The 52269-nt window shown below is 56.6% G+C and carries 48 protein-coding genes; 24 read left to right on the top strand and 24 right to left on the bottom strand.

Annotated elements, in window-relative coordinates:
* A partial coding sequence (locus ACESMK_RS18385) for a DUF5666 domain-containing protein (protein WP_373001779.1) occupies positions 1-1405 on the top strand: 1405 nt, incomplete at its 5' end.
* Positions 1406-1534: 129 nt separating this feature from the next.
* Positions 1535-3475: a methyl-accepting chemotaxis protein gene (locus tag ACESMK_RS18380; protein WP_373001777.1), complete on the top strand. Its 1941-nt coding sequence runs from the start codon at positions 1535-1537 to the stop codon at positions 3473-3475.
* Here the strand turns inward: ACESMK_RS18380 and ACESMK_RS18375 are convergent.
* Positions 3472-4446, bottom strand: coding sequence for an NAD(P)H-dependent flavin oxidoreductase (locus ACESMK_RS18375; RefSeq protein WP_373001775.1), 975 nt, complete (start codon positions 4444-4446; stop codon positions 3472-3474). The two genes, ACESMK_RS18380 and ACESMK_RS18375, sit on opposite strands and share 4 nt — an antisense overlap.
* Positions 4447-4573: 127 nt before the next feature.
* Here ACESMK_RS18375 and ACESMK_RS18370 point away from each other — a divergent pair, with 127 nt between their 5' ends.
* The 3 genes from ACESMK_RS18370 (at position 4574) to ACESMK_RS18360 (ending at position 7204) form a co-directional block, all read left to right on the top strand.
* Complete coding sequence (locus ACESMK_RS18370; protein ID WP_373001773.1) at positions 4574-5305, top strand: DsbA family protein; 732 nt, start codon at positions 4574-4576, stop codon at positions 5303-5305.
* Positions 5306-5432: 127 nt separating this feature from the next.
* Positions 5433-6452: a rhodanese-related sulfurtransferase gene (locus ACESMK_RS18365; RefSeq protein WP_373001771.1), complete on the top strand. Its 1020-nt coding sequence runs from the start codon at positions 5433-5435 to the stop codon at positions 6450-6452.
* Positions 6453-6472: 20 nt separating this feature from the next.
* Positions 6473-7204 carry a YdiY family protein gene (locus tag ACESMK_RS18360; RefSeq protein ID WP_373001769.1) on the top strand — a complete coding sequence of 244 codons (732 nt, stop codon included), beginning with the start codon at positions 6473-6475 and terminating at the stop codon, positions 7202-7204.
* Positions 7205-7224: 20 nt separating this feature from the next.
* Here ACESMK_RS18360 and ACESMK_RS18355 read toward each other — a convergent pair whose 3' ends face one another.
* The 5 genes from ACESMK_RS18355 to ACESMK_RS18335 all read right to left on the bottom strand — a co-directional run bounded on the left by ACESMK_RS18355 (position 7225) and on the right by ACESMK_RS18335 (position 13638).
* Positions 7225-8172 carry a YbgA family protein gene (locus ACESMK_RS18355; protein ID WP_373001767.1) on the bottom strand — a complete coding sequence of 316 codons (948 nt, stop codon included), beginning with the start codon at positions 8170-8172 and terminating at the stop codon, positions 7225-7227.
* Between the two features lie 118 nt (positions 8173-8290).
* Positions 8291-10534, bottom strand: a complete 2244-nt coding sequence (locus tag ACESMK_RS18350; protein WP_373001765.1) for a glycosyltransferase — start codon at positions 10532-10534, stop codon at positions 8291-8293.
* Entirely contained in the window at positions 10531-11589 is a 1059-nt protein-coding gene (locus ACESMK_RS18345; RefSeq protein WP_373001763.1) for a YbhN family protein, read from the bottom strand. Before ACESMK_RS18345 ends, ACESMK_RS18350 begins: the two co-directional genes overlap by 4 nt.
* Positions 11590-11654: 65 nt before the next feature.
* Positions 11655-12677 (bottom strand): DUF6160 family protein, encoded by a 1023-nt coding sequence (locus ACESMK_RS18340; RefSeq protein ID WP_373001761.1) that lies wholly within the window; start codon positions 12675-12677, stop codon positions 11655-11657.
* 301 nt (positions 12678-12978) lie between these two features.
* Positions 12979-13638 carry a GntR family transcriptional regulator gene (locus tag ACESMK_RS18335; RefSeq protein WP_373001759.1) on the bottom strand — a complete coding sequence of 220 codons (660 nt, stop codon included), beginning with the start codon at positions 13636-13638 and terminating at the stop codon, positions 12979-12981.
* 251 nt (positions 13639-13889) lie between these two features.
* Between ACESMK_RS18335 and ACESMK_RS18330 the strand changes: the two genes are divergently transcribed.
* Positions 13890-15026: an alkane 1-monooxygenase gene (locus tag ACESMK_RS18330; RefSeq protein WP_373001757.1), complete on the top strand. Its 1137-nt coding sequence runs from the start codon at positions 13890-13892 to the stop codon at positions 15024-15026.
* Between the two features lie 332 nt (positions 15027-15358).
* Complete coding sequence (gene gloA / locus ACESMK_RS18325; RefSeq protein WP_373001756.1) at positions 15359-15907, top strand: lactoylglutathione lyase; 549 nt, start codon at positions 15359-15361, stop codon at positions 15905-15907.
* A gap of 6 nt (positions 15908-15913) precedes the next feature.
* Here the strand turns inward: gloA and ACESMK_RS18320 are convergent, their stop codons facing one another.
* From ACESMK_RS18320 to atzF, 8 genes are all read right to left on the bottom strand, one after another.
* Entirely contained in the window at positions 15914-16867 is a 954-nt protein-coding gene (locus ACESMK_RS18320) for a DMT family transporter (RefSeq protein ID WP_373001754.1), read from the bottom strand.
* Positions 16864-17517, bottom strand: coding sequence for a lactate utilization protein C (locus tag ACESMK_RS18315; protein WP_373001752.1), 654 nt, complete (start codon positions 17515-17517; stop codon positions 16864-16866). The genes ACESMK_RS18320 and ACESMK_RS18315 overlap by 4 nt, the downstream gene beginning before the upstream one ends.
* Positions 17514-18953 carry a LutB/LldF family L-lactate oxidation iron-sulfur protein gene (locus ACESMK_RS18310; RefSeq protein WP_373001750.1) on the bottom strand — a complete coding sequence of 480 codons (1440 nt, stop codon included), beginning with the start codon at positions 18951-18953 and terminating at the stop codon, positions 17514-17516. The genes ACESMK_RS18315 and ACESMK_RS18310 overlap by 4 nt, the downstream gene beginning before the upstream one ends.
* Complete coding sequence (locus tag ACESMK_RS18305; protein ID WP_373001748.1) at positions 18950-19729, bottom strand: (Fe-S)-binding protein; 780 nt, start codon at positions 19727-19729, stop codon at positions 18950-18952. Before ACESMK_RS18305 ends, ACESMK_RS18310 begins: the two co-directional genes overlap by 4 nt.
* A 153-nt stretch (positions 19730-19882) precedes the next feature.
* Complete coding sequence (locus ACESMK_RS18300) at positions 19883-20152, bottom strand: ComEA family DNA-binding protein (RefSeq protein WP_373001746.1); 270 nt, start codon at positions 20150-20152, stop codon at positions 19883-19885.
* A gap of 439 nt (positions 20153-20591) precedes the next feature.
* Positions 20592-21278, bottom strand: coding sequence for a GntR family transcriptional regulator (locus ACESMK_RS18295; protein WP_373001744.1), 687 nt, complete (start codon positions 21276-21278; stop codon positions 20592-20594).
* A gap of 498 nt (positions 21279-21776) precedes the next feature.
* Positions 21777-25409, bottom strand: coding sequence for an urea carboxylase (uca, locus tag ACESMK_RS18290; RefSeq protein WP_373001742.1), 3633 nt, complete (start codon positions 25407-25409; stop codon positions 21777-21779).
* 71 nt (positions 25410-25480) lie between these two features.
* Entirely contained in the window at positions 25481-27298 is a 1818-nt protein-coding gene (atzF, locus tag ACESMK_RS18285; RefSeq protein ID WP_373001741.1) for an allophanate hydrolase, read from the bottom strand.
* A 347-nt stretch (positions 27299-27645) separates the two neighbouring features.
* On the opposite strand from atzF, the gene urtA reads away from it, so the two are divergent.
* The 9 genes from urtA (at position 27646) to ACESMK_RS18240 (ending at position 38307) form a co-directional block, all read left to right on the top strand.
* Positions 27646-28956, top strand: a complete 1311-nt coding sequence (gene urtA, locus ACESMK_RS18280; RefSeq protein ID WP_373001739.1) for an urea ABC transporter substrate-binding protein — start codon at positions 27646-27648, stop codon at positions 28954-28956.
* 74 nt (positions 28957-29030) lie between these two features.
* Positions 29031-30629, top strand: a complete 1599-nt coding sequence (gene urtB, locus ACESMK_RS18275; protein ID WP_373001737.1) for an urea ABC transporter permease subunit UrtB — start codon at positions 29031-29033, stop codon at positions 30627-30629.
* A gap of 3 nt (positions 30630-30632) precedes the next feature.
* Positions 30633-31757, top strand: coding sequence for an urea ABC transporter permease subunit UrtC (gene urtC / locus ACESMK_RS18270; RefSeq protein ID WP_373001735.1), 1125 nt, complete (start codon positions 30633-30635; stop codon positions 31755-31757).
* Entirely contained in the window at positions 31754-32578 is an 825-nt protein-coding gene (gene urtD, locus ACESMK_RS18265; RefSeq protein WP_373001733.1) for an urea ABC transporter ATP-binding protein UrtD, read from the top strand. The genes urtC and urtD overlap by 4 nt, the downstream gene beginning before the upstream one ends.
* Entirely contained in the window at positions 32578-33276 is a 699-nt protein-coding gene (gene urtE / locus ACESMK_RS18260; RefSeq protein WP_373001731.1) for an urea ABC transporter ATP-binding subunit UrtE, read from the top strand. Before urtD ends, urtE begins: the two co-directional genes overlap by 1 nt.
* A gap of 572 nt (positions 33277-33848) precedes the next feature.
* Complete coding sequence (locus tag ACESMK_RS18255; RefSeq protein ID WP_373001729.1) at positions 33849-34949, top strand: DNA adenine methylase; 1101 nt, start codon at positions 33849-33851, stop codon at positions 34947-34949.
* 1 nt (position 34950) lies between these two features.
* The gene (locus ACESMK_RS18250) at positions 34951-35682 is read left to right on the top strand and encodes a hypothetical protein (RefSeq protein WP_373001727.1); all 732 of its coding nucleotides are present in this window, start codon (positions 34951-34953) and stop codon (positions 35680-35682) included.
* Entirely contained in the window at positions 35666-36652 is a 987-nt protein-coding gene (locus ACESMK_RS18245) for a beta-ribofuranosylaminobenzene 5'-phosphate synthase family protein (RefSeq protein WP_373001725.1), read from the top strand. Before ACESMK_RS18250 ends, ACESMK_RS18245 begins: the two co-directional genes overlap by 17 nt.
* The gene (locus tag ACESMK_RS18240; protein WP_373001723.1) at positions 36646-38307 is read left to right on the top strand and encodes a non-canonical purine NTP pyrophosphatase; all 1662 of its coding nucleotides are present in this window, start codon (positions 36646-36648) and stop codon (positions 38305-38307) included. The genes ACESMK_RS18245 and ACESMK_RS18240 overlap by 7 nt, the downstream gene beginning before the upstream one ends.
* 410 nt (positions 38308-38717) lie before the next feature.
* Here ACESMK_RS18240 and ACESMK_RS18235 read toward each other — a convergent pair whose 3' ends face one another.
* Positions 38718-39005, bottom strand: a complete 288-nt coding sequence (locus tag ACESMK_RS18235) for a type II toxin-antitoxin system ParD family antitoxin (protein ID WP_373001721.1) — start codon at positions 39003-39005, stop codon at positions 38718-38720.
* Positions 39006-39139: 134 nt separating this feature from the next.
* Positions 39140-39322, bottom strand: coding sequence for a hypothetical protein (locus ACESMK_RS18230; protein ID WP_373001719.1), 183 nt, complete (start codon positions 39320-39322; stop codon positions 39140-39142).
* Between the two features lie 114 nt (positions 39323-39436).
* Here ACESMK_RS18230 and ACESMK_RS18225 point away from each other — a divergent pair, with 114 nt between their 5' ends.
* The 3 genes from ACESMK_RS18225 to ACESMK_RS18215 all read left to right on the top strand — a co-directional run bounded on the left by ACESMK_RS18225 (position 39437) and on the right by ACESMK_RS18215 (position 41521).
* Entirely contained in the window at positions 39437-39895 is a 459-nt protein-coding gene (locus tag ACESMK_RS18225) for a thiol-disulfide oxidoreductase DCC family protein (RefSeq protein ID WP_373001717.1), read from the top strand.
* A gap of 180 nt (positions 39896-40075) precedes the next feature.
* Positions 40076-40966, top strand: a complete 891-nt coding sequence (locus ACESMK_RS18220; protein ID WP_373001715.1) for an alpha/beta hydrolase — start codon at positions 40076-40078, stop codon at positions 40964-40966.
* Between the two features lie 222 nt (positions 40967-41188).
* Positions 41189-41521 carry a hypothetical protein gene (locus ACESMK_RS18215; RefSeq protein ID WP_373001713.1) on the top strand — a complete coding sequence of 111 codons (333 nt, stop codon included), beginning with the start codon at positions 41189-41191 and terminating at the stop codon, positions 41519-41521.
* Positions 41522-41646: 125 nt separating this feature from the next.
* On the opposite strand, the gene ACESMK_RS18210 is transcribed toward ACESMK_RS18215, so the two are convergent.
* The 4 genes from ACESMK_RS18210 to ACESMK_RS18195 form a co-directional block, all read right to left on the bottom strand.
* On the bottom strand, positions 41647-42549 hold the full coding sequence (locus ACESMK_RS18210) for a hypothetical protein (RefSeq protein WP_373001711.1): 903 nt from the start codon (positions 42547-42549) through the stop codon (positions 41647-41649).
* Positions 42550-42764: 215 nt separating this feature from the next.
* Positions 42765-43556: a cobalamin-binding protein gene (locus ACESMK_RS18205; protein ID WP_373001709.1), complete on the bottom strand. Its 792-nt coding sequence runs from the start codon at positions 43554-43556 to the stop codon at positions 42765-42767.
* Between the two features lie 58 nt (positions 43557-43614).
* Positions 43615-44046 carry a tautomerase family protein gene (locus ACESMK_RS18200; protein WP_373001707.1) on the bottom strand — a complete coding sequence of 144 codons (432 nt, stop codon included), beginning with the start codon at positions 44044-44046 and terminating at the stop codon, positions 43615-43617.
* A gap of 35 nt (positions 44047-44081) precedes the next feature.
* Positions 44082-44573 (bottom strand): MOSC domain-containing protein, encoded by a 492-nt coding sequence (locus ACESMK_RS18195; RefSeq protein ID WP_373001705.1) that lies wholly within the window; start codon positions 44571-44573, stop codon positions 44082-44084.
* Positions 44574-44710: 137 nt separating this feature from the next.
* Here ACESMK_RS18195 and ACESMK_RS18190 point away from each other — a divergent pair, with 137 nt between their 5' ends.
* Both ACESMK_RS18190 and ACESMK_RS18185 read left to right on the top strand, forming a co-directional pair.
* Complete coding sequence (locus ACESMK_RS18190) at positions 44711-45145, top strand: SRPBCC family protein (RefSeq protein WP_373001703.1); 435 nt, start codon at positions 44711-44713, stop codon at positions 45143-45145.
* Between the two features lie 13 nt (positions 45146-45158).
* Positions 45159-46463 carry a ferric reductase-like transmembrane domain-containing protein gene (locus tag ACESMK_RS18185; protein WP_373001701.1) on the top strand — a complete coding sequence of 435 codons (1305 nt, stop codon included), beginning with the start codon at positions 45159-45161 and terminating at the stop codon, positions 46461-46463.
* Between the two features lie 229 nt (positions 46464-46692).
* On the opposite strand, the gene ACESMK_RS18180 is transcribed toward ACESMK_RS18185, so the two are convergent.
* The gene (locus tag ACESMK_RS18180) at positions 46693-47028 is read right to left on the bottom strand and encodes a type II toxin-antitoxin system RelE/ParE family toxin (RefSeq protein WP_373001699.1); all 336 of its coding nucleotides are present in this window, start codon (positions 47026-47028) and stop codon (positions 46693-46695) included.
* Positions 47029-47032: 4 nt separating this feature from the next.
* Entirely contained in the window at positions 47033-47320 is a 288-nt protein-coding gene (locus ACESMK_RS18175; RefSeq protein ID WP_373001697.1) for a type II toxin-antitoxin system ParD family antitoxin, read from the bottom strand.
* A 182-nt stretch (positions 47321-47502) separates the two neighbouring features.
* On the opposite strand from ACESMK_RS18175, the gene ACESMK_RS18170 reads away from it, so the two are divergent.
* From ACESMK_RS18170 to ACESMK_RS18160, 3 genes are all read left to right on the top strand, one after another.
* Positions 47503-48432: an NERD domain-containing protein gene (locus tag ACESMK_RS18170; protein ID WP_373001695.1), complete on the top strand. Its 930-nt coding sequence runs from the start codon at positions 47503-47505 to the stop codon at positions 48430-48432.
* A gap of 73 nt (positions 48433-48505) precedes the next feature.
* Positions 48506-49138: a DUF1294 domain-containing protein gene (locus ACESMK_RS18165; RefSeq protein WP_373001693.1), complete on the top strand. Its 633-nt coding sequence runs from the start codon at positions 48506-48508 to the stop codon at positions 49136-49138.
* A 173-nt stretch (positions 49139-49311) separates the two neighbouring features.
* A complete protein-coding gene (locus ACESMK_RS18160) occupies positions 49312-49806 on the top strand; it encodes a gamma-glutamylcyclotransferase family protein (RefSeq protein WP_373001691.1) in 495 nt (164 codons plus the stop codon).
* A 17-nt stretch (positions 49807-49823) separates the two neighbouring features.
* Here the strand turns inward: ACESMK_RS18160 and ACESMK_RS18155 are convergent, their stop codons facing one another.
* Positions 49824-50864: a succinylglutamate desuccinylase gene (locus ACESMK_RS18155; RefSeq protein ID WP_373001689.1), complete on the bottom strand. Its 1041-nt coding sequence runs from the start codon at positions 50862-50864 to the stop codon at positions 49824-49826.
* The coding region (locus ACESMK_RS18150; protein WP_373001687.1) for a hypothetical protein at positions 50861-52269 on the bottom strand (1409 nt) is incomplete at its 5' end. The genes ACESMK_RS18150 and ACESMK_RS18155, both read right to left, overlap by 4 nt.

Raw genomic sequence — 52269 nt, 5'->3', positions numbered from 1 at the left:
TGCCGGAGACGGAGGACTGGATGTAGCCGAAGGCGGCATCCGGGGAACAGGTTCAAGTGTCGGACCGGTTTCGGGGTTCGGGAGTGTGTTTGTTAATGGAGTGGAGTTTGCCACCGACCGGACTGTTCTCGGTGACGATGGTATCGATCAGGAATCCCGCCTTGTTGTCGGTATGATTCTGAGGGTTGACGGGAAGTGGAGAGACACTGGCCTAGGCGATGCGGATACCGTCGAATACGACGATACCCTCCGTGGTGAGGTGCAGATTCTGGCGCCGTGGGATCCTATAAGTAAAGCGGCAACGGTAGAGATTCTCGGGCAGACAGTCAGAATCGATTCTCAGACTGTGGTCAAAGGCACGCTGGTAGAAAACCTCGCCAACGGGGAATTTGTGCGCATGTCTGGCTGGCGTCTTCCAAATGGGGAGTTTCGTGCCAGCTATATCGGGCTTCGGACTCAGAGCAACAGTGACGACTTTGACGAATTCAATGAGGTTGAATTGGAAGGTGTAATCTCCAACCTGACGGCAACAGATTTCCAAATCGGATCCCAGTTGGTGAATTACTCCGGCGCGACGCCTGATGGCCTGGATCTGGCCGATCTGGAAGATGGTGACGCGGTGGAAGTAGAAGGTTCGCTTTCTGGTAGTACCCTGATGGCACAGGAAATCCGGCCAGATGACACCCGGCGTTACTTGCCGGGTACAGATGACGATATCGAGTTCGTCGGCCCCGTGTCCTCGGCCTATAGTCAGTCTACAGGGACCTTTACGGTTAATGGCATCACGGTGCGTGTGACAGCCGATACCGAGTTTGATGGACTTTCCGGTCCCAGTGATCTGCTTCAACGACTTCTGGTCCAGGTTGAAGGCGAATTCGAGCCCGACGGTTCGGTGACTGCTCAGGAAATCGAGTTGCGCGAAACAGACTCGGAAATCCAGGGTGGCCCTGCTCAGGAAATTGATCCTGCTCTAAGACAATTCAGAGTTGGGGGTGTTCTTGTTCAGGTCTCGCCGCTGACAATCATTACCGATGATGATGACGATGTCCGTCTTTCGCTCAACGATCTGGCGTTGCCACGTGAGCTGGAAATCGAGGGAATCGAGCGAGCCGGTAATCACGGCAGCATCTATCTGGAGGCTCTGAAAATTGAGCGTGAGGATGATTTGCCTGATGGAGAGTTTGAGCTAACCGGTCGAATCTCTGAAATGGTGAACGACCGGATTCGGGTGCTGGGAGTAGACCTGTATATTTCTCAGGACACCGAGTTTGACGACATTTCCCGAAGTGAGCTTCAGGGGCTTGTTGATAATAACCAGAGGCCGAGAGTGGAAGTTGAATATGAATTGATCGGCACGCGCTACGTTATCGACGAAATCGAACTCGAAGAAGACGATGACGATTAACAACAAAACCCGTACATAAATGCGGCCCACTTCGGCCCGGGTTTTGCTATACATACGGATACACGCTTCGCAGGGACGCTGTTAACGACTGTGCAGGATGCATGAAGCACACACGCTAGCGGAGTCCGTATGTCACTCAGTTTTATCAGTCGGCTGATCTCAAGCCGCCTTCTCCGGCCGGTTTTCATCGTTCTGGTGGTTGCCGGACTGGTTCAGGTTGTGGTCAGCCAGTGGCTGATTTCCAGCCAGGTGGAGCGCCTGGTCAACACCGCAGGGTCTGCCCTCGAGGCCAGCAGCCAGCAGGTCAGCGCTTCCTTCGGGGATACCCGCGAAGATGTCCGCTCCCGGCTGGAGACCATGCGGCAGAAGACCACCGAGGAACTCTCCGCCGAGCTCACCCGTCAGCAAACCGAACAACAGGACCGCGTTGCCGGCAACGTTCGAACCGCTGTCATGGCGGAAGCCCAGGGGCTGGCCGACGTGCTGGCGGCCGTTGCTGCGCCGTTGATCTGGGATCGTGATGTACCACGGCTTACTGATCTGGTGGAGCTGGCGGACGCCCGGGAATCCGTTCTTTTCGCGGTTTATTACGACCAGTATGGCGATCGCCTGACCCGTTATGTGGATCGCACCGATGATCGGGTGCGCACCTTAATGGAGCAGGGGGAAGGCCGTGGTGCGGCAAACCGTGTCCTGGATGCGGCAAGCCGCGATCCGAACGTTGTGATTATCACTGCTGATATCGCGCCCCAGGGGTCTGCTATTGGCCAGCTGAAACTGGGGTTATCCCTGGAGGGTATTAACCGGGATCTGGCCGCCCTCGAAGAGGAGTTCAGCGCTACGATCACCGGCAGCATCGATGCCCTTCGTGACACCCTGGAGTCGGAAACCGAGCAGGTTAACCAGCGCCTTCAGCAGCAGTTGGCCGGTATGGACTCCGACACCCGTTCCCGAATTCAAAGCACCGTAGAGGCTCTGGATACCGAGGCGTCCAGCCTCTCGGCCAACCTGAGCCTGCTGGCCATCGGTTCGGTAGTGGTTCTGATTCTGCTGGTGGCACTGGTGCTGGGTGGTGGATTGCTGCCCCGCGTGTTCCGCTTGAGCTCGGCCATCTGGGGGATCGCCGATGGTAAAGCGGATCTGACCCGCCGGGTGTCCATGAAAGGTAACGATGAACTCACAGAAATGGCCCGGGGTGTGAACCGGTTTATCGCCCGCATCCAGGAACTGGTCTCGGACGTCAAAGAGTCCGCCGAATCGGCCGCCGGCCAGGCCCAGGCCCAGGGGGAGATCAGCCGGAACGCAGTGGCAGCCGTGAATCGTCAGGAACAGGATGTGGCCGAGGTGTCCGGAACCATGGAGGCCATGTCCCGCAGTATTTCCGAGGTGGCGGAGAACATTCAGGACATCGCCGGCTCGGTCAGCAATGTCAGTTCCGAGAGTGAGGCCACCGCGGGCATTTCCCGGGAAGTGCGAAACCGGCTGGACCAGGTGGTCCGGAACGTCGAACAGGCGGTGGAAGCGGTTACTCAGCTGGACAACCAGAGCAGGGAAATCGGTTCGGTGCTGTCGGTGATCGGAGCAATTGCCGAGCAGACCAACTTGCTGGCACTGAACGCGGCCATTGAAGCGGCGCGGGCCGGAGAGTCCGGCCGTGGTTTTGCCGTGGTGGCCGATGAAGTCCGAACGCTGGCAAGCCGCACACAGGAATCCACCACAGAGATCCAGGCCATCATTGATCGTCTGCAGCAGGGCAGTCGGCAGGCGGTCAGTGCCATTGGCGAAGTGTCTGGCCAGGTTGCGGAGTCGTCCTCGGAGTTCCGCCGGGCCGATGAACATTTTGACCGGATCAATCAGTTGCTGGTCAGCCTTCAGGACAGGGCGCTGGCCATCTCATCCGTAGCCGAAGAGCAGGGCCGGCATGCCAGCGAAGTCAGTGTGAGTGTGAGCGACATCGCCGGCTCGTCGAGGGATACGGTGCAAGCCATCGAGCGTTCCGATGAAGCCAGTGGCCAGATTGCCCGGACACTGACTTCGTTGAAGGACAAAGCCTCACAGTTCCAGGTTTAGTGTCCTGTCGATAGCATGCGTTCCCGGGCGCTTCTGTATTCCCCGGTCAGACGGCTCACCAGATCCTGAACAGTCAGCACGTCGTGGATCTGGCTGACGCCTTGGCCGGCGGACCACACGGTTTTCCAGGCCTTGGCTTCATCATCAATAGGTTTCAGTTTTTCGCCGTAGTTGATTTCGCCGGCCTGGTTCAGCTTGTCCATGGGAAAGCCGGCCGCTTCCAGACTCTGGCGCATGAAGCTGGCGGGCACGCCGGACACCGCCGGAGTGTGGATGATATCGCCAGACACCGCCTCGATGATCATGTTCCGATAGGCCTCGTCGGCCCGGGACTCAACGGTGTTGATAAACCGCGTGCCCATGTAGGCCAGGTCCGCGCCAAGGGCCTGCGCTGCCAACAGGTCCTCACCCTGGGACAGCCCGCCCGCCAGCAGGATCGTGCCGTCAAAGACTTCCCGGATTTCGTGCACCAGAACAATCGGGTTAATGGTGCCCGCATGACCGCCGGCGCCGGCCGCCACTGCGATGATACCGTCAACACCCGCCTCCGCCGCCTTGCGGGCATGTTTCTGGTTGGTCACATCGTGGAACACCACACCGCCGTAACTGTGAACCGCATCAACCACCTGGCTGGCTGCACCCAGGGAGGTGATGATAATGGGCACCCGGTGCTTCACGCACAGCTCCAGGTCTGCCTGCCAGCGCGGGTTGGTACGGTGCACAATCAGGTTTACAGCGTAAGGTGCTGTTTTTACGCCCGGGTTCGTGCTTCGGAAGGCCTCCAGCTCTTCATTCATCTGGATCAGCCAGTCCTCGAAACCTTCGCTGGTGCGCTGGTTCAGGGCTGGAAAGCTGCCAACGATACCCTGTTTGCAACAGGCCAGTGCCAGTTCAGGACCGGAGATCAGGAACATGGGGGCAGCCACCAGTGGCAGTGAGAGGGTGTCGTTCAGGAAAGCGGGCAAGGGCATGAGATTTCCTTAATTTTTGTTGGAACTTTTGTAGGATATAAAGGATCTTAGCGTGCCCGGCCGATTCTGAAAACGGTCGCGAGCTAATTAATTCCGGAAAACCAGAAATACAAACAGGAGCCCCTCCATGGGTGAAGCAAAACGACGCAAGGAAACCGGTGCACCACCTCCCAGAAAAGGAAAATCCAACAAGCCGCTGTACATGGGCATTGGGTTGCTGGTTCTGGCCGCGGTGTTACTCGGTGTATTTTTCCTGACTGCCGCACCCGAACCGACCTCTGATGAATTACCCGTTGCCGCACCTAACGCTGAGGAATTCCCGGCCCAATTAGACCAGTTCGGCGTTTCTGTGGGTCCTGAAGACGCCCCGGTGGTGGTTCGCGAATTTGCCGATTACCAGTGTCCGGCCTGTGGAACCTTTTCGTCTGCCAGCAAACGGCTGAAGCAGGAGTATGTGGAAGCCGGTAAGGTCCGGTTCGTGTACTTCGATCTGCCATTGCAGCAACACCAGAATGCCATGTCCGCCGCCCAGGCAGCCCGGTGCGCCGGCGATCAGGACGCCTACTGGGACATGCATGACCGCCTGTACGATTCCCAGACCGAATGGAGTGGCTCAAACGATCCGGTGGCTACCTTCACCCGTTATGCCAGTGATCTTGAACTGGAAGAGCGTCGTTTTCGCCGGTGTCTGACGACAGAGCTGCATCGTGAGGCGGTAGAGCGGAGCCGTCGTGTGGCCATGCAAATGAGAGTGACCAGCACACCCACGGTGCTGGTGGATAACATCCGCCTGACACGGCCAGGCTGGGGGCAACTCTCTGCGGTGGTCGAGCGCGAACTGGCCAATAACGCAGACTGATACCCGGGTAACCCCGCACTTGATCCTGAGCCTGAGTTGGTTAAAATTTGCGCCCTCTCAGGCTCTCGCCTCTGAATAACCCCGAAACCATGCTCCGGATTTACGATCCGGCCCGCAGGAGAATATGATGAGCAACAACGTTGTTGTCTGCGCACTGTACAAGTTCGCAGTCCTGAATGATTACAAATCCCTCCGCCAGCCGCTGCTGGACCTGATGCTCGAAAAGGATGTGCACGGCACCCTGTTGCTGGCTCGCGAGGGCATCAATGGCACCATCGCCGGCAGCCGCGAAGGCATTGATGCTGTAAAAGCCTGGATTGCCAGCGACGCGCGTTTCGACGGCATTGATTACAAAGAATCCTTCGTGGATATCCAGCCCTTCAAGCGCACCAAAGTGAAGCTGAAGAAAGAGATCGTCACCATGGGCGTGGAGGGGATCGATCCGAAGCGCATTGTCGGTACGTATGTGGAACCCAGGGAGTGGAACGATCTGATCTCGGATCCGGATGTGGTTCTGGTGGATACCCGCAACCAGTACGAAGTGGAAATCGGCACCTTCAAAAATGCCGTCAATCCGGCCACTGATACCTTCCGGGAGTTCCCGGAATACGTGAAGCAGAACCTGGATCCTTCGAAGCACAAGAAGGTGGCGATGTTCTGTACTGGCGGTATCCGTTGCGAGAAATCCACTGCCTATCTGAAGGAGCAGGGTTTCGAGGAGGTGTATCACCTCAAGGGCGGCATCCTGAAATACCTGGAGGAGGTGCCGGAAGAACAGAGCCTGTGGCACGGAGAGTGCTTTGTATTTGATGACCGGGTAACGGTTAATCACAGGTTGGAGCGTGGCGATTACGATCAGTGCCATGCCTGCCGCAGGCCGATCACAGAGGAAGACAAGCAGCGCCCCGAATATGAGCAGGGCGTGAGTTGCCATCAGTGCATTGATTCGCTGACCGAAGAACAGAAAGCCCGGTTTGCCGAGCGTGAACGGCAGATGCGCCTGGCCGAGCAGCGGGGCGAGGCCCATGTTGGCGGTGAAGCGGCGCGCATCATTGCAGAGCGAAAGGCCCGTAAAAAGGCAGAAAGAGAACGTCAGGCCCGGAAAAGCCTGGCCGGCGAACAGGCCAGGAAAACCGAGGGCGCCTGACCAACCCGAAAGGAGACGTCATGGATTTACGACAGGTTGTAGCCATCACCGCAGTTGCCGTTGCGCCTTTTGCCAATGCGCAGGACGCCGATAACTGGAAGGGCGAAACCGAAGCGGGTGTATTGATCACCTCCGGCAACACCGAAGAGACCAACATCAAGGGTCGGCTGGGTCTGGTCCATGAAGTTGAAACCTGGCGTAACAGTGGCGATTTCCTGGCCAATTATTCCGAGGCAGATGACGAGACCACCGCCGAGGAATACCAGGCCGCCCTGGAGACGGACTACAAGTTTGCCGAGAACCAGTACTGGTTTCTTCGGGGTTCCTACGAGGACGATCGGTTTTCCGGCTACGATTTTGAATCCACGGTAACCACGGGTTACGGGAATCGGGTGTGGAACTCGGGCGATCGTTCCTTCCTGGATCTTTCCATTGGTGGCGGTTATCGCTACAACAAGCTGGAAACGGTGAACGCTCAGGGGGAGGATGCCGAGGAAGAGGCCATTGCCCGGCTGGCAGGGCAGTTTGATTATGCCCTCTCGGAAAATTCCCTGTTTCGCCAGAAACTCAGCACGGAAGTCGGCCTGGATGAAAACAACACAGTGACCGAATCGGTCACGTCCCTGCAGGCGAACGTGGTTGGCAATCTGTCCATGAAAGCCGCCTTCCGGGTGAAGCACGTATCGGACGCACCGGCCGGTTCTGAAAACACCGATACCGAGACGACACTCTCCCTGCTTTACGGTTTCTGATTAAAGACCTCTACCCGGGGTCAGACGTTGTTCCTGAGACCCAGTTCATCCGGATAGGGCGTCAGGTATTGCTGGGCATGCAGATAGTCTACCGGTTCCCGGCGCTGGGCCATTCGCAGCAGCGTCATGGGAACCACCAGGGGCACCTCCCCTCTGCGATAAGCCTCCATCTGCTCCATCAGTACCTTACGGTCCTCGTCGCCCATGGAATCCCGCAGGTAACCCATCAGGTGCTGCATGGCGTTCATGTGCGAACCCCGGCTGACCTTCTGGCTCATGGCCTCCATGAACAGGTGGATGTAGCGGTCGGCGATGTGATCCAGCGGCTCGGATTTCAGGTCCCCCAGCATGGGCCCCAGCTGGCGGTAGATTTTTTCCGAGTGAGCCAGAAGCTGGAACTTGTGGCGGGTATGAAACTCTATCAATGCCCTGGCCGAGAGTTTCTCCCCGGCCACGTTCTGCATCCAGTCATCGTAAGCAAACACCCGCTCTATGAAGTTTTCCCGGATCATGTCGTCATTGAGGCGGCCTTCCTCTTCAACCGGCATCAACGGATAGGCGTTCAGCAGAGCCTCGGCAAACATGCCCCGGCCGTCGCGACGGGTGACGTTGCCCTGTTCGTTGTGCACCTTGATGCGCTCCATGCCACAGCTGGGCGACTTGGCCATGAGGATATAGCCACGCAAATCCGCCAGGGTCGGCATGATCTGGTCAATAAAACCCAGCATGGCGTCCGTATGGTCGGCTGTGCCTCTGGTTTCAATCAGGCGAAGGCCGTCACTGTATTCGCGCAGGTGGATGGCGGGCCGAGGAACGCCCAGGCCGGCCTCGAGCTCCGGGCAGATGGACCGGAAGTCAAAGTGCTTCGAAAGCACCTGGGTACAGTAGCGGGAATGTTTGTGGCCGCCATCATGGCGAACTTCCTTGCCCAGCAGGCAGGTACTGATTCCGACGGGGATGCCGCTCACGTTGCTCTCCAACAATTAACGCGCCAGGGATTAACCCGGCCCGATGGCTAAAACGGTCTTTGTAATACGTGAATTCAGTCTAGCCCGATCAGAGCCTGGTGAAAAACCGTAACCCTACCTATTCCGCGTGGCCTCCCGAGCCTTTGCGTTTCTTGTCGAACATGGCCAGGGTCGTGGCGTAAATGGTGCGAACATCCGTGGCGAACTGCTCCACCGAATAGTCCTTTGCAAACTCAAGGGCCTGCGAGGCAAGTTTCCCACGCAGCTCGTCGTCTTCCAGCAGCTTCTTTACCTGTGCCCGCCACTGGTCCTGTTTCTCCGGGGTCTTGAAACCGTTGAACCCATGCCGGACCACATCCTCAATGCCGCTGGAACGTACCGCTACCACGGGCAGTCCGGCCGCCATGGCCTCCAGGATCACCATACCCTGGGTTTCGGATTTCGAGGCAAACAGGAAGGCATCACCCAGACGGTACCAGATCGCCATCTCGTCTGGCGGAACGGCGCCGACCAGAGTGAAGTGTTGTTGAAGCCCAAGGTCGTCGATCTTCTTCTGCAACCGGTCTTTCTGGTGGCCGTCGCCGATCATGAGGAACCGGAACGGCACGTCGGTTTCCCGCCTCAGGGCATCAATGGCCTCAATCATGAAGTCGATATTTTTTTCGTTAGAGAGTCTGGATACGCTGACGAATACTTTCTCATCCTTGAGCTGCATCTTCTCCCGCAGCTCCTCAATGTCCTTCTCCTGAACTTCCTGGAATTTGTGGTATTCGATACCCGTGGGCTGCACGAAGGTCGGTGTTTTTACCCCGATCATGCGCAGGTATTCCTCAGTGGAGTAGGTAGGTACGATCACCCCGTCGCACTTGTTGGCAAAGCGCTTGATCAGAGCATGGGAAATAAGGTTGCGGAACAGCATGCCCGGTAACGGCACAAAGTGGGCGTAGTGCTCGAGGCGGGTATGGTAGGTGTAGATGGCCGGTATCCGCAGACGTCTCGCCACGAACAACCCCAGCGACCCCAGCCAGAAGGGATGATGCAGGTGGATAACATCCGGACCGAAGGCCCGTACCCGCCTGCGGATGCGGCCGAGAAAGATGTTGGCCAGGCGGAACTCCCGCTTCTCTCCCATGGCGAAAAGCGAGGGCACTCGCAGCACGTGGGCCTCGGCTTCCGGTTGACCCTTGTAGCGGGGCGCCACCACAAGCAGCTTGTCGCCGAGACTCTCCAGGCCCTGGCGCAGCCGCTCGATGGAAATGGGTACGCCGCCGATGAAGGGCAGGTAGTTGTTGGTGAACATGGCCACCCGCATGGGTTTATCCAGCCAGGGCGCCGGGTCCAGATCGTAATCCGGGTAGTAGTCCTTACCGATGAAAATCGCCCCATACAGCTTGATCGTGATGGCGGCAAACACCGCGACAATCAGCAGGAAATTGAGGTAACCGGTGTAGAACAGGGAATAGATAAAAAACCAGAGGCTCTCCAGGCGCTTCAGCACCGGGTGCTGGCCTACTTCCAGGCGCTCAAGGTTATGGCTTACGTTGCCGTCAAAGTCCACATTCACCCGCACGTAGTGATAGAAGCTGGTGTCGTTGTTCATCACCAGGCCGCCCGCGCCGCCAGTGGTTACAAAGGTGGTATCGCCTATGGTGTCTTCCGAGTAGAGCGACAGGTTGGCGGAAAACACCCGGTCGATGTCATAGTCATCAATCGCCCTCATCAGAGCATCCCGGAATTCAGGGGGCGCCAGGTAATCGTCCTTCTGGTCAAAGGGCGCATCCTCATCCGGATGCAGGGGGGGGTGGCCAATGAACAGAATGCGCACCTTTGATTCATCTTTGGCCAACAGCTCGTTCAACCAGCGGATCTGCCAGCGCCAGGGCGTTTTCCCGGTGCTGTCCATGAAAATCAGCAGGCTGTTACCGGCCTCAATGCTGAAGAAGTGCGGCCCGAAATGGTCGTAGAAACGGAAGCTGCCAAAGTTCTCGTATTCGTGGGCGCCGAACGTCAGCAGGTAGGGAATATCCAGATGGCTCAGGGTGCCGTGCAGTGCGCGGTATTTATCTTCGCCGCCGCCACTGACGGCATTGCCGGCAGAGACCATAAAATCGATCCCGGACCGGTTCAGCTCGGGGACGATGCGGTCTTCAAATACTCCCACCGAATTGTTGATGTTACCCACCACGGCGAAGCTGAAGGGCTTTCCTGGCTCGATCTGGCGATGGATGCGCTCAACCTGTTCGGTATGAACCCCCTCGAAATTCTCGGTGAACAGGTTCAGGTACGCTTTGTAGCCAACCAGCAGGAGCACCACCAGTAGGCACAGGTAGAACAGAAGCTTGAGTGGGTTGCGGAAAATCATCCGGCTCTCCTGCGGTTGGCGATAAGTTCCCTCTGAAGCACCACAAGCCCTACAAGCATACCAAGATAAATAGTCAGCAGGCGCCAGCAGACGATGACCAGTATCAGGTGATTGCCTGAGAGGATATCCCGGAAGAAACTGCCAAAAACACCCTCGGAAATACCGGACGCCCCGGGCGTGGGTGAGAAATACATGATGAACGTGGTAACCACCAGCAGGCCCAGCGACACCAGATAGTCGATATCGTAATCCAGGCTGACCATCAGCAGCGCCGGAAAACTGAACAGGCTGAGCAGGAACACCGCGGTGAACAGAACCGACAACCAGACGTACAACGGCTCGCCGCGCAAATAGTCGCTGAAGCTGCGGGAAAACCTCAACATCTCCCGGCGGGCCTTGAACTGCCAGCGCCGGTGCCGCTTCTCACTGATCAGATGCACCCGGCGGGCCCCTCTGAGGATACGAGTAAGAGGACCAATCAGCCAGTGGGTCCGGAACAGCAACACAATGAAAAAGCCCAGATACAGCACAATGAAAACAGCCAGAGCCGTGCCAACGTCGCCGGCGATGGTCGTGCCATCCAGGGACTTCAGGGTGAGCAGAAACACCGGCGTCAGCGAAAAGATAAACAGCACCGCAAGAACCGTTCGAATGGTGGTGGCGGCCGTGGCCCTGCCAACCGGTATGCCGTGGTGATTCAGATACCAGATCTGCGCAAAGCCGCCCCCGGTGGCCATGGGCGTGATGTTGGAGAAGAACAGATTGAGAAACACCAGCCGAAACATGGCGGGCAAGGGCAGCCGGTGGCCGAGCGCCCTCAGGGTAAAATACAGCCGCAGGCCATCGGCGATGAAATACACCAGCAACAAACCAGCCACCGACAGCAGGGTGCCCGGAGCGATCAGCCGGGCATCAAAGTTGATACTGCGCCCGGCAAACTGATCATAGACGGCGTACAGCCCTGCCGCCGTCAGCGCAACGAACAGCAGACTGAAAATCGCCAGCCGCCGCCCGGAGGCACGCTTCGAATAGTTGATGTCCGTGGAGTCGGTCATGGGCTGCCCGTCAGAGTGAGACGGGCAGTTTACAGGGTAGGGTGTGGTTGGTGTCCAGTGTCGGTCTAGTGACCATACACCATCATGGTGGTGTTGGTGATGGCAAAGTCTGTGAACTGAACGCTGCCAATGCTGTTGTCACCCATCCTGAACACGGGCATGTCGATGTCCGCCCGGAACTCCACATCATGAACAGAAAGCCCGTCCTTGCCCGATGCCGCACTGGTGCCCCGGGACAGCTTCGCTGTGGCGCTCGCCATCCCGAAATGCCCCTGCGTGTCATTGCCACGGCGGTTGTGGATCTGCAGCCCTTCAATTCCCACAGCGGCGAAGTTGAACAGCAGAATCACATCGGCCGCCTCCCAGTTGAGGCTGCCGTCGGTGATCTCGAAATGCGTATCCACCTGCAGCTCAGAGCCGGACACCTCATTGCCATTGGCCAGAGTGCGAATGGCATTGCCCCCGTTACGAATCACCAGATCCGTCGGCCCGATGTGCCCCTGCAGCAGGATATCCGAGAACAGAGTCGCCGAACCCTCGCTGCCCGAACTGGTCACACTGTCCACCGCCAGCTCAAAATCCACCGCCTGCAGATAATCCTCCAGACTGGTCGGATCGCCATAATCCGTCGCACCCAGGTGCATCACCAGATCACCGCTATTGAACTGCTTGCCAAAAGAGCCCGCGACAGAATACTTCGCCAGAGCATCGGCCACATCCGGATTGGTTGGGTCCAACAACCCCGAATCAGCCCGCCGGGCAATCTCCGAAAACCCGTGCTCCAGCACCTCCCCGTCGCCGGCAATATCGATCGTCAGCTTCATGTTATCCAGCGCCGTATCGTTCTGCCCGGACAACCTCAGCCCGTTCACATTCAACGAACCTTCATCCATCCAACTGAACCGATCAATGCTGAGTTTGGTCTCCAGCTCAATCGTTACCCCCGCCTGCCCAGTAACACCCGACAGCGCCCCATCATCCAGCGGTTTGAACTCCGCCAACGCCGGCAACGGAAGCGACAGGGCCAGCACCCAGAGCGAGAGAGTGGAAGACGTGATGTTTCGACGACAGGCAAGTGACTGAGTCATGGTGGCCCCAAAAGTCTGGTTTATTGTTTTTAGCGGGGAGCGTTAAACACTCCCCGGGCCGCAGGGGGACAGCACAACCAATGCAGCAGAAACTTTGGTTTGTTACAGACTGTTACGATAGAGGGCGAAGCAATCCGGATCCGTGCTCTCTGTCACACTTGAGGCATCGAAAAGGTAGGGGTGGAGGGGATGGTCGGGCTTTCCAAAACCGTGGAGCGCCAGGGATGGCGCGACCGAGCGTACAGGGAAGTATTCACAGCGTGTTTTGGAAAGCCCGACCATCCCCTCCGCTTGCACCAAACTACGAAGCGAGGGCTTGCTGAATCAGAGACTTCTGGTGCTCCGCAAACTCCCGGATCAACGCCTGCGCCTTAACCGAATCCCGCGCCAGAACCGCCTGTGGCAGATTGGCAAAAAACTCACTGGTCTGCGCCAGGCCCCGCCGGTAGCGATCGGCACTCAGATAGTAGGCACGACTGACCGCCGGTTTGAAATTCGATAAAGCCTCCGTGAGATAAGGATTCCCCACCACCTCACAGCAGGCCTCCATCACATTGAAACTCGCCTCCACCACCGCCGTGATACTGGTCGACGAATCCTTCATCCGATCAACAACCTTGCTCACCGCCTCCAGCATCCGCGACTTGTCGCTTTCCTGCCAGCGCTCACACAGCCGGGCCGCCAGCATCATCAGCAGGTGCATGTAGACATCGTAAAGCTCGGAAGCATGGGCCGCGTCCAGCCGGGTGGCTGAAGCCCCCTTGCGGGGCGTGATCTCAACCAGATGCCAGCGCTCCAGCGTGTACAGGGCTTCCTTTACCGAAGCCCGGCTCACCCTGAGCTCACTGGCCAGGGTGGCCTCCTGAATCCGCTCGCCGGGGCGAATCTGCCCGGTCATGATCCGCTCTGCCAGGTAATTGGCAATCTGCTCGGCCAGGGTGTTGGGCACCTGAAAATCCATAAAGGCTCTCTGAACAGGTCGTAAAAACCGGTCGGCAGCTGAGGTAAGCCGGCCAGCGTGGGAATGTGTGCGCATGAGTTTATCACAGCCTCCGAGTGCCATAGCGACAACGCCCTGATTCGGCGGGCGTCCTGACAATTGTCAAAAATTATCCTGCTGAACTGTTGACGACTGATATATTGTAGGACAATAATGCGAAAAACAACAGGTGATCAGAGTTTCACCAACACGCATTCGATGGAGAGAACCCAATGAGCACAACGCAGTTATCGGTAGATCGCGAGGCCACCCGCCGGCGGATACTGCTGACCCTGAAGAAGTACAGCTACCTGATAGCCATGGTCCCCCTGGTGCTGCCACCTCTGCTGCTGGCCGCCGGCCAGGCGACCGATCTGGTAAACCTGTTTTCCTGGGGCGTCCCCGTTGTGGTCTTCGGGATTATTCCCGTGTTGGACATGCTCCTGGGCAAGGATTCCCTGAACCCGGACGAAGAAACCGACGTGCCACGAATGGTCGGCGAACGGTTCTACAAAGCGATTACCCTTGGCTGGGTGGCCGGATTCGCGGCCTTGCTGGTCTGGAGCATGCTGGAACTGGCGTCCGGTACGTTCAGTCTGGTGGGAAGTATTGGCTGGATCGTCTCCATCGGCATCGTCGGCGGCCTGGGCATCAACGTCGCCCACGAACTCATCCACAAAGACGAAAAGCTCGAAACCCGGGCTGGCGGCTTTTTGCTGTCACTGGTCTGCTACGCCGGCTTCAAGGTCGAACACCTGCGTGGCCACCACGTGCACGTCTCCACCCCGGAAGACGCCTCCTCATCACGTTACAACCAGTCCCTCTACAACTTCCTGCCCCAGGCCTACGTGCGTAACTTTCTCAACGCCTGGAAACTGGAAGCCGAACGCCTGCAACGCAAAGGCCACAACGCCCTCAGCTGGCGCAACGAACTGATCTGGTGGTACAGCATCAGCGCCCTGGTACTTGCCGCCTTCACCATCGCCTTCGGCTGGCTCGGCGCCGCCTTCTTCCTGGGCCAGAGCTTCATCGCCTTCACCCTGCTGGAAATCGTCAACTACCTCGAACACTACGGCCTGCACCGCCGCAAACTCGAAAACGGCCGCTACGAACGCACGGGCCCGGAACACAGCTGGAACAGCAACTACTTCCTCACCAACGTCTTCCTGTTCCACCTCCAGCGCCACAGCGACCACCACGCCTGGGCCAAGAGACGCTACCAGATCCTCCGCCACCACGACGTAGCTCCCCAGCTACCGGCCGGCTACTCCGCAATGATCGTCCTGGCCATGGTCCCCCCACTCTGGCGGAGGGTAATGAATCCAAGGGTGGAAGCCTATTACCAAGGAGAGGAACACCAGCTGGTCTAGCGCAAAAGGCAGGCTGCCACGAAAGCTTGATCGGCGGGGGTGTGAGGGTGCTATTTCTGCAGGGAAACGACTGTCTGAGCGAAGCGAGTTCGGCTTCCCGAAAGAAATAGCACCCTCATGGCCCCGCCAGCCCCCCAAGTTCAGATCGGCCTAACTCCACAGGCCCCAAGACTTCAGAGCGTCTCTGAAGAAACGCCGGCCTAAAAAACCGGCCCTCAAGACCCCGGCGGTTCGTCTCTGGCCCCGGGGTCTTTTTTTGAGCCCTTGAAATCCCCCTGAAACGCACACAGGTATAAGGTTTGAATTCTGCGAAAAAGAAAGGGAAAACCAAAATGCCCAAGCATTTCGAACAGGCCCCCGGCCTCCACGAAGAACCCGTTCCCGAAACCGAAGGCTACGTCTTCAACCAGACCATGATGCGCATCAAGGAACCCGAGCGCTCCATGGACTTCTACACCCGAGTAATGGGCATGCGCCTGGTGCGCAAACTGGACTTCCCTGAAATGAAGTTCACCCTGTATTTCCTGGGTTATCTGGATGACCGCCAGGCCGGCCTGGTGCCCCACGACGACGCCCACCGCACCACCTTTACCTTCGGCCGCGAAGCCATGCTCGAGCTGACCCACAACTGGGGCACCGAAGACGACAACGACTTTGGCTACCACAACGGTAACGATGAGCCCCAGGGCTTTGGCCACATCGGCGTTGCCGTGCCGGACGTCTACGCCGCCTGCGACCGCCTGGAAAAACTCGGTGTGGAATTCGTGAAAAAGCCGGACGACGGCAAGATGAAGGGCCTGGCCTTTATCAAAGACCCGGACGGCTACTGGATCGAAATCCTGCAGCCGGACATGCTTGAGAAACAGCGCAAGGAAGACTGATCTTCCTTACTCCGCGCCGGCCTCCTGGCCGGCTGCGGGTTTACGGCCGTAGCGGGAGGCCACGATCACCGCTGCGGTCAGTATCAGGGCCCCGGCAATACCAATGGGCCCCAGGATCTCCTCCAGAAACACCCAGGCCAGCAACGCCACAAACAGCGGCTCCAGGGTCACAATGATGCTGGAAAGTGTCGCCGGGGTGGTTTTCATGCCCGTGAAGAAACACACGTAACCGATGCAGGTTGGTACCACCCCAACGTAGAGCACCATCAGCCAGTGGCCGATGCTCAGGGTTTCGAGCCCCTCAAAACCGCCACTCAGGGCGACCACCGGCAACAGAATCAATGCCGCCGTGAAGAAACAGATAAACGCCGTGGTAAACACCGGTGTGCCGGCGGAACTGTACCGGCTGGTCAGCGTGAAGCCTGTATACACACAGGCGGCCAGTAACGCGACCAGAATGCCGGCCAGTCGCAGGGTGCCGCTGGTGTCCATATCACTGAGAACCAGCATCCCCGTGCCGAAAATGGCAGCAATCAGGGACAGAACCGTGAGCAGGCCGGGTTTCTCTCCCAGCAAGGGCGCCGCGAGAATGGCCACCAGCACCGGGGGCAGACAGAGCGCGATCAGGGTGGCAATGCCGGCACCGGTCAGGTCCACGGCGAGTAGATAGCTGCCCTGGTAGAACGCCTGGAACAGCCCCAGTGCTGCAAGCGGAAGCAGGGCTTTGGGTGAGATGCTTCGCAGTGAACTCCCGGGCACCCTGGCACCCGGGTTGGCACGCTCAAGGCGCGCCTGCTCCCGCCGCATCAGCAACCAGAAAAACGGCAAAGCCACCGCCAGCCTCAGGAAGGCCAACGCAATGGCCTGAAGCTCGGTGCCGGTAAACAGAAATTTCGCAACAATGCCCGTGGTCGCCCATAGCAGGGCAGCCAGGGCGATCAACAGGGCGCCTTGGATCATTCAATCATCAACACAATCAGCTCTTTGGGACCGTGAACACCGTAAGCGAGGGTTTGCTCGATGTCGGCGGTTTTGGAAGGGCCAGAGATTAGCAGGGCATTGGTCGGCATGCCAGCGGCCCAGTTCTGGGCCTTCATGGCTTCGTGGAATGTGGTGTAGAGTTCCGAAGCTTTGAGCACGGCAATGTGGACCGGCGGCACCAGGCTCATCAGTCGGGGTTCATCCACCGTTGGCCACAGGATCAGCGAGCCCGTCTCGGCAATGCCTCCCCGGGTGGAGGTGATGCTGGCGTCCACCTCGTTAAACAGGTGGGTCTGCCAGCTCTCGATAGGCTCATCGTAGACCAGCAGCTCCGGCAGATCGTCACGGCCGGCGTTGCGTAGGGATTGCCCAATCTCATGCGCCTTCGGGATCAGAAGATTGCGAGCGCCTCGGGTGGCAAGCAACTCGGCCAGGCGGTCCATCCACATGTCTTCGCTGCAGTGGTGCACCTCGCCGTGAACCGATTCGATCATCTTCTCGAACCGCTCGATCCGCTCCCTGGTGGACCAGTCATCCCGGACCAGAACCGAGAAGTCACATTCAGGCACCGTCAGCTCGCCGCCGGTGCGATTGCGCAGGCGCTGAAGAATCGTTTCCCGGGAACTCATTGGCCACGCTCCTTCATCCGCTGGTGCAGGGTTTTGGCGGCCAGTTTTGGGGCCGTGCGGTAATCGGTCCAGGCGCCTGCTTTCGAGGGTTGTAACGCCCTGAATTTGCTGGCGGCGCCGGTGCCGAAGCGGTAAAGGCCAGGGCTGGCATGCATCCAGGCCCAGCCTTTCCAGATCATCGCCTCCATGGAGCTTCGCTTGGCGCCATGGCCACGGACCTTGGCCGGGTGCAGCTTGTCGCCATCCACCGATTCCTGGCGCAGACGCACCAACAGATCGGGTATGGGAATCTTCACCGGGCAAACCTCGCCACAGGCGCCACACAGGCTGGAGGCGCTGGGCAGATGCCGACCCTCGTCCAGGCCAATCAGGTGTGGCATCAGGATCTTGCCGATGGGGCCCGGATAAGTGGTGCCATAGGCATGGCCGCCTACCCGCGTGTACACCGGGCAGTGGTTCATGCAGGCGCCGCAGCGGATACAGCGCAGGGTGTCCAGCAGCTCGTCGTCCTGGTAGATCGACGAGCGGCCGTTATCCACCAGTACCAGATGAACTTCTTCCGGCCCGTCCAGTTCCTCAGCCTTGCGCGGGCCGGAGATCATGTTGAAGTAGGTGGTAATATGCTGGCCGGTGGCAGAGCGGGTCAGCAAGGCGAGCAGGGCAGAGACGTCCTCCATGCTTGGAACTACCTTCTCGATGCCGGTCACCGCAATATGGCAGGGCGGCACGGTAGTGGTCATCCGCCCGTTGCCTTCGTTCTCCACCAGGCACAGGGTGCCGGTCTCTGCCACCGCAAAGTTGACCCCCGAAACCCCCACATCGGCATTCATGAACTTTTCACGCAGTTGCTGGCGGGCACTGGCGGTGAGGTATTCCACATCATTGGAGAGATCGGTGCCGGTTTTGTCGTGCAATAACTGGGAGATCTCACCGGTGTTCTTGTGAATCGCGGGCATGATGATGTGCGATGGCGTTTCATCCGCCAGCTGCACAATGTACTCCCCCAGGTCCGATTCCAGGGCTTCGATACCCTGTTCCTCCAGGTAATGGTTCAGCTCCATTTCCTCGGAGACCATGGACTTGCCCTTGATCACCGTCTTCGCATCCCGGGCCTTGCAGATATCCCGCACGATCCGGCAGGCCTCATCGCCGTCCACCGCCCAGTGCACCCTGATGCCGTTCTCGGTCAGCTTCTTCTCAAGCTGCTCCAGCAAGTCCGGCAAGTTGGCAAGGGCCCGCAGGCGAACATTGGCGCCCAGATCCCGCAGGGTTTCCAGATCCCAGCCCTCGAACGCTGTCTTACGCTTGGACATCAGCCCGTCCATGGCGCTGCGGAAGTTCTTGCGGATCTTGGGGTTATGAATGGCCGCCTGCGCCCGCGGGTGAAACTGTTTTACATCGATATGATGGCCAGTCTGCTCTGCTGTCTCGCTCATGACTGCTGCCCCCCTTTGTCCTGGGTTCGCGCCCACAGGAAACTGAGAATGTGCTGGCCTGAAACCGGTTTCTGGTTCTTCTCGGCGTAGCCGGCAATGTTCATCAGGCAGCCGCAATCGGTGGTGACAAACTCTTTGGCGCCGGTGTCCACAAGGGTGTCCACCTTTTCACTGACCATGGCTCCGGAAATCTCCGGGTGGCGTACCGCAAAGGTGCCGCCAAAGCCGCAACACTCCTCCGGCCGGATCTGCTCTACCAGGTTCACGTTCTTCAACTGGCCCAGCAGTTTCGGGCCCACTTCGGCCACGCCCATTTCCCGACGGGCGGAGCAGGAGGTGTGCATGGCAACCGTGGTGGGCTCGCCCAGGTCCTCCAGCTTGATATGGCAGACGTTAAGCAGAAAATCCGTCAGCTCCCAGACCCGGCCGGCCACCTCCGCGGCTTTCACTTCGTCCGGGGTGTCTTTGAACAGGTCCGGGTAATGCTTGCGCATCATCCCGCCGCAGGAGCCGGACGGCACCACAATGGGCCAGTCACCGGGAAACAGGTCCAGCTGCGCCCTGGCTACCGATCGGGCCTGGTCGTGGTAGCCGGAAGTATAGGCCGGCTGGCCACAGCAGGTCTGGTTTTGTGGAAACAGCACCTCAATGCCTTCTCTCTCCAGCAGCTCAACGCCGGCGATGCCCGCATCCGGGTAGAACATGTCCACCAGGCAGGTGCCGTAGAAATAGACTTTCGCAGGTTTGGACGGATAAACCTTGATCGGATCAACCATGTGCGGATGCTCAACGGTTTTTGAATTGTTATCCAGCAATAATAGGGTGGCGGGCGCGGTGTTGCCAGACGACTTTACGGGCAGCCGCAAATAGAAAGCGGGGGATGATGCAGGAAGGGGAAGGGCAGCGGCAGCGCGCCACTGCCCGGGGTATTACTTGACGGCCAGGCGTGCGGCGTTCTTCTCAACAGTGCGCTCGCCAATGCCCTTGACCTTGGTGAGGTCGGCGGTAACCGCAAAGGGGCCATTGGCTTCCCGGTAGGCGACGATGGCTTCGGCTTTGCTCTGGCCAATGCCGTTCAGGCTGGCGAGGGTGGCCACGTCGGCAGTGTTGATATTGATGGTGGCTTCTTCTGCGTAGGCAAAGCCGGTTACCAGGCTGAACAGCAGAACGAGGGTGGCGAAAATCGGTGTGCGTTTCATAGCTATGAGCTCCTGGAGCTGTGTTGCGTTTTTTGGTTTTGTGCCAGGGCGCAAAGCAGCAGAAGCGACATGTAAGAAGAGAGCAGAAATGTCTGTGGGGATGGGGAGTGCACGGACGGGACCACATTCCTTGTGATCCCCGATTCCGTGGCTGACCCCTGCCTGTTCCTTCAGGCGTGCGACTCATCCTGAGCGCGTCATCCTTGTGGCCATCCCTGTAAGCCCTGATCCTTCGGGCAACTCCTGAGCCGTGGAGGGCTCTTCCCTGGAGTTCTCGTCCTTGAGCCAACGTTCCTTGCTGGCTTGTCATCCCTGACACTGACCATTCTACTGGGGATCGAATTCGTACCTATCGGAGAATCGCTCCGGGATTTGTGCGATATATCTTACAGGTTTGTAAGCATTTCGGCGGCGGCCAAAATGAACGAGAATTCAGTATTTACGCGCCCTGTGAGGCAATTTTTTGCCCGCTCCGGTGCGCCTCAGCGGCCTCGCGGATCCGTTCCATGGTGATCTCCCGAACGGCTTTCTGGCTGGCCCGGATATGGCGGGTCAGTCGGTCCGCTGCTTCAGTGGCCATGCCGTTGCGCAGTGCTTCCAGTATCGCCGCATGCTCTACATAGGTGGCGTCTACCCGGTCATCGCGGGTGAAGTCCAGGCGCCGGATAATCCGCAGCCGGTCGGTGATCTCCCGGTGAATCCGCGTCATCTCCCGGTTGCCGGCCGCCGCCACCAAATCACAATGAAAGCTCTCATCCAGTGCCCGCACGGTACTGCCCACGGCCCGCTCGGAGGGGTGATCCGGGTTCCAGATGGCGGTCAGCATTCGGATTGCCGAGGGTTCCTCATCCAGGCCACAGATCTTGTGCATCGCCGCCCGCTCCAGGGTAATCCGCAGGTCATACAGCTCCTCCACCTGCCGGAAATCAAACGGCTTTACCTGCCAGCCACTGCGGAACAACACCTCCACGTAGCCTTCCCGCTGCAACCGGTACAGGGCCTCCCGAACCGGCGTGCGGCTGGCTTTCAGGCGCGTGCCTACATCACCCTCGCTGAATTTGTCACCGGGGATCAGGCGGAACTCAAAGATGTCGTCCTTCAGGGCCTCGTAAACCCTGTCTGCCATGGACTCTTTTCTTTTGGTGTTTGTTGCCATTTTCTTTTCGTTCGCCCCTTATTTTGGTTCCGGGTCGTCTCTTCGGTGGAGTATGGCCGCTGGGCCGGCTGGTGGGGTGCGGGTTTCAAAAGACGCCGTGAACCCATCCCTGGGGGCTTGATCGCAGCATCCATGCTGCTCACACTTTTGAAACCCGCACCCCACCAGCCGACCCAACTCCCTTTGCCTGCCAAAAGCCAATACCGGCACTCTGACGGTTTTCCTTTGAAAAATCGGGCCTACTCTGCCCGTCAGGCAATCAATGCACCTTTATTTTTTCCTAAAACCGCCGACTCCCTTGTCCAAAAGCCGGTGGGGGCAGGTCTGTCACAGACTGTGAGCAGCATGGATGGTGCGATCAAGCCCCCAGGGATGGGTTTACGGCGTGTCTGTGACAGGCCTGCCCCCATCGGCTCAACTCCAAAGCATGCGGCCAGAGGAGAACAATCTCCAAAGCCAGACCAAGCCCTAGATCTTGATGCTCAACAAAGGCTCCCCGGGAGTAACAGCCTTGCCAGGCTCAACATGCATGGCACTGATCTCGCCGGCCTGGGTGGCGTTTATCTCGAACTCCATCTTCATGGCCTCCACGATCACCAGCGGATCACCTTCGGCTACGGTATCACCGGGCTTCACCAGACACTTCCAGATGTTACCGGCAATCTCCGCACTCACCAGCTCGCCGAACTTCGCGAGGTCGGATACGTCCGCTTTCGGCGGGGCCTTGGCCAGTTTATCCAGTTCCTCGGCTTCGCTGTCTTTCCACAGGGCCACCTCTTTAGCATAGGCCGCCTGCTGCAGTTCGCGGAATTCGGCGATGGAGTCGGCGTTGGCGTCGAGGAAGGCCCGGTGGGATTTGAGGTCGAAGGTTTCTTCTTCGATTTTCACGGTCAGCTGGCCGGCGCGGAACTGGTCGCGCATTTCGTCCAGTTCGGCTTCGGTCACCGGGTAGTAGCACACCTGGTCGAAGAACCGCAGTAGCCAGGGGGCGCCTTCGGCGAACTGGGGGTTTTTCAGGTACTTGTTCCAGATCGGCAGGGTGCGGCCCACGAGCTGGTAGCCGCCGGGGGAGTCCATGCCGTAGATGCACATGTACACGCCGCCGATGCCCACGGTGCCTTCGGCGGTGTAGGTGCGGGCGGGGTTGTATTTGGAGGTGAGCATCCGGTGCCGTGGGTCCAGGGGCACGGCGCAGGGGGCGCCGAGGTAGACGTCGCCCAGACCCAGCACAAGATAGCGAGCCGAGTACAGGATATCGCGGACGGCCTCGCGGCTGGGCAGGCCGTTGATGCGTTGCATGAAGTCGACGTTGTTGGGCAACCAGGGGGCGGTGTCACGCACGGACTGGCGGTATTTATCCACCGCTTCGAGGGTGGCGCTGTCTTCGAAGGCCATGGGCAGGTGGATGACGCGGCTGCGGACTTTCAGTTCATCCGTGGGCGGCAGGGTGGCTTCCAGGTCCAGCAGGTAGGTCATCAGAGCTTCCTGCGGCAGGATGCGGGCGTCGTACCGTAGCTGCAGGGAGCGAACGCCCGGGGACAGTTCCAGCAGGCCGTTGGGTTGCACATCGGCGATGGCTTCCATCAGGGCGTGGATGCGCAGGCGGAAGCCCAGGTCCATCACGTTGGGGCCGTATTCCAGCAGGATGTACTGGTCGCCGGCCTGGCGGTAGGTGACCTCCGGGCGACCGTCGGTTTCGTCCAGATGGGCCAGGATCGTGGCGGAAAGGTCATTCACCGGAGCCAGGTCCGGTTTCACCAGGTCCACTTCCGGCGGCGCCATCAGGCTCTTGATGGCCAGTTCCTGGCGTTCGGAGAGTTCCACGGCGGTGTCGTTATCAATAGCCACGAACCGGATGGTATCGCCGGGTTTCACCTGGCCGACTTTCCACAGTTCCGCCTTGGCGATGGTTACCGGGCACACAAAGCCGCCCAGGCTGGGGCCATCCTTGGTGAGAATCACGGGCATGTCGCCGGTGAAGTTGATGGAGCCGATGGCGTATTCGCAGTCGTGGATGTTGGACGGGTGCAGCCCCGCTTCGCCGCCGTCGGCCCGGGTAAACTCCGGCTTGGGTCCGTTCAGGCGGATGCCCAGGCGGTTGGAGTTGTAGTGCACTTCCCAGTCCTGCTCGAAGAACTTCTCGATGGACTGTTCGGTGAAGAAATCCGGCGCACCGTGGGGGCCATAGAGCACGCCGATTTCCCAGTGGTCCGGGTAATCCGGGATCAGGTCCGGGTCTGCCGGTGCGGGATCGTGCGTCGGTGCCGTGGTGGTGCAGGCCGGCAGGTTGATCTGGCTGATGCCGAGCATGTCGCCGGGGCGCAGGGGCCGGCCACCGTGGCCGCCAAACTGGCCGAGGGCGAAGGTGGAGCGGCTGCCCAGATAAACCGGCACATCAAAGCCACCACGCACGGCGAGGTAAGTGCGACAGCCCTTTATGGCCTTGCCTACCGCCAGAATCTGACCGGCTTTCACGGTGATGGGTTTCCAGAATTCCACCGGTTTGTCGTCCAGGGTGGCTTCGGTGAGCGCACCGGTGAGGGCCACAACGGAGTCCTTGTGGAACTTCAGGCTGGGGCCGATCAGGGTGGCTTCCAGGCCGGCGGCTTCGCTGTGGTTGCCGACGATTCGGTTGGCAATCCGGAAGGCGTAGTCGTCCATGGGGCCGCTGGGCGGCACGCCGATGTTCCAGTAGCCCACGCGGCCCGGGTAGTCCTGCACCGTGGTGTAGGTGCCGGGTTTGACCACTTCCGCCACCGAGGGTTTGAACTCGAAGCTCTCCAGTGCCCGGGTTGAGACAATGCCATCGGCAAAGCTCTGCTGGGCCACCACCTGGCGCAGGTAATCCAGGTTGGTGGCAATGCCCATCAGCCGGGTTTCCGCCAGGGCGGCTTTCAGTTTGGCCAGGGCGTCGTGCCGGTCTTTGCCGTGCACGATCAGCTTGGCAATCATCGGGTCGTAGTGGGCGGAGACTTCGCTGCCGTTCTCCACCCAGGTATCCACCCGCACGTCGTCTTCCGGCCAGTGCACATCGGTCAGTTCACCGGGGGAGGGCTGGAAATCCTTCAGCGGGTCTTCGGCGTAGATGCGCACTTCCATGGACGCGCCGTTCAGTTCCGGCTCGAAACCGGCCAGGTCCGGGCTTTCGCCGGCGGCGATCTTCAGCATCCATTCGATCAGGTCCAGACCGGTGACAGACTCTGTCACCGGGTGCTCAACCTGTAAGCGGGTATTCACTTCCAGGAAGTAGAACTCGTCCCGGTCGGCGTCGTAGATGTATTCCACGGTGCCGGCGGAGCGGTAATTCACCGACTGCCCGAGGGAGACGGCGGCATCCAGCATTTTCTGGCGGGTGGCGGCCGGCAGGTTTGGCGCCGGGGTTTCCTCCACCACTTTCTGGTTGCGGCGCTGCAGGGAACAATCCCGTTCGCCCAGGGCAACCACATTGCCAGCGCCATCACCGAATATCTGCACTTCCACATGGCGGGCCCGGGCGATGAAGCGCTCCAGGAACACGCCACTGTCGTTGAAGAAGCTCTGGCCCTGGCGGCGCACGGTTTCAAAGGCATCCCGCAGTTCGCTTTCGCTGTTGCAGCGGGTCAGGCCGATACCTCCACCGCCGGCGGTGCTTTTCAGCATCACCGGGTAGCCCAGACGGTCCGCGGTTTGCAGGGCTTCTTCCAGGTTTTCCAGCAGGCCGCTGCCCGGAGCCAGGGGCACGCCGGCGGCTTCCGCCAGTTCCCGGGCCCGGTGCTTCAGGCCGAACTCGCGCATCTGGTCGGGTGTGGGACCAATAAAGGCAATGCCATCGGCTTCGCAGGCTTCGGCAAAGTCGGCGTTTTCGGAAAGAAAGCCATACCCCGGAATAATCGCCTCGGCGCCGGTGTGTTTCGCCGCAGAGAGAATCTGGGCCTTGTCCAGATAGGTTTCGCTGGCGCCGTTACCGGTCAGGGCCACGGATTCATCGGCCAGGGTGACATGCAGGCTATGGCGATCCTGGTGTGAATAGACAGCAACACTGCCAACGCCCATGGCCTTGAGGGTGCGAATGGTGCGGACCGCGATTTCGCCTCGGTTGGCGATCAGTACTTTGTTAAACATAAAGGTGTCTCTCCTTGTGAACATGGGGTCAGAAGAACTTTTCTTCTGACCCCGTTTTCATCTGACCCCGATCAGGAATTGATAAACGCGCGCCAGCCGCCGAATTCGGTGACATCCCGGGCGCCGTCGAAGCCGTAGCCTTCGCAGATAAACCCGTTCACCCAACGGCCATCGGCCAGTTCCACATTGCCGATGCCCAGGGGCGCGGGAATCAGGTCCACAAAGGAGCCGAAGGCCGAGGCAGGCATTTCCCAGACTTCCACAATGATCTGTTCGCCTTCGCCCGCTGCTACCCGTTTCAGGCCGGGTTTTGGCGGTGTGGTGTTGGGCAGGGCGTAGAGCCGGTAGTTGGCGGAGGTGGTGGTTTGCTCCAGCAGCACCGAGAAACGCTCGGTGAGCTGGGTGTTCAGGGGCATGCCACTGAGGTGAGCGCCTACTACCGCCACCTGCACCGTCGGCGTTGAAATGGCCGCGCCCGGTGTTTCTTCCGGGCGGCCTTTATCGGTGGCGCCCAGGGGCGTCGGGTGAGCGTTCAGCCACTGGCAGGCCAGGTGCTGCAGCTCGGTGTCTTTCCAGGCGCCGCTGATCAGGGTGACGCCAAAAGGCAGGCCGTCGTCCCGGAAGCCGGCGGGGATCGCCAGGGCGCTCATGTCCGCAAGGTTCACGAAGTTGGTGTAAGTGCCCAGCTGGCTGTTGAGGGTAACCGGGTCGGCATTCACCGCTTCAATGGTGGGTGCGGTCGGCGCAGTGGGCACCAGCAGGGCGTCCACATCGGCCAGCCGCTCATCAATCTGTCGCTGCAGCTCTTCCTTGCGGTACTGGGCCTTGAAGGTATCCGTGGCGCTGAACTTGCCGGCGTTGCTGATAATGCCCTTGACCACCGGGTTCATCTCATCGGCGTGGCTGGCCATGAATGCTTCCACCGCGGCGTGGCGCTCGGCCACCCAGGGGCCCTCGTAGAGCAGCGCGGCCAGTTCCAGCATGGGGCTGAAATCCATCGGAACCAACTCAACATCCAGCCCGCGCCACAGGCTGAGGGCGGTGTTCCAGGCCGCCTCCGACTGCTGGTCACCGAACCACTGGGGATGTTCCGGGATGGCGAGCCGTCTGACCGGGCCAGGACGGCGGAGGGCGGGGCCGTCCAGGGGCAGGGCGTAAGGCGCCTTGCGGGAGAACGCATCACCGGCGTCGAAACCGGCCATGGCATCGGATACCAGCCCGGCATCGTTAACCGTAAGCGCGAAGATGGACACGCAATCCAGGGAACGGCAGGCCGGCACCACACCCCGAATACTGAACAGGCCCTTCGTGGGCTTCAGACCAACCAGGTTATTCAGCCCCGCCGGTACCCGGCCGGAGCCGGCAGTGTCGGTGCCCAGGGAAAACGGCACCAGGCCGCGGGCAACCACGGAAGCCGAGCCGGAACTGGAGCCGCCGCTGACCACCTCCGGCCTGAAGCTGTTGGGCACCGCGCCATAGGGCGAACGGGTACCCACCAGCCCGGTGGCGAACTGGTCCAGGTTGGTCTTGCCAATCAGCACCGCGCCGGCGGCCTTGAGTCGGGCAACGTTGGTGGCGTCTTCTTCCGGGGTATAGGCGAACGCCGGGCAGGCTGCGGTGGTTTCAAAGCCCTTCGCATCAATGTTGTCTTTCGCGGCGAACGGAATGCCATAAAGCGGCAGGGCGCTCCTGTCGCCGCCGGCAGCGTCCAGGGTCTGTTCCAGTTCAACCAGGGCGGCGGCCAGGCCGTCGCCATCCAGCAGGGAAATCCAGGCCACGTCAGTGGTATCCAGCCCCGTCAGTAACTCATCCAGTAATGACGCGGGCGAAGCGCCTTCTCTATAGGCGTTCTGCCAGTCCTTTATGGTCCATCCGAGTGTTGAAGGCATTGGTCATCCTCATGTGCGTTATCAACTTGTATACATGTGGAATGGCAATGCCTGTGCCATTTGCGAAAAATTCTGGATAAAGCTTTAAAAACAGGTGGTTAGTGATTTCTGGCTCAGAAGTGCTCCGGCGCAGCGCGCCCAAGGCCGGTGCGGGCGCACCAAAACTGATCCATAAAACAGGGTGTTGGCAGGGTATTGGAGGGTGCGTTGCCCTCGGCGATTTGCTTGTATACTAGATAAGATGCTGTTTTTAATGGATATATGGTGAATGTGGAACAGCAGATGCAGAGGCCCTTGGGCGTTTCAAGACGAACTGCATTCCCCAACTAAAGAAAAGGACGCACAACATGAGCTTCAAAAAACACGTGAAACTGGGCCTCTCTGCACTCGCACTTTCCATCTCTTTCAATTCCGTCGCCGCGGAAGATCCCATCAAGGTGGGCATCCTGCACAGCCTCTCCGGCACCATGGCCATCAGTGAAACGGTTCTGAAAGACACCGTTGAAATGCTGATCGAGCAACAGAACGCCAAGGGCGGTGTGCTGGGTCGCCAGCTCGAAGCCGTTGTGGTGGACCCGGCGTCCAACTGGCCGCTGTTTGCTGAAAAAGCCCGGGAACTGCTGGCCCAGGAAAAAGTGGACGTGATCTTCGGTAACTGGACCTCGGTGTCCCGTAAATCCGTACTGCCGGTGGTGGAAGAGCTGAACGGCCTTCTGTTTTACCCGGTACAGTACGAGGGTGAGGAATCTTCCGAGAACGTCTTCTACACCGGCGCTGCGCCCAACCAGCAGGCGATTCCTGCGGTTAACTACCTGATGAACGAAATCGGCGTGGAGCGCTGGGTGCTGGCGGGCACCGATTACGTCTACCCGCGCACCACCAACAAGATCCTTGAGACCTACCTGATGGACATGGGTGTGGCCAAGGAAGACATCATGATCAACTACACCCCGTTTGGTCACTCTGACTGGCAGAACATCGTTTCCGACATCAAGAGCTTCGGCTCTGCCGGCAAGAAGACCGCCGTGGTATCCACCATCAACGGCGACGCCAACGTGCCCTTCTACCGCGAACTGGGCAACCAGGGCATCTCCGCCGCCGACATTCCTGTGGTTGCCTTCTCCGTGGGTGAGCAGGAACTCTCTGGTATCGACACCGGCCCGCTGGTTGGCCACCTGGCCGCCTGGAACTACTTCATGAGCGTGGACAGCGACGCCAACTACGACTTCATCGACCAGTGGATCGAGCACACCGGTGACGAAGAAGCCGTGACCAACGACCCCATGGAAGCCCACTACATCGGCTTCAACATGTACATCGAAGCGGTCAAGAAAGCCGGCACCACCGATGTGGACGCGGTGAAAGACGCCATCATCGGCGTAACGGTGCCCAACCTGACCGGTGGCTACGCCGCCATGATGCCCAACCACCACATCACCAAGCCGGTGCTGATTGGCGAGATCCAGGACAACGGCCAGTTCTCCGTGGTGTGGGAAACCCCGTCTACCGTGGCCGGCGATGCCTGGTCTGACTACCTGCCGGGTTCGCGGGACATGATCGCTGACTGGCGCAAGCCCCTGTTCTGCGGAACCTTCAATACCGCAACCGGCACCTGTGGTGCATCTGCCGGCGAAATGGCGGCTGAAGAGGCTGAGTAAGGCCGGATAACCGGGGGCGAGGCCGCCCCCGGATTCCGTTCCCGCAACAACATTCCAACCAACAGGACAGAACCATGAGCATCATCCGATCGCTCACGCTCGTGCTTATTGCCTGGACCATGGTGTTTTCCGGCGGCGCAATGGCCCAGGACGACGACCCGGGCAAAGCATTGCTGGAGCAACTGGCAGAAGCACGACCGGCCCAGATTGAAGACGCCATCAGCGCCATTGTTGCCAGTGGAGATGTTCGCGCCAGAGGCTGGCTGGACGCCTATGGCAACAACCGCCTCAGTCAGGTGAAAGACACCGGCCGGATTGTGATTGTGCTGAATAACCGTGGGCGCGACTGGACCATTGCCGACCCCCTGAGCGGCGACGACCTCGGCGAAATCTCCCGCCGCGATCTCGACCGGATCAGCATCAATAACGCCATTCGCGGGCAGCTCTCGGGCATCATGGCCATGCTGGACCTGAACGCCCCGGATTTAAAACTGCGCCGGGAATCCGCCGAGAACATGATGGGCAAAGTGGACGCCACGCTGGTGAAGCCATTGGAGGCCCGTCTGGAGGTGGAAGAGGATGCCAGGGTACGCGAGCGCATCGAAGCCGCTCTGGCCATTTACCGCGTGGGTGAGGGCGATGTGGAAGCCGTGGATGTGCTGGCCGGCAGCCTTCACAGCCGTGCCCGGGCCGCGCTCAATATCGCGGCCGAAAGCGATAACCCGGAGCTGGCCACCGCAGCCAGCAAAGCGCTGGCCACCATCGAACAGAAACTGAAACTCAACAGCGCCGCCGAGACCCTCTATTTTGGCCTCTCCCTCGGCTCGGTTCTGGTACTCGCCGCCATCGGCCTGGCCATCACCTTTGGCGTGATGGGCGTGATCAACATGGCCCACGGCGAACTGATCATGCTGGGTGCCTACACCACCTGGGGCATGCAGCAACTCCTGCCCGGCCAGCCCGGCCTGGCTCTGATTCTCTCGATTCCGGCCGGCTTTCTGGTAGCCGCCACCGCCGGCATCATCATCGAGCGCAGCGTGATCCAGTATCTCAAGGGGCGCCCGCTGGAAACCCTGCTGGCTACCTTCGGCATCAGTCTGATCCTGCAGCAACTGGTGCGAACGTTGATCTCCCCCCAGAACCGCACCGTGGTGACCCCGGAATGGATGAGCGGCTCCCTGGTGGTCAACGACGCGCTCTCGCTCACACTCAACCGCCTGTACGTGCTGGCCTTCGCACTGATTGTGTTCGCCGGCTTGATGCTGATCATGCGCAAGACCCGCCTGGGCCTGGAGGTGCGCGCCGTTACCCAGAACCGCGCCATGGCCCGTTCCATGGGCATCCGCGCCACCCGGGTGGACATCATGACCTTCGCCCTGGGCTCCGGCGTTGCCGGCCTGGCCGGTGTGGCGCTTTCCCAGCTCACCAACGTGGGCCCGAACCTGGGCCAGAACTACATCATCGACTCGTTCATGGTAGTGGTGTTCGGTGGCGTGGGTAATCTCTGGGGCACCCTCATTGCCGGGCTCTCCCTGGGCACCATCAACCAGCTGCTGGAACCCTGGGCCGGTGCCGTACTCGCCAAGATCATCGTGCTGGTGTTCATCATCCTGTTTATCCAGAAACGGCCCCGCGGACTCTTCCCGCAGAAAGGCCGGGCTGCGGAGGGTTAAGGTATGTGGTTGACTCGACCCCTGCGTGAACGCTCCACGCAGATATTCCTGGGCGTACTGTTCGCGGCCCTGGTGGTGGTGACCTTCCTCCACCTGTTCATGCCCCAGGACAGCGCCCTGCATGTAAGCGCCTACACCGTCACCCTGCTGGGCAAATACCTGTGTTACGCCCTGCTGGCGGTGGCAGTGGACCTGGTGTGGGGTTACCTCGGCATCCTCAGCCTGGGCCACGGCGCCTTCTTTGCCCTTGGCGGCTACGCCATGGGCATGTACCTGATGCGCCAGATCGGCGATCGCGGCACCTACGGCGACCCGATCCTGCCGGACTTCATGGTGTTCCTGAACTGGCAGGAGCTGCCCTGGTACTGGCACGGTTTCGACATGGCCTGGTTTGCCTTCCTCATGGTGCTGCTGGCCCCGGGCATGCTGGCGCTGGTGTTCGGCTTCCTGGCCTTCCGCTCCCGGGTAACCGGGGTGTACCTTTCCATCATCACCCAGGCGCTCACCTTCGCCCTGATGCTGGCCTTCTTCCGCAACGAAATGGGCCTTGGCGGCAATAACGGCCTGACCGACTTCCGGGATATCCTCGGCTTCAACCTGCGCACGGATGCCACGCGACTCGGGCTGTTTATCGCCACCGGTATCGCCCTGGCCATTGGCTACGTGATTTGCCGGGGCATCGTAACCAGCAAGCTGGGCCGGGTGAGCGTGGCCTGCCGGGATGCCGAGGCCCGTACCCGCTTCCTGGGTTACCGGGTGGAGCGGGTGCAGCTGTTCGTGTTCGTAGTCTCCGCCATGCTGGCGGGTGTGGCCGGGGCGCTGTATGTGCCTCAAGTAGGCATCATCAACCCCAGTGAATTCTCGCCGCTGTTCTCCATAGAGATCGTGGTGTGGGTGGCCCTGGGTGGCCGGGCAACGCTCTACGGGGCGGTGATCGGTGCCATCCTGGTGAACTACGCCAAAACCGTGTTCACCGGCATCATGCCGGACGCCTGGCTGTTCGCCCTCGGCGGCCTGTTTGTGCTGGTGACCGTGTTCCTGCCCAAGGGCATTGCCGGGCTGCTGCAGAAACGCCGCAAAGCCAAAACCGATGACGACACCCCCACCGGGCAGGAGGCCACCGCATGAGCATTTTTCAGGAACTGGCCGACCGCGAGCATGTGTTCGAGTTTCTCACCCAGGTGCAATCGCCAGTGGACGTGCGCCACGGGCCGATTCTGTACCTGGAAGATGTGAACGTAAGCTTTGACGGCTTCAAGGCCATCAACAACCTCAATCTCACCATCGACGACGGTGAGCTGCGCTGCATCATCGGCCCCAACGGCGCGGGCAAAACCACCATGATGGACATCATCACCGGTAAAACCCGGCCAGACACCGGCTCGGTATGGTTCGGCAGCCGCCACAACCTGCTCACCATGAACGAGCCGGACATCGCCAGCCTGGGCATCGGCCGCAAGTTCCAGAAACCCACGGTATTCGAAGCCCTCACCGTGTTCGAAAACCTGGAACTGGCCATGGCGGCGGACAAGCGGGTATTCCCCACGCTCACCGCCATCATGAAACCGGAATACCGGGACCGCATCGACGAAGTGCTGGAAATGATCGGCCTGAAGGAGCTGCGGGACCGCCTCGCCGGCATCCTCTCCCACGGCCAGAAACAGTGGCTGGAAATCGGCATGCTGCTGATGCAGAAACCCCGGCTGCTGCTGGTGGACGAACCGGTCGCCGGCATGACCGAACAGGAAATGGAACGCACCGCCGAACTGCTCACCAGCCTGGCCGGCAAACAGTCGGTTGTGGTGGTGGAACACGACATGGGCTTCGTGCGCTCCATTGCCCGCAAGGTGACCGTGCTGCACCAGGGTAGCGTGCTGGCCGAAGGCACCATGGACCAGGTCTCCAACGACCCGGAAGTGATCAAGGTTTACCTGGGGGAGGAGGCGTAATGCTGAAGATCCAGAAGCTCAACCAGTTTTACGGCGAAAGCCACACCCTCTGGGATCTCGATCTGGACGTACCCCAGGGCCAGTGCACCTGCGTAATGGGCCGCAACGGCGTGGGCAAGACCACCCTGATGAAATGCATCATGGGGGAGGAAACCACCAAGAGCGGCAGCATTGAATTTGCCGGGGATGTGGAGCTCACCAAAAAGAAAGTGGAAGACCGCTCACGGCTGGGCATTGGCTACGTGCCCCAGGGTCGGCAGATCTTCCCCCTGCTGACCGTGGAAGAAAACCTGCGCACCGGCCTGGCTGTGCGCAAGGACGGCAGCAAGAAGATACCGGAGCGGGTGTATGAGCTGTTCCCGGTGCTGAAGGAAATGCGGCACCGCAGAGGCGGTGACCTGTCTGGCGGGCAGCAACAGCAGCTGGCCATTGGCAGGGCGCTGGTGATCGAGCCCAGGCTGCTGATTCTGGATGAGCCGGGGGAGGGGATTCAGCCGAATATTGTGGCGCAGATTGGGGAGGTTATTCGTCGGTTGATCGAAGAGGATGGACTAACTGTGCTGCTGGTTGAGCAGAAGTTGCCGTTTGCGCGGAAGTATGCGGATCGGTTTGCCATCCTCGACCGTGGACGGCGGGTGGCGGAAGACGAGATTGCCGGCCTCACTGATGAGCTCATCAAGAAGCATCTGACTGTATAGGCAGCAGGATGATGTGAGTCCGGATTTAAGTATTCTAGAATTTCCGCCTCAATTCTCGCCGCATCTTGTGTTACAACCCAAGCCCTCATGGGATGATCTAGTAAATTTTAATCTGCACACCCTTAAGCCTACCCAATCAGGGGGTTGGATGTGCTACTGTCTTATGAACACCTATAAATTTGAGATTAACCATTATCGGTGACTCACGGTAGTGGCGCCTGTCGATAGCAGGTGACGCCTCAGCCGGCGAAACACCACAATCGGTATTTAGGTAATTACGTTCGTTGCTTGGGGCCGAATGAATTTTGATGTTTGCCCAACACATGCAACAGACTGAACTTAGGTTTGAAAGCCGCGCCCAAAAAGTTAAGCGCAATTGGTATTGCTCAGAAGGTTCAGAGAAACTATTTTAGCAAGCTAAGGTTTCGGAATTAGTGTCGGGTTTAGCGAAAGAAATCACAAAGTACGGATGCTACCTGCCCTCGCGCCAATAACCTCTGGCTTTGGTCGCCTTCCATTACTGCTGATTTTTCAAGTTTCTTTATTATTGTACTTGGCTGGATTTTGAATTGATGCTGTTAAATTTACCGGATACATCATGCACGAGAAGTGACGAAGGTCTTGACGCTGAAGCTCATTTCAGCTCTTTTTGTTATCCACGAACGCGATATTATGGAAGCAAGAAGAGAGTGATTGAATGGATGTCAGAAGCGTTACAACCGCTAAATTATCACACCGTGCTGGACGCGTTCGGCGGCACCGGCCTCGTTTCCTTATCCCAGAAATTAATGGGAAAGAAAGTGTTTTACAATGAAATCCTTGATAGCTCGCATTATACGGCAAAAAGTTTCCTGGCAGATAAAACAGAATTATCCCAGGTCGATATAATAGAATTTTGTGACCAAGTTGTTCCAATAAATGGGTTTATAAGTAATAAATTTCGAGGTTTTTATTACACTGACTCGGAGAACTCTTGGTTGGACGGGGCCGCGAAGGTTCTAGGAGACTATCATGGATTGCAGAAAATTCAGATCACTCATTGTCTAACTCAGGCATGTTTGCAGAAACGCCCATTCAATATATTTCATCGGCGGAACCTAAGTTTTAGATTAAATTGTAGAAAAGATACAAATTTTGGTAATTGGAGGACCTGGGAGAGGACGTTTCAAGAACTAATGCTAGATTCTTTAAAGGATTTAGAAAGCGCAAATTTTAGAGGTCGACATAGCGTAGAGTTTTTGCCTCCTACAGACGCATCTAAGATTACCGGATCCTATGATTTGGTTTACTTAGACCCGCCCTACATTTCAAATAATGGTCATGGCCAAGTTGATTATATAGATAGATATCATTTTTTAGAGGGCTTCGTTAACTATGAGAAGTGGCCGTCCATGATCGATGAAAAGTCGAGTATAGGAAAGATAAAAAAATGCGCTGCTTTATATGAATGGAATAGAAAGTCGACTTTTAAAGAAAGATTGTTCTCCTTAATTGACAGTCATAGTGAGTCTATTGTTGCTCTTTCTTATGTTTCAGGAGGGTATCCAAGTCAGGATGAGCTTGTATCTTATTTTCAGGAAAAGTTCTCAAAAGTTCTATTTTCTTCTTTTCAACTGAATCATGTACTTTCCCCTGGAAAGAAAACAGAAATTATCATAGTTGGTTTGCCATAATATGAAAGCGCTAAGTCATGAAATAAGAATACCAACGTATAAAGCTTTAATAAGCATTTTTGTAGTCTTGTTTTTGATTGCGTTGTTAGGCTTCTGGCTTCTCGATATAAATCCAGATAGTTCGAAAGATGTAAAGCTAGCTACAATCTTGGGCGGTGTCTGTGTAGGTCTAGGAGTTGCGACAATACAGTTGTTGGTTACGATAATAGAGCAAAAGAAAATTTCTTTTTATGAAGGTCTCCAGATATACGATGTTTTAGAAGATAGAGATAATAAAGCTCTATATCAAAGGCTCATCGACCAAAGCGACCGCGTAATCGATGTGATGGGTAGCACCTGTTCTCGGCTAATGGATGATTTTGGCCAATTAGGCAATGAAGGCTCTAACGCTTTGGTAAAGGCAATGGAGCGGTCTGTGAAGGTGAGGTTGTTGATTTCAAATCCTGAGTCGGCTAACAACGCAGCAGACCGGGCTGCAATTTTGACGAAAACGTTGCCAGCGGCGAGGATGCTGAAAGAGCAATTTCCTGATAACTTTCAGCTCAAACTTCTAAAAGAAAGGCCGTCGCATAATGTCATGTTGTGTGACGATGTTTGCTTGGTGGGGCCTATCTTTGATCAGTTGAAGAGTAAAGATACGCCAGCTTTAAAGACGCATAAAACCTCTATCCTTTCGAGGGTTTACTTGAGAAATTTCGAGGCTGAGTGGCAGCGCAGTGAAGACATCGGCTAAATACGTCAAGATCTTTGCCCCTTCAAGAATTCATGTTTCGCTTGTATGTATGGGTGATAACGAATTCCGATCTAACGGAGGAGCTGGATTTGCGATTAATGGATTTGATGTTGTTATAACGTCAAGACTCTCGAGCGAGCTTTGTTTGGTACTTTCCGACGAATTGGATTTGAATGAACCTCTTAAAAACAAAATTTTGGATCTTGAAGCGTACTTAGCGAAACTATGCAAAAATAAAAGCTTGGAGCCTGTTAAAATTTGTGTAGATCAGATTCCACCAAGAAACTGTGGCTTCGGAACGGGAACCAGTCTCGAGCTGAGCTGTATTGAATCAATTTTCATTCTCAATAGTATAGATTATACCGCTTCGGATATTATTTATGCTTCATCCAGAGGCGGAACCTCGGGTATAGGAGTTCATTCTTACTTTGAGGGTGGTTTTATTGTTGACCTGGGTCATAGGCCAAAGAAAATGTTTTTGCCGTCTTCGCACGGAAGAAAAGATCAAGAAGTGCCGTTAAGGTTAGGTCGATGGAATTTTCCGCCCTGGGATATCGGTATATTTTTGCCGGATGAGAAGCCGCTAAGAAATGAGAAATTTGATGAAAATGATTTTTTTGAAAGATTCTGTAATTTAAGCTTTTCCGACATATCTGAGATTGGTTTTATTGTTACGTATGGCCTAATCTCTTCTGTAATGGAGGAGGACCTTGTAAACTTTGGTCGTGCAATTAATTTTATTCAAAAAACAAAATGGAAGAAATTGGAAGTTGGGCTGTATGGTGGCGAAGTTGACTCTATTAGGGAGATGATTTTAGAAAAAGGAGCTTTGGCATGTGGTATGTCGAGTATAGGTCCCCTTTTGTATTTTTTCTCTGAAACACCGATAGATAAAGTCGTAGCATCCTTATCTCCTAGTGCCAGAATCGTGCAGCCTAATAATACTGGTCGCAAGGTTGTTACATGTTAGATCTATATTTTCTAACAACAAATCGCGTTAAGTTTGAGCATCTTTCCTTTTTGCTAAAAGATCAACCAGTTCGGCTTCAACCTCCGCCTGAGTATGGGAAGCCGTATCATGAGCCGAGAATATTTGATAGGGATCAGTTGCTAAAAAAGAGTGTTGAAAGCGCGAACTCAAGGCTGTTTCGAAAAGGCTTTGATGATGATTCGGCGAGCGGTGATCTTTTCAGAATATTGGGTGGTGAATACAGTATTGAAGATCCTGATATAGCAGATTTAATGCAGGATCGTTTCTTTATAATTGAAGATACATCTGTCAGGATTGAGGCGCTAAGTTACGAATCTGAGTTTCCTGGTGTAGACGTCAAATACTGGATGCGATCGACTTCATTTACTGATTTAGATCGACAGCTTAAGGGTTTTGGTAATAACCGCGATGTGGAGGTTAGGTCAGATATAGTCTTATATATCCCTAAGCGATTTCGGTCGCACGTTGATAATAACTACATCGTTTTCACGGGTGTTACTCAAGGGAGGGTGGTCACTGAGGAGCTAGATTTTGAGACAAACCCTTTGTATCCGTGGTTAGATAATAAAACATTTAATAAATGGTTTGTTCCTTCTGGTGCCAAGGATATTTTTAGTCGACTGCCCATCGTAGAGGCGTTGGAATATGATTTCCGACAGATTGCGATAGAAAAAATGTTGTCATTCCTCTATGAGAGGAATTTGCTCGATAGGCCAAAGCCCAAAATTGATAACTTAGGATATCAAGAGTCGCTTTTTGGTGAGCCCGATTTCATCGTTTGCGGTCCGACGTGTAGTGGTAAAAGTACAATTTCTGAGTATCTAGCTGAAAAATATGGATATTTCCATATAGAAGCCAGCGATTATATGCATTTGCTTTATTATCGAAGATTTGTTTCATATACAGATAAGAATGAGATTCATAATTTTGCAAAGAGCCTATTAGAGCAAAAGCCTGAGATTGTAGCAAACGAGATAAAAAAAGAACGGAATAATCTTGGTAGTCGTAGGTACGTAATTTCCGGATTTCGATCACCAGCAGAACTTAGACCTTTCCAGAATGAAATTAGAGCTGGTGTTATTAAACTTGTGTATTTGAAGTCGGCTCGAAAAATCCGGTTCGAGAGAAACAAAAGTCGGGCTCGCGCGGATGCTCTGGAGACGTACCATGATTTCTTGGAAAGGGATGCTCTTCAGTTTGAGATGGGGCTTCGTGATTTAGAAAAGGATAGGCGGGCGCATTTAGTTTTTAATGAATTAAGTCTCGAAGAATTTAAATTGCAGTTTGTTAAGGGGTTTCTAGAAGATTGTCCCGAAGTTTCAAAATATGATTCGGTATCGGAGTTGGTGATAGTAGGATCGTTGGAGGATTCTATTATTTGCAGTCTTTTTATTAATCAACAGGATTTTGAATTTTATACTACAACTGAGATTACTAGATTTGTTAATAGGACTGTTGTTAGGACAAAGAAAGGTGAAAAGATTACGACTCATAAAGATAATGTTAGTCGATATTTCAACATGGGGTTTTATCCTTATTTTAGGATTTCGATGGATAACGGTAAAAGGAAATACAGATTGTCCGCGACTGGTTTAAGTAAAGCTAGGGAGATCTTGAGACTTTCGAAGGTATGATTTCGTTAATTGGGGAGCGGAGAACCGGCGCAGACTGATTTAAACTGTTTGCAACTAGTAATCAGATAGTTTTGAGGTAAGAGGTCCGCTACAGGATCCATAATTTGGTGCAAGACCCGAAGAATGATAATGGACCGGTCGTGCGTATCCTTTTCTGCGAGAAACCGGGACTGCGAGAAACCAACCGGAAAAACCGGGACAGACTTATTTAATCCGTTGGCAATCAGTAATCAGATAGTATGGCGGTCAAAGGTGAGCCTCAGGATCCATCCTTTGGTGCAAGACCCGAAGAATGATAATGGACTGATTCTGCGTATCCTTTTCCATCCTAAGATAGAACTGATGGGGTGAAGCTTTGCCTTCCTTTGCAAGCGGATAGGTAGCGATCCCGGTCCGAATGTCTGACCTGATCAGGTATCCCGTTTCTTCCTGATGGCTTGCTCCGAAGGCTCAGAAAGGTAAGTAGCGAACTCGTCACCCGTGAATGTTCTGGTTCTGCCAGCCTCCAGGTCTTCCTGGCCCGCATCGATGGCGGCTCTCAGGTCGTTCATTTTCGTGACATATCGGGACTCGGCTTCCTCGACCATTCTCAGACCGGCTCTAAGTACCTCGCTCGCATTTTGATAACGGCCCGAGGCAACCAGGTGATCGACTACCTGGGATTGATGGTCCGTCAGTACTATGTTTCTCGTCGCCATGAGGGTGATCCTGTCAGCATTGCATTGGCATAATATGCCAATGCATCGGTTTCCTGTCTAGGAGGAAACCAATAACCGGGACCAATAACCATAGGGACCAATAACCATAACCGGGACAGATTTATTTTCCCGATTTATTTTCCCTCCCTGGAGGCAGGTTCCGCGGCCTTTTCCGGAAAGATATCCTCGCCGCCGGCAATACCTGTCAGCTCGGACACCCAGCCAATGCCGGTGATCATGGGGTCACCCCATTCTTCGAAATACACGCGTGGTCGGTTGTGTTTGGGCTTTTCCTTCCGGGCTTTCTCTGGCCGCACTATACCTTGTAATTCCTCTCGCGGGTCATGCCGCGAGATCCGAACGGTTAACGGGAACCACACATTGTTTTATCGTGTAGTTAGATGAATGGGATGCAGACAAGGGAGAGAGCGATGACGGCACCAGGTGATCAGCTTCGCGTGTTCTACGATGGCGCCTGCCCGAGCTGTGTCAAGGATCGCAGGCTCTATGAGCGACTCGCGGGCAGGACCGGCGAATCGGTGGAGTGGGTGGATATCACCGGCCGTGATGAGGAGTTGAAGGAATGTGGTATAGACCCGCAAGCAGCGCTTCAGGAGCTCCATGTGGAGGATGGCCAGGGCAACATCCACCGGGAACTGGATGCCTATATCCTGTTGATGTCGCGGGTCTGGCTGCTGAAACCGTTTGCCTGGCTGATTGGTTTGCCGGTGATTCGGCCAGCGCTGGCGAAGCTGTACCACAAATGGGTGAGCGAGCGGCTGGAGAGAACCGGGCGCATGCCGGATTCAAAGGAAACGCAGAGAAGCATCGAAGCGCGCAAGGCCGAGGTCGAAGCTGAGGAAAGCGCGGAGGACAGAGAGACGTGGTAGGGGGCTCGGAAACCGGAAAACCGGGACAGATCCCTTATTGCAGTTATTTGGGTAAGCTGGCCCGCTTTTCCGAAGACATTCTCTTTTCCCACTCAGCTTCCTCTCCCGGCGCTGGCAAATTTGATATTGAAGCAATGAGCTATCCTGAGACTCTCGACCTTCAAGCATGCGAGCCAAACAATGATCGAAACGCCCCAGGAATTTCAGAGCGATGGTACAACCTGTCGCGGTGTTCTTTACACGCCGGATGCCGGGAGTAAAGGTTTGCCATGTGTGGTGATGGCCCATGGTTTTGGGCTGACTCATGCCAGTGGTCTGGCACCGTTTAAAGAAGCCTTCTGCAATGCGGGTTATGCGGTCTTTGCCTTTGACTACCGCCATTTCGGTGACAGTGATGGCCAGCCACGGCAGACGCTGAGTCCTCGGAAGGAGGTGGCAGATTGGCTGGCGGCGCTGAATTTTGTTCGGCAGCTGGATCGTGTCGATGGCAGCCGCATTTGCCTGTGGGGAACGTCGTTTTCTGGCGGGCTGGTGATTGCGGCCGCGGCAAAGGATGGAAACGTGCAATGCACCATCTCCCAATGCCCGATGATGGATGGCTTGGCGTCTTTGCTGGGGGTAGTCGGTTATGCCGGCCTCATGCAGGCGATGCGCCTGACCTGGCACGGAACAGTCGACTGGCTTCGCCGTGGGCTGGGGATGTCTCCCCGATATATTGCGTCGGCCGGCCGCCCCGGCGAGTTGGGCATGATGACGGCTGAGGACTGCCAGGAGGGATATGTTCCTTTGCTGGCCGATAACGCGTCGAATTACGTCGCAGCGGGTGTGAGTTATGCAATTCCTCTTTTCCGGCCCATCCGTTTGGCCAGTAAAGTCGCCTGCCCGGCACTGGTGTTGATTTGCGACCACGATACCGTCGCCCCGGCGAGTTCTGCGGTCAAAGCGGCCCATAGAATGCCGAACGCGGAAGTGAAGCACTATCCGGTGGGTCATTTTGATGTCTATCGGGGCGGAGCTCTGGATCAGTCCATCGAAGATCAGCTGGATTTCCTTTCCCGGTTTTTAAAATAAGTCGGAGCCCGAAGTGATTAAGCCCAGTTGTTACAGTTGCCGACAAAGATTTGAGCCGTCTGAGCTACGGGTCTCTTACTCGAAAAACTACTGTGAGCGCTGCGGCGTTGGGCTGTTTGGTGAGGAATATTTCAGTTTCACCGCTAAGCCCGCCCCAACTGTCCGCAAGAACCTGGCGGTCCATTTTGCAGTGTTTCTTCTCGGGGGTGCTGGCTTGTTGTTATGGCTTTTGACTGGCCGGTCGTGAACATTCTACTGGTTCCCGACAACGACCCGCGGGAGGTTGCGATCTCACCGGTTGAACGGGAAAGCGCCAGGCGCAATGTCCAGCAGTGCTTTGCCTACTCGGAGTCCGGTACTGCGTCGTCGTCCGATCTTGTCATCGAGTGCCGGAGTGAGTTGCTCCGGGATTATGCATTGTCCGTTCTCGACTCTCTCCCTGCCGACGAATCGATGCTGGAACAGCGCAGGCAATGGGAGGCGCGGCTGGCCAGCGACACGCTGCGCCAAACGTTTCGCACGTTGGACCTTGATGATGCGTTGCGGAGGATCTGACTTGAACAATTAAAAGTCGGGACCGACTTCTTTGTCGGTTCACACATATTGGTAGGGTGGCCGCTACGACGACCAAAGGCACCGAGAATGCCAGTGCCTCCAACGTGTGGAAGCCCCATTTGTTGCTATTCTGCCTCGAGGACTTTTGACCGAATGCGTGATAGCCGAGCCATCAACGTTTTGAGTCTACCATCGTGATCCTGATCACTATGGTATCTAAGCCACGCTTCGAAATGCTCAAATGGCATTCCGATTGAGTTGGAGCTGGATTTGTAATTGCTGTTCGTATACCTGAACCATTCGTTGATTATGATGGGGAACGAGTAAATCCAGATCCCAAATCCCGCCACATTGTATCGAGACCAGAATACCTGATCATCTGCATGGTTCTTACAGATGGCTATGGATGTTTTCTCGAAGAAAGCCAGGGCTTCGTAGATTTTGCTGACATCGTCCTGGTGATCGGCCTGCAAAGTACGTGCGATCGATTTGATCGCAGAGGGGAAGTTTTCAGCCATATGTTCCATTCGAGTAACGAACACTTCCCAAGGGTCTGAATTAGCGGGCGCTTTGGATTGTATTTTCGAGACCTCAAGGCAGTTTCTGTAAGCATCGCCTAAATGGTTGCTCAGGGGACCGATGGAGGCGAAGACGATATTAATGTCTGGTGCCGACGAGCAGAGGTTATGGGCGTGCTCAACTTTATCCCTGTTCAGCTTGTCACGAAGCTGGTTCAAACCTAAATAGGTGGCAGTGAGAATCGACATAATGATGGCGAGTGGTGAAAGCAAGTCGGTTAGATCCGCCGCCAAAAGCGAATTAGTCAAAGGCGCAGGCTTCAAGCTTTCATAGAATGCGAACCCAATGGATTGAATCAGAACAATCACCAGGAGGGTTGCAGCAAGAATGGCAATCGCACGAATTTGTTTCGTTTGCTTTTGAAGATCGCTTCTTTTGTTGGAGCCTTCTTCAATTTGGGCTTTGAGTGACTGCAGTCTTAACGAAATTTTATCGTTGAGGTTGTTCATTTCGCTACATCCTTTTAGCGTGGCAATGTGGGCGTAGACCGATAATATTGGCATTGAATTGATTCGATCTGATCAAAAAATATACACCTTTATGGTTTGAGTGTCCTCTGTCATCGAAAACAAATTCGCCGCCATGGTTAGCCGGATGCTTGAAAGCCGGGACTGCTTGAAAACCGGGACTAGATCAGATTTATTTTTCCGGTTTCTCCAGTTCCTCAGCTCGACGCTGACACCCGATCAATAATTCCACACAACGCATCCAGCCCCTCCGTCAGCGCTGCTGGCCCTGGCTGAAGAATCAGTGGTGATTTAATCTCATACAGGTGGTTGTTTGCCACGGCTGGAATATCACGCCAGCCGGGCCGATCGGCTACTTGCTCCGGTCGGAATTTACGCCCGCACCAGGAGCCGATGATGATGTCTGGTTTGCGCTGGATGACGTCTTCGGGGTTTTCGATGATGCGCTCCCTGGCACCGGGCTCGGCTGCCCGTTCCGGGAAGATATCCTCGCCACCGGCAATACCGATCAGCTCTGACACCCAGCCTATTCCGGTGATCATCGGGTCGCCCCATTCCTCGAAGTAGACCCGGGGGCGATTTGGTTTCGCTCTTTCCGCTCTTATTCGTTCAATCCTGTCGGATAGCGCCTGAGCGTAGACGTCGGTTTGGTCCGCGAGGCCCAGCATGCCGCCGAGGGTTCGGATCATGGACAGGATTCCCGCCACGGTGCGTTGATTGAAGATGTGCACAGCGACGCCGCTGCGCACCAGCTCGGCTGCGATGTCGGCCTGCATGTCTGAAAACCCCACCACCAGATCTGGCTTCAGTTCCAGAATTTTTCCGATCTTGGCGGAGGTGAAGGCAGAAACCTTGGGCTTTTCCTTCCTGGCTCTCTCGGGCCGAACGGTGAATCCGGATATGCCGACGATGCGGTCCTCTGCGCCAATGGCGTAGAGAGTCTCTGTGGTTTCTTCGGTAAGGCAGACAATTCGCTGGGGATAATTCATTGAGGCACTATAACTCGGAAGCCGGGGATTTGATCAGCGCCAGGTTAGCCCAGATCAATTATCTGGGTAACCCGGCCCGCTTTTCGGGAGACATTCCCTTTTCCCACTCAGCTTCCTCACCCGGCGCTGGCAAAAACCGTCCAAACTCGATCATCTGGGTGGCCGGAATGTCCTGCAGATAGATCCAGACATCTTCAGCCGTGATGTCTGCGATCTGAGCGATTTCTTCAAGCATCTGGCTCATCAGGGCTTGTTTGATCTCGATGCTTCTGCCCTCCCGCACCAGGCCGTGCACATAAACCTGAGGCGCGGTGTTCACACTGCCACCCACAAAGTGGTCGCCCTTATTGACCGCAGAAAACAGAACCTGTGCAAAGAACCGGGGAGCGCCGGTTGGGGCGCTGTGGGCCGCTGTGATGGCCTCGGCGATCTGTGATTTCTGCTGCGGCGACAGAGACAGGTTCGCGACCGTGACGGTGTAAGTGGGCATGGGCAACTCCTATCGAGGGTGAATGCTTTGCCTGATCATAGACAGGCCTGGACGTCGTCCCCAAGAGCAATTTCTCCAGCTGAAACCACCCGCGTCGTGATTCCTCCGTGCCCACGCATGGCGTTGTAGCCGCCGGGCCCGAGCGCCGTCTCCATCTTGCTGCAGGGATGGCAAAGGCCCGTATATTCCAGCACCACATTGCCGATTCGGAATTGCTTGCCCTTCAGGGCCAGCAGGTTCAGGCCGGAGACCACGATGTTGCGCCGGAAAACCTCGGGTGCGATGGCCTCGCGTTGCAGGCAGGACGCAATGGCGTGCAGGTGTTCCTGCTGGATGAGGGTTACCTGCCGTTTGCTGGTTTCGCGACCCTTGAATCGGTCTCCCTCCAGGCCCTTGCCACGGTTTATCGCCACGCTGTCGAGCGCCTGCATGGGTTCACCGCGTTCAGGGCGGATGCCGATCCATTCCACGCGACCGCATTGGGGCAGGGTGTCCAGCAGGGTTTGAAGTGGGGTTGGGTCAGACATCGGCGCTCGCTCGTACACAGAGGCGAAACAGCTCCGCCTTTCGATAATCACGAAGGTATCAAAAAATCGGAGAAAACCCATTCTTTTGCTAAGGCGTAAGCGTATCGTTTGGGTTAGCGCATTGTTGAGGAGTAGCTATGTTTCGGATTCACGTAGAGCGGGTGCTTGGAAAGGATATTGACACGGTTTTCGAGGCCATCGCAGACCATGCTCGCTACGACCGGTTCCCCGGGGTAAGCAAGTCTGTGCTGATTGAAGAGGGAAAAGATGAGAAAAATGGCACCGGTGCGCTCCGGGTGATCGGCGCCGGCCGGCTTGAACTGACTGAGCGAATTACGCGGTTTGAGAGGCCAAGCCGGATGGACTATCGCATTGAGAAATCCAGCCCGTTCCGCGTTCAGCACACGAAGGGGGAGATTGTTTTGAAGCCCGAGGGCGAACAGACACGTGTCATCTGGATTTCCGAGGGGGCTGTGCAGGTGCCCATGGTTGGAGGGGTGATGGATCGGATGGCTGAGCGAAGCTTTTCGAAAGCCTTCAGTTCCCTGCTGAAGGCCATTGAGCGGTTATAGGGCAGGAAGCCAGATGAAACCGCTGCTTCTGATCGTTGCTTACCTTGCCGCTGTCACCCTGCCACTGATCCTGTCCGCATGGCTTGGTGGCCCACCACGGCAGTTCCACCAGGAACTGGCCTCCGGCTTTGGCATTCTTGCTTTCTCGATGATCCTCGTGGAATTCATCCTGTCTGGCCGTTTCAAGGCTATTTCCAATGACGTCGGCATGGACGTGACCATGCGGTTTCACCAGATCATGGCTCGCACGGCACTGGTTTTTGCTCTGTTGCACCCGTTTCTTTACCAGGGGACGCCGTCAGGGGGTGAGCGGCCCTGGGATCCCACGCGGCAATTGACGCTCACGACAGATTTTGCCGATCTGGCGACCGGCATTGTCGCCTGGTTGCTGCTTGCAGGCCTTGTTGTTATGGCCATCGGGCGCACTCAGCTGGGATACCGATACGAGACATGGCGCCTGTTGCACGGGCTCGGCGCGCTCCTGATCGCGGTGCTCCTGTTGCTTCATACCGTGTCTGCCGGGCGTTACGGATCGCAGCCGGTGATGACGTGGGTTTGGCTGGCCATGACCGGCGTGGCGGTTGGGTCGTTGCTGATGGTTTACCTGGTGGTTCCCTGGCTGCAGAAGGCGCGTCCCTGGCGTGTGACGTCCGTCGCCCGGTTGACGCCAAAGCAATGGGAGGTGACCGTAACCCCAGACGGTCACCGCAGTCTGGATTACCAGGCCGGGCAATTCGTCTGGCTGAATGTGGGGCACAGCCCCTTCTCGATGAAGGAAAACCCGTTCTCTATGTCCTCAGCACCGGCGGCTGGGCCGAACGTCTCCTTCATGATCAAGGAACTTGGCGACTTCACGCGTACCATTGGCCAGATAAAACCTGACACCGTCGCCTATCTGGACGGCCCTTATGGCAACCTTACGGTCGATGGTCGTGAGGAACCCGGGATCGCACTCATCGCCGGTGGCGTTGGTTTGTCGCCGCTGCTGGGCATACTCCGGCAAATGCGCCTGACGGGCGATTCGCGCGAGGTAAAGGTGATCTATGGAAACCGGATCGTCGAGCAGATCGCCTATCATGAGGAGTTGGGTGATGAGGGTGTGGTTTATGTGTTGTCCGAGCCGCCGGAAGACTGGCCGGGAGAGACGGGCTTCATTGATGGCCCGCTGATGGATCGTGTCTTTTCAGAGCAGGAGTTCCGTGACTGGGTGTTCGTGATGTGCGGGCCGGCTGTGATGATGGATGTTGTTGAAGATCACCTGATCCAGCGGGGCACACCCGCTCACCGGATTCTCTCGGAGCGTTTCAACTATGACTAATCCAGTCCAGCGGTTGACTCAGCGGCGGCGGCTTTCTTTGGTCATCTGGGGGCTGAATATCACTTTGGTCCTGGCCCTGCTGGTTTTTGTGTTGCGCTGATAGGCATCGCGACATCCGGTAGAGAGTGGCCTCTGGAAAACCGGAAAACCCGGACAGATTTATTTTCGAGATAAGATCGGGACAGACTTATTCTATCTGCTGGCAACCAGTAATCAGATAGTTTGGAAGTCATAGGTGCGCCTCAGGATCCATCCTTTGGTGCAAGACCCGCAGAATGATAATGGACTGATTGTGGGTATCCTTCTCCATCCTGAGATAAAACTGGTGGGGTGAAGCTTTGCCTTCCCTTGCAAGCGGATAGGTAGCAATCCCGGACCGGATGTCTGACCTGTGTTTCAGAAGTGGCGCGAGGTTTCCGGCTTCTTCAAGCTCCCTAATCGCCCTTTCGATTTGCTCGATATATCTATTCAATTGCAGTGTGCCGAATTCTTCAAGGGTGGTTTCGAGAATATCGTCGAGATCGGCTAGAGCAGCATCTGTGAGAATAACCTTCCATGGTTTCATGTAATCAGGTATCCCGTTTCTTCCTGATGGCTTGCTCCGCACGCTCAGAAAGGTAGGTAGCGAACTCGTCACCCGTGAATGTACTGGTTCTGCCAGCCTCCAGGTCTTTCTGGCCCGCATCGATGGCGGCTCTCAGGTCATTCATTTTCGTGACGTAGCGGGACTCGGCTTCTTCGACCATTCTCAGGCCGGCTCGAAGTACTTCGCTGGCATTTTGATAACGGCCCGAGGCAACCAGGTGATCGACTACCTGGGATTGATGGTCCGTGAGTACTATGTTTCTCGTCGCCATGAGGATGATCCTGTCAGCATTGCATTGGCATAATATGCCAATGCATGGATTTCCTGTCTAGGGGTGAAGCCGGGACAGATTTATTTCCCCGGTTTTTCTGGTGGCTTAGAGCTAAGCTGCAGAAAACTGGATAGACTTTCTCCATGGGTAAGAAACGAATCATTGGAACAGGAAACGCAGTAATGCCTGATTACAAAAGGATGGCAGGGGATAAGCAGGAATCGCAGGTTTCGTACTTTCTGGATCGATACTTCGGCAGTGACGAGGGCTATAGGATCCTCAACAACCTTCAGATCGAGGTCAATGGTTTTAACTCTCAGATTGATCATCTGATCATTTACAAAGCAGGCTTTATCGTCGTTGAAAGTAAGAGTATTCATGGGTCGGTACGGGTAAATTCTCTGGGCGAATGGGAACGGTCCTACAAAGATGAATGGTTCGGTATCCCCTCCCCAGTGCAGCAAGCCGCAGTGCAGATTGATAACCTCAAGGCTCTACTCAGGGAAAACAGCTCTCAGCTGCTCGGGAAGCTCCTGGGTATGCAAAAAGGTTTCGGTTTACGCCAATACAAAACGGTAATCGCGATTTCCAGTTCTGCGCGGTTGGATCGTGACAATATCCCTGCAGATATCTCACAACATATCGTCAAAACTGAGTTTCTTGTCGATAAGATCAAAGACCTCACGCAAGCTGCGAATAGCGGGCTGAAAAGCTTCGCCAAGTCTGAGCCCCGCTTCACAGCGGAAGAAATGGATCGGATCTTCGCGTTCCTGAAGACCTACCAACAGACCGGCGAGCAAGTATTACAACCGGAAATCAGGCCAGCCGTTAACTCTGTTGAAGTGCTGGAAGCTCCTGGTGAAGAGTTCGTGACGATAAGTTGTAAAAAGTGCGGTGAAGCCGAGGCCCTCTCGGCGCAATATGGCCGCTTTGGTTACTACGTTCAATGCGCCAAATGCTCGACAAACACCGCCCTTAAGCACGCTTGCCCAGCCTGTGGTTCAGGTTCCACCAAGACCCGAAAATCCAAATCCGATATGTTCTTGGATTGCCAGTCTTGCAATAAGAGCACGCCTTTTGCAGTCAAATGGGGTGCTGCCGCCTCCAGCTAGGAAATCACGGACAGATCTATTTTCATTCTTTCCGTCAGGCGCCAGGACAATAACCGATCGAAGGTAACTGTAAGTGAATCAAAAAGGCTCACTCACCTCATGGAACGATGCCAAGGGCTTTGGCTTTATCACCCCGGAAAACGGGGGTGAACGTCTGTTTGCCCACGTCAGCGCCTATCAGGGGCGGGGCAGGCCTTCGGCCATCCGCAAGGTGGTTTACGCGCAGACAAAAGACGAGAAAGGCCGGTTAAGGGCTGCCAGTTTCCAGTACGCCGGCGTTGCACGGCACAGCGCAGCGGTGGCGACTGGTGTCTGGCTCGCTCTGTTGATTGCAGCCACAGTCGGAGGTGCGGTTTCTGTGTTGTATCTTCAGGGTTACGTGCCGCTGCTTTTGTCGCTCGCCTATGGAGTGATGAGCCTGGTTACTTTCTTGATGTACGCGGTCGACAAAGGGGCTGCCGAGAGCGGCAACCGACGGGTACCTGAGGGGCGGTTGCACCTGTTTGAACTTCTGTGTGGCTGGCCGGGGGCTCTGGTGGGCCAGCAATTCTTTCGCCACAAAACCCGCAAGACGTCGTTTCAGGTGGCGTTCTGGTTCAATGTGATTCTCAATCTTGCGGTTCTTGGCTGGTTGTTGGTATGGCCGGATGCGGAGTTTGCCCGGCAGGCGCTGGATATTAAACCGGTCATGCTTATCGGAATTTAGCTGTGCAAAACATATCCTCAGGAGAGGCTTTATCGAAATTGCTCCAGTCCAGCCCTGCGGTACTGCTTCTTTATGGAGGCGCAGGTTGTGGCGTGTGCCAGGCCATCAAGCCCCGGCTGGAGCGGCCTTATGGGCTTTTGACTTTGAGTGAACAGTGCAGACACGGAGGCAGCATGAAGTATTTTGCTTACGGATCGAATATGTCACTCCTCAGATTAAGGGCGAGAGTTCCAAGCGCGGAGCGAATCGGTAGGTTCACGCTGGTTGAGCATGCCCTTCGGTTTCATAAGTGGAGCAGGAAAGACAAATCCGCAAAATGCGACGCACTGTTTACCGGCGATCCGGAAGACGTCGTCATTGGCGCACTGTTTGAGATACCGCGCGACGAGAAAGGCCCGCTGGACAGGGCTGAGGGTTTGGGCTTCGGTTACGATGAAAAGCAGGTCACGGTGACGGATGCTCTCGGCAATTCCGTTGATGCTTTTACCTACTGTGCAACGTCAACGGATCCATCTTTGCTGCCTCACTCCTGGTATGTGAATCACGTCATCGTTGGTGCGAAAGAAACAGGCGTGCCCGCTGACTACCTCGATGCCATTTCAGCCACGCCAAGCCAGGAAGACCCTGACCGAAAACGGGATGCGAGAGAGCGGGCCATCTACGATTAAAAGCGGCTCGCTAGGCTCTAAAAAATGGGATCGCCCGTTGCTTTGACGGCATAGAACAGGCAATCGCTCTTCGCGATCACCGGGTTGGTGGTGATCATGAAGGCCTTGAGGGCCTGGGCTGGGTAGATTCGCCCATCCTTGATTTGAAGCACCTGTTTCATGTTCTCGGTCCGGTTGTGGCTGATCGCCGTGAGAACGTCCAGGCCTTTTTGCCCAACCCATCCGAGAGGCTCATCCGGCGATACAATCCCGAAATTGCGGCGTTCGATGTCGGGCGGAAACGTGAGGTCCGCCTGCCCACTGGGCGTTAACCGGTACTCGATCGTCGCATCGGGTGCCAGCTCCACTCGAATCGGATTGCGCAGTACAGCAACGTTCCATTCCGCCTTTTCCAGCGATAGCACGTCTGGCTGTGAGGCATACCGAACAAGCCCCTCGTACGCCAGTTCGTGGGCGTGATCATCCTGAGCCCCGCCACATTCGATGGTCACGGTGGGCACCTCCTGCTCGGAATACTCCATCAGTGCACCCAGGCGAAGATCCGTCATGATCAGCCGGTCGGTAAACAGTGACGCCAGCGCTTGATGGGCGGCGTCGTTGGTGATGGTTACCGCGAAGGCAGGGCCCGTGCCTGAGGTGTTGTGCACGTCCAGCAGGCACTCGGGGTTGGCGGTCTGAAGCTCGGCCAGCATGGCCTTGGCAATGGCGCCTTCCTCGCCTTCGAACGGTTCTTTGAAGCACCGGTTCAGATCACGTCCGTCTGGCAGTTGGCGCAGGGACAATACCGGCGGTGTTTTCGCGGGATGGACGCCTCCCAGAAGGAACAGCAGGTTGACCTCCGGGGTGTGCTGTTCCAGTAGCCATCGGTGAATCGCGAACAGCCCTGAGGGTTCGTTGCCGTGAAGCAGCGTTGCCATGGCCCGGGTCCTGGACGGGTCGCGGCCCGCAACGCGAACCACCGTGGGCCGTTGCAGCCGATCCAACCACTCAAGGGGCGAGCGGCCCAGGGTCTGGGGTGACGGATTGTTGAGATAATCCAGGGTGTTGGAGCGGCTCATGGTGACAAGGTCCATTCGTGCAGTGGTGTGTTTGTCTTCTGATTGCTCATGTAAAGAGACAGCATACTCTTGAACGCCTCGTCGGTAGTCTGGGACCTGAAAAAAGACTCGGTGACCTGTCGCTGCCATCGGGCCCCCGTCATCCTGGTTTGTATGCGGCCTTCGATGATGCCCAGCAGTCGGTGGATCTCCGCCTCATCCACCGCGGTTCGTTGCAAGGCTTCCCGGGCGCGCGGCAGCAGGTCACGGGCAACGTTCAACAGGGGTGTATCCTGTAACTGTACCTGGTCTTTGTGGGGCCAGATAATGTCTGCACCGATGCCGTATTTGGCGGCACGATAGAAATTGTGTTCGGTGTAATGGAAGGGAAGTATCGACGTCAGGTGACGGATATCCTCGAGTACCGCCAATGCCGCCCCGATGATGAACAGCCCGTTCGCGCACATATCCACGGGCGTTGGCCCGGCCGGCATGGAACGAATCTCGATGCGCAGATGGCCGCCTTCTGTGTGATCAAAAATGGCCCGGTTCCAGGGCCACGTAGTTCCGTGGTGCAGTCGCAGTTCGGCCAGTTCCGGTACGTCTCCCCGATCAATAACAGCCATCGGATCTTCTTCCGACATCAATGGAAGGATGGGGGGATACAGGGATGCGGAAGCTGCAAACAGCTCCCAGGCGCTGCGCGCCCAGCCGTTGCCGTAATAGACCCGTGGCGGGTGTTTCCAGGTTCTGTGGTTGGGCGACCGGCTGTCGACGGATTGTTTGAACAGGGCGATACGGGTTTCGTCCCAGAGGTGGTGGCCGAACAGGCTGGGCGAATTGCTGGCCAGAGCCAGCGCAATGGGCGTCACCAGCTGCACGGCGTTGAAATAGTCGGCAAAGCGGTGGGCAGGAACGCGCCAGTGCAGTTGGAAGGAGGTGTTCGCCCCTTCCATGGTGACGTCGTCCGCTTCCAGGTTGATGACGTCGTTGCCACCGATATGGATGCTGAATGGCTCGCCCCGTTGCTGGATCAATGCGTTGGATAGCGCATGATAGCGGGGTTCGTCTGTCATCACCTTCGCGCCCATATCGGACTGGCGCAATGTGGGCAGAATGCCGATGGGGACCAGTTCGCCATTCAATGGTGCGGCGTGCTGGTTGATCCGCTGCATGGCATCGAGCAGTTCCTGCTCGGTTCTGGCGAAGGGGGCGCCCTTGAAAGCCTGGGGGCTGAGGTTGTATTCAAGATTGAAGCGGTTGAGCTCAACTGTCAGTTGTGGATCCTGAACGCAGGCGGCTATTTCTGTGTTGATCGGCTGAACGTGCAGGTCCGGGTTTACAATGTAGAACTCGACCTCGGCACCAATGGAAGACTTTCCCTCACCAAAACCGGGCCGGTTCAGAAGGCGGGTGAGGGCGGTAA

Origin of the sequence: Marinobacter sp., assembly GCF_041687235.1 — a bacterium.
Classification (GTDB): Bacteria; Pseudomonadota; Gammaproteobacteria; order Pseudomonadales; family Oleiphilaceae; genus Marinobacter.
This window is presented reverse-complemented; position numbering and strand designations above follow the sequence as displayed.

Coding starts and splice junctions, on each gene's coding strand:
- ACESMK_RS18380 (WP_373001777.1), top strand. CDS start 1,535: ATGTCACTCAGTTTTATCAGTCGGCTGATCTCAAGCCGCCTTCTCCGG.
- ACESMK_RS18375 (WP_373001775.1), bottom strand. CDS start 4,446: ATGCCCTTGCCCGCTTTCCTGAACGACACCCTCTCACTGCCACTGGTG.
- ACESMK_RS18370 (WP_373001773.1), top strand. CDS start 4,574: ATGGGTGAAGCAAAACGACGCAAGGAAACCGGTGCACCACCTCCCAGA.
- ACESMK_RS18365 (WP_373001771.1), top strand. CDS start 5,433: ATGAGCAACAACGTTGTTGTCTGCGCACTGTACAAGTTCGCAGTCCTG.
- ACESMK_RS18360 (WP_373001769.1), top strand. CDS start 6,473: ATGGATTTACGACAGGTTGTAGCCATCACCGCAGTTGCCGTTGCGCCT.
- ACESMK_RS18350 (WP_373001765.1), bottom strand. CDS start 10,534: ATGATTTTCCGCAACCCACTCAAGCTTCTGTTCTACCTGTGCCTACTG.
- ACESMK_RS18345 (WP_373001763.1), bottom strand. CDS start 11,589: ATGACCGACTCCACGGACATCAACTATTCGAAGCGTGCCTCCGGGCGG.
- ACESMK_RS18340 (WP_373001761.1), bottom strand. CDS start 12,677: ATGACTCAGTCACTTGCCTGTCGTCGAAACATCACGTCTTCCACTCTC.
- ACESMK_RS18335 (WP_373001759.1), bottom strand. CDS start 13,638: ATGGATTTTCAGGTGCCCAACACCCTGGCCGAGCAGATTGCCAATTAC.
- ACESMK_RS18330 (WP_373001757.1), top strand. CDS start 13,890: ATGAGCACAACGCAGTTATCGGTAGATCGCGAGGCCACCCGCCGGCGG.
- gloA (WP_373001756.1), top strand. CDS start 15,359: ATGCCCAAGCATTTCGAACAGGCCCCCGGCCTCCACGAAGAACCCGTT.
- ACESMK_RS18320 (WP_373001754.1), bottom strand. CDS start 16,867: ATGATCCAAGGCGCCCTGTTGATCGCCCTGGCTGCCCTGCTATGGGCG.
- ACESMK_RS18315 (WP_373001752.1), bottom strand. CDS start 17,517: ATGAGTTCCCGGGAAACGATTCTTCAGCGCCTGCGCAATCGCACCGGC.
- ACESMK_RS18310 (WP_373001750.1), bottom strand. CDS start 18,953: ATGAGCGAGACAGCAGAGCAGACTGGCCATCATATCGATGTAAAACAG.
- ACESMK_RS18305 (WP_373001748.1), bottom strand. CDS start 19,729: ATGGTTGATCCGATCAAGGTTTATCCGTCCAAACCTGCGAAAGTCTAT.
- ACESMK_RS18300 (WP_373001746.1), bottom strand. CDS start 20,152: ATGAAACGCACACCGATTTTCGCCACCCTCGTTCTGCTGTTCAGCCTG.
- ACESMK_RS18295 (WP_373001744.1), bottom strand. CDS start 21,278: ATGGCAGACAGGGTTTACGAGGCCCTGAAGGACGACATCTTTGAGTTC.
- uca (WP_373001742.1), bottom strand. CDS start 25,409: ATGTTTAACAAAGTACTGATCGCCAACCGAGGCGAAATCGCGGTCCGC.
- atzF (WP_373001741.1), bottom strand. CDS start 27,298: ATGCCTTCAACACTCGGATGGACCATAAAGGACTGGCAGAACGCCTAT.
- urtA (WP_373001739.1), top strand. CDS start 27,646: ATGAGCTTCAAAAAACACGTGAAACTGGGCCTCTCTGCACTCGCACTT.
- urtB (WP_373001737.1), top strand. CDS start 29,031: ATGAGCATCATCCGATCGCTCACGCTCGTGCTTATTGCCTGGACCATG.
- urtC (WP_373001735.1), top strand. CDS start 30,633: ATGTGGTTGACTCGACCCCTGCGTGAACGCTCCACGCAGATATTCCTG.
- urtD (WP_373001733.1), top strand. CDS start 31,754: ATGAGCATTTTTCAGGAACTGGCCGACCGCGAGCATGTGTTCGAGTTT.
- urtE (WP_373001731.1), top strand. CDS start 32,578: ATGCTGAAGATCCAGAAGCTCAACCAGTTTTACGGCGAAAGCCACACC.
- ACESMK_RS18255 (WP_373001729.1), top strand. CDS start 33,849: ATGCTGTTAAATTTACCGGATACATCATGCACGAGAAGTGACGAAGGT.
- ACESMK_RS18250 (WP_373001727.1), top strand. CDS start 34,951: ATGAAAGCGCTAAGTCATGAAATAAGAATACCAACGTATAAAGCTTTA.
- ACESMK_RS18240 (WP_373001723.1), top strand. CDS start 36,646: ATGTTAGATCTATATTTTCTAACAACAAATCGCGTTAAGTTTGAGCAT.
- ACESMK_RS18235 (WP_373001721.1), bottom strand. CDS start 39,005: ATGGCGACGAGAAACATAGTACTGACGGACCATCAATCCCAGGTAGTC.
- ACESMK_RS18225 (WP_373001717.1), top strand. CDS start 39,437: ATGACGGCACCAGGTGATCAGCTTCGCGTGTTCTACGATGGCGCCTGC.
- ACESMK_RS18220 (WP_373001715.1), top strand. CDS start 40,076: ATGATCGAAACGCCCCAGGAATTTCAGAGCGATGGTACAACCTGTCGC.
- ACESMK_RS18215 (WP_373001713.1), top strand. CDS start 41,189: ATGGCTTTTGACTGGCCGGTCGTGAACATTCTACTGGTTCCCGACAAC.
- ACESMK_RS18210 (WP_373001711.1), bottom strand. CDS start 42,549: ATGAACAACCTCAACGATAAAATTTCGTTAAGACTGCAGTCACTCAAA.
- ACESMK_RS18205 (WP_373001709.1), bottom strand. CDS start 43,556: ATGAATTATCCCCAGCGAATTGTCTGCCTTACCGAAGAAACCACAGAG.
- ACESMK_RS18200 (WP_373001707.1), bottom strand. CDS start 44,046: ATGCCCACTTACACCGTCACGGTCGCGAACCTGTCTCTGTCGCCGCAG.
- ACESMK_RS18195 (WP_373001705.1), bottom strand. CDS start 44,573: ATGTCTGACCCAACCCCACTTCAAACCCTGCTGGACACCCTGCCCCAA.
- ACESMK_RS18190 (WP_373001703.1), top strand. CDS start 44,711: ATGTTTCGGATTCACGTAGAGCGGGTGCTTGGAAAGGATATTGACACG.
- ACESMK_RS18185 (WP_373001701.1), top strand. CDS start 45,159: ATGAAACCGCTGCTTCTGATCGTTGCTTACCTTGCCGCTGTCACCCTG.
- ACESMK_RS18180 (WP_373001699.1), bottom strand. CDS start 47,028: ATGAAACCATGGAAGGTTATTCTCACAGATGCTGCTCTAGCCGATCTC.
- ACESMK_RS18175 (WP_373001697.1), bottom strand. CDS start 47,320: ATGGCGACGAGAAACATAGTACTCACGGACCATCAATCCCAGGTAGTC.
- ACESMK_RS18170 (WP_373001695.1), top strand. CDS start 47,503: ATGCCTGATTACAAAAGGATGGCAGGGGATAAGCAGGAATCGCAGGTT.
- ACESMK_RS18160 (WP_373001691.1), top strand. CDS start 49,312: ATGAAGTATTTTGCTTACGGATCGAATATGTCACTCCTCAGATTAAGG.
- ACESMK_RS18155 (WP_373001689.1), bottom strand. CDS start 50,864: ATGAGCCGCTCCAACACCCTGGATTATCTCAACAATCCGTCACCCCAG.